Genomic DNA, 57,671 nt, shown 5'->3' on the forward strand with positions numbered 1-57,671 from the left:
CGAGACGTTCTGTGATTTATTCGGACATCAGACTGTCGGCTCGGTAACGATACAAATATACTGACAAACATATTCCAGGTTTGCGGGTGTCGACCCGCGGCGAGACGTTCTGTGATTTATTCGGACATCAGACTGTCGGCTCGGTAACGATACAATTACTGACAAATATATTCCAAGGTTTATTGAGCAGTTGCTGTACCTATCGGCGCGGAAACAAAGCAGCAGTTCCGTACAAATGCACAGCGCGACCTCGCCGCGGGGCGTCCCCCGCTGTTACCCGCCCGTTCCCCGCTGTTACCCGCAAATATTTATAAATATTTAATCACTTTTTGCTCAGGATATGGTAAAATAGAAATATAATTTTTATTATACGGAGCTGATTTTATGGATTTTGACAAGCTGCTCGGCAAAATTGATGATGCGGTGTGGGGCGTTCCTCTTATCGTCCTTATCCTTGCCGCAGGTCTCCTGCTCTCCATTAGAACAGGGTTTATCCAGGTCCGCCACCTGCCCAGAGCGCTCAGATATCTTTTTAAAGAGGAAGAGGGCGAGGCTCACGGCGAGGTATCGGGCTTTGCGTCTCTCTGCACAGCTCTTTCCGCCACCATCGGAACGGGAAATATCGTAGGCGTGGCAACGGCGGTAGGGATCCTTGCAGGCGGTCCGGGCGCCCTTTTCTGGATGTGGATAGCAGCATTTTTCGGAATGGCAACAAAATTTGCCGAGGGCTTTCTTGCTGTCAAATACCGTACCATCGATGAGGAAGGTCACGTTCTCGGAGGTCCCTTCTACTACATCGAAAACGGTATGGGCAAAAAATGGAAATGGCTCGCCAAGGTATTCGCATTTTTCGGTGCCTGCGTAGGTCTTATGGGAATAGGCACCTTCTCCCAGGTAAACGGAATTTCCTCGGCGGTAACGGGATTTTTTGACCCCAACTGTGAAAATACCGTAACTGTATTCGGAAATACATACTCTATTGTTACCGTTATCTCGGGCGTTATCATCGCACTGTGCGCAGGACTTGTCATCATCGGCGGAATAAAGCGCATAAGCAGCGTTTCACAGGTAATAGTTCCCTTTATGGCGATACTTTACATTCTGGCTGTCGTAACGCTCCTTATCTGCAATATCACAAAAATACCCGCAGCACTGGCAGAAATAATCCGGGGCGCTTTCGGAATAAAGCCCATTGCAGGAGGAATGCTGGCTTCAATGATGATATCTATGAGAAGCGGCGTTGCAAGAGGAATTTTCTCCAACGAGTCGGGTCTCGGCTCCGCTCCCATTGCGGCGGCTGCGGCAAAGACAAAGGAGCCTGTGAGACAGGGTCTTATCTCAATGACAGGCACATTTATCGACACCATCGTTATCTGCACAATGACAGGTCTTTCCATTGTAATGATGGGCTCCTGGGCGGACCCGAACCTCCAGGGCGTTCAGGTCACTACAGACGCATTCCGGAAGGGACTCAGCTTTCTCCCATCTCAGGCGGCTTCCTTTATCCTTATGATATGCCTTGTATTTTTCGCATTCACCACCATTCTCGGCTGGAATTACTACGGCGAGCGCTGCCTTGAGTATCTCAGCGGCAAAAGCAAGGCGGCGGTAATGATATACCGGATCCTTTACATTGCGGCAGTTTTCATCGGTCCTTATATGACTGTTTCCGCCGTATGGACTATTGCGGATATCTTCAACGGTCTTATGGCGTTCCCCAACATAATCGCTCTCTTTGCATTAAGCGGCGTTGTGGCAAAAGACACCAAGGATTACTTTGCAAGGCTCAAAAATGGCGAGATAAGCGATTAACATAAAACCTCATTTAATACTAATTCTCAATCAACCTATAGACAAATCCTCAGCTAGAATAAGCCCATTCGTTGTCAAGCTCCCTTTCAAGGCGGCAAGCCTTGCAAGGGAGCTTTCATAAACTGTGATCATTTCATCTGTCGGCTTTGTATACATAACGATTAAGCCTTATTGATTGTCTTTATGCATATCTCTGAAAGGCATAAAAAGCTTGAAAAAATGCGGGAATGATTTTTCCTTTTTTCATAACAAAGCCTCCGTTAAAATTATGATCTTGTGTCTATATTATATTGCCTTTTTGTTTTTAATTCAATGACTTAAACCACGTCTATCATTGCCTGTGTTGTTACGGGATTGCCCCAGGCGGTTTCTCCGCCCTCTGCGTCAAAGGTGTTGCCAAGATTCCAGCCTGCTCCCATTTCAGCGATAAGCTCTGTGGAGGATAAACCTCGCATTTCTCCCACCGGACGAATTTTTTCCTGCGTTTCTTCCACCGGACGAGTAGCTTCCTCAGCAGGCTCAGGTTTACTTGCACAGGCGGTCATTGAAATTGCCATAAAAGCTGCTGTAAAAAATGCAACTATCTTTTCCATATATATTTTCCTTTCAAAGAGACTGTATTATTCTGCTTATCTGCTGCGAATAGTGTTCGCCGCTTATGCCGAAGTCAATGCCTTTGTAAGTCCATGCGGCTCTTGCAATGTCATATTTTTCAAAAACGCTGTGAATATCCTCAAACCATATAGCAGTGTCGCTTATTTCGGCACGGTCGATAACACCGTATTCGCCGCAGTAAAGAGGAACATTCGCATTTGCCGCAGCTTCAACAGCTTCGGCAATGAGTTTTTCCATAAATCCTGCGCCCATTGTTTCGGTGTTATAAAGCCCCGAACCAAAGCAGCTTATTTCCTTTGAAACCTTGCGGTATTCCTCCATATTTCCCGGATATCTTATAGTTTTATCCACAAGCAGAGGCTGCCAGGGTGCAAGCTGATGAGTGAAAATAAACGGCTCATAGAAATGGAAATTATACACGATATTTTTATCCTCGGGGATATCAAGAAGTGCCAGCGTGTGAACGCTGTTCCACTGAATGCCGCCGATGATTATTTTTGTGTCGGGAGCAAAGGTCCGTATTTCGGAAATGGTTTTTGAAACAAGAGCGTTCCATCTGCTGCTGTCCTTTTCAACTATTTCATTCAGAAGCTCAAAAGCGATATTGCTTCTCTTTCCGTAGCGTGAGGCAATATTTATCCAGAGAGAAGTAAATCTTTCCTGCAGCTCGGGACTGTCAAACATAACATTGTCCTCGGGATTGTTGTTAAAGGAAAATCCCTTAGTTTTGTGCAGGTCGAGGATAAGGTTCAGCCCGTATTTTTCGCACCACTCCACACAGTCGTCTATGTGCTTATATCCATTACCCAGCGGCAGACCGTCCTCGTCCTCGATTACATTGTAGTCAATGGGCAGACGGACGTGGTCAAGCCCCCATTCGGATATTGTTTTTATATCGCTTTCGGTAATAAAGCTGCTGTAATGCTTTTCGGAATACTCTGCGCACTGTGAAAGCCAGCCGCCCAGATTTATTCCACGCATATATCCTTCAAATTTTTTCATCTGAATTCCTCCTTAAAAAGTTTTTTTCAGAATTATCATATTCCAGGAATGGGGCGCAAGAGTAATTTTTCCTCCGATATCCTTGACAACGGGAATTACATTTTCCGGCTCATCGGCAGTATTTATTGCTTTAAGGTCTCCGCCCTCAAGAGCAATGTGCTGATAAGGACGATAATGACTTTCACCCGGCATATTGATATTGAGTTCACATTCACTGTCAAGAGAACGGTTTACAACAAATAGGGCAAGCTCATTTTCGCCCTCCGATATAACGGCTGCGGAGTCGATATAGGGAATATTTTTCATATTTCCCGCATCATAGCTGCCGCACTCACAGAATGTCCTTACCGCCGTTCCTCTTCCGTGACGTGAGGTGTACATAAAGGGATAGTAAATAGTCTGCGCCCACGTTCTGCCGCCCGTTTCGGTCATAATGGGGGCAATGACATTTACAAGCTGCGCAAGGCAGGCAATTTTTACTCTGTCGCTGTTGTTGAGAAGGGTTATCATCAGGCTTCCGAGAACTACTGCGTCCTCAAGGTTATATACATCTTCAAGGAGAGGAGGAGCCACCTGCCACTTGGGTATCTCTTTATCCTGCTCATTGCTGTGGAACCAGATATTCCACTCGTCAAAGGAAAGGTTAACGGTTTTGTCCGACTTTTTCTCACGCTTGACCTCGTCGCATATCGCAGCCACCTGCTTGATGAATTTGTCCATTTCAATTGATGATGCAAGATAAGCGGCGGTATCATTGCTTGGGTTTCCGTAATAATTGTGCAGGGAGATATAGTCGATATGCTCGTAACATTCTCTGAGAACGGTTCTCTCCCATTCCATAAAGGTGGGCATATTTATATGTGCGCTTCCGCAGGCTACAAGTTCGATGGACGGGTCTGTCCATTTCATCAGCTTTGCAGTTTCACAGGCGATCCGTCCGTATTCATAGGGCGTTTTGCTGCATATCTGCCAGGGACCGTCCATTTCATTTCCGAGACACCACAGCTTTATTCCGAAGGGCTTTTCAAAGCCGTTTTTTCGGCGCATATCCGCATAATATGTATCCGTTTCGCTGTTGCAGTATTCAACAAGATTTCTCGCTTCATCTGGTCCTCTTGTTCCGAGATTTACAGCCATCATTATTTCGCTGCCCGCACGCTTTGCCCATTCCTGAAATTCGTCTATGCCCACCTCGTTCGTTTCAACAGACTGCCACGCAAGCTCCATTTTTTTAGGACGCTTTGACTTATCTCCCGTGCCGTCCTCCCAGTTGTAGCCCGATACGAAATTTCCGCCGGAATGTTCGACCCTATGGACGATTATCTTGATTTTAAGTCGGACGAGTGGTCAGAGGGTGCAAGTCAGATAAATGAAATGCACGCTGTAGGCGGAAAACACTACATTGCCTGCACCTCCACAAGCACAGGTATGGTCATGATCTACAACAAGCGTATTATCGATGAAAACGGTCTTGACGATCCTGCCGAGCTTGCTTACAACAATGAGTGGACATGGGATGCGTTCAAGGATATGTGTTTTGCTTTCTCCGATCCCGAAGAGAAAAAATATGCCGTAGGCGGCTGGTGGTATGAACCCGGCATGATACTTTCCACCGGCGTTCCCGTTATCGGAATGGAGGACGGAACGCTTGTAAATAACCTTATGAGCCCCGAGCTTGAGCGTGTTCAGAATCTGTTCCTTGAAATGAAAAATGCGGGTATAATGTATCCCTATGCGGAATATGACTGGACTGTCAAGCCTGAGTGGGTAGGCGAGGGCAAAACACTTTTCTATCCTATCGGAAGATGGGGACTTCTTGAGCCTGACCTTTCCGCATACGGCGAGTCGGACGAGATAATGTTCGTTCCCACTCCTCGTGATGAAAATGCAGATGCGTGGTATCTTACCGCTCACGGCGGCGTTGACGCATACGCACTCTGCAAGGGTTCAAAAAATCCCGAAGCTGTTGCAGCATACATCAAGTGCCTCCAGGTACAGGTAAATGATGAAAGCGTTCAGTCTATAAACGAGGAACAGCTCCGCAACGAGTATAAATGGAACGATGATATGATAGAAATGGACAGATATATCACCGAGCTTACAAATGCTCACCCCGTAGTTGACTTCTATGTCGCTGTAAATACCGATGTGACCGATATGCTTTTCAACAGCGTAAAGGATTCAAGCTATAACGGTACAGACTGGTATTCAACTCGTGAATCTCTTAATGATGCCGTGCAGACAAACATTGACGCTATGAATGAAACTCTCAAAACTTTGGGTTGATTTGTGAGGAAAAATATTATATAATAAATACATAGTATATCGGGAGGTGTGAAAATTGCATATCAATAATATCGGTTATAACCATTGCCATGACGCCGATTTTCAGATACAGCGACCCACAGGCTCGGGAGATTATCTTATGCTGCTTCTGAAAACCCCCGCAATTTTCACACTGAACGGTGAGGACATTGTAACTGAGCCAAATTCATTTATGCTCTATCGTGAAGGCACGCCTCAGTTTTACAGGGCTTACGGCGCACAGTTTTCAAACGACTGGTTCCATTTCGGCATAACGGGTGATGAAATGAGCTTTTTTGAGGCTCTGGATATTCCCTTCGACAAGGTCATGCAAATCGGAGACTTAAACGGATTGTCCCTTATCATCAAGAATATGTGCTATGAAAACTACTCGTCCAATCTGTATAAGACAGATTCGGTTGAGCTGTATATGAAGCTGTTTTTCATCAAGCTCAGCGAGAAGATACATTCTGTGGGCAATGAAAGTTCAAGCTCATATTATGATAAGATGTCCATACTTCGCTCACGAATTTACAATATGCCCTATCACGACTGGAACATTGAGGGGCTTGCCCATCAGCTTACAATGAGCAAATCCTATTTCCAGCATTTATACAAAGAAATTTTCGGCATCAGCGTTATGAACGATGTTATTCAAAGCCGCATTGAGCATTCAAAGTATCTGCTTTCCACAACGGATCTGCCTATCACTCAGATAGCCCAGATGTGCGGATACAAATGCGAGCTGCACTTTATGCGGCAGTTCAAAACGAGGATGAATATGACCCCGTCCGAATACCGTAAGCATATTGCGGACGAGAAAAAATAATTAAGTGGTTTTCTTAAATTTTTCATTTTTTTCCAATTTAAAGCCGTTCGGTGAATTTCACAGGGCGGCTTTAAAAATCTATTACAGAAAGGAATAATTTGATATGAGCTTCAGGAAAGACTTTGTGTGGGGAGCCGCAACTGCCGCCTATCAGATCGAAGGCGCATTTGACGAGGACGGCAAGGGCAGAAATATCTGGGACGAATTTACTCATACCGAGGGAAAAATCTCCGACAACAGCACGGGCGATATTGCCTGCGACCACTATCACCGCTACAAAGAAGATGTAAGACTTATGGCGGAGCTTGGAATAAAGGCATACCGCTTTTCGATCTCGTGGAGCAGAATACTTCCCGACGGTACGGGTGCGGTAAATAAGAAGGGCATCGACTTTTACAATGACCTTATAAACGAGCTTCTGAAATACGGAATAGAACCGTATGTTACGCTGTATCACTGGGATTTGCCCTATGCGCTTCATCTTAAAGGCGGCTGGCTGAACGATGATATTACCGATTATTTTGAGCAGTACACAACAATAGTTGCAGAAAACTTCGGAGACAGAGTAAAGAATTTCATCACTTTTAACGAGCCGCAGGTTTTCACAGGCTGCGGATATTTTGAAGGCTGTCACGCTCCGGGGTACAAGCTTGCGGACAAGGAGCTTCTGCGCATATGCCATAATATTTTAAAGGCTCACGGAAAAGCTGTTAGAGTGCTCAGAAGAATTGTTTCCGATGTAATGATCGGTTTTACCTCAGCCTCAAGCCCGCTTGTCCCTGTGTCGGATAATGATGTTGATGCTGCAAGAAACGCATTTTTCAGCAGCGGAAAGGGACATTTCATATTTTCCGAAGCCTTCTGGCATGACGCTGTAGTATTCGGAAAATATCCCGATGATGTGCTTAATGCTTATGGTGATGATTTCCCGAAAATAACAGAGAAAGATATGCAGCTCATTTCCGAACCCATTGATTTTATAGGACTGAATATCTACACAGGTTCTTATGTAAAAACCAATAAGGACGGCTTTGCGGAAAGGCTTCGCTGTAGCCCCGGTCACCCCCGTACCGCTATTGGCTGGGATATAATTCCCGAAACGCTTTATTGGGGAACGAAATTCTATTATGACAGATACAAACTGCCTATTTATATTACCGAGAACGGTATGTCCGCCCATGACCGTATCTCCCTTGACGGAAAGGTCCACGACCCCAACCGCATTGATTATCTTAACCGCTATCTCCTTGAGCTGAAAAAATCGGCGGAGGACGGTGCGGATATAGCGGGATATTTCCAGTGGTCGCTTATGGATAACTTTGAATGGGCAAAAGGTTACAGCGAGCGTTTCGGACTGATATATACAGATTATCCCACTCAGAAACGCATTGTAAAGGATTCGGGATACTGGTATAAAAATGTAATTGAAAATAACGGTGAAAATCTATAATCAAACAAACGGGAAGTGTATTTTTCTGCGCTTCCCGTTTTATAATTTTCTGCAAAATCTGAAAATAGTGCAAGAGTGTCTTAATAAGGATAAAGACAGCGGACATTTGGAGGTGATATAATATAGACAGTAAAAAAACAAACGCAAAGAGGTGTTGATATGAAGCATTATTTGGGAATAGACCTGGGCGGCACAAATATCGCCGCAGGAATTACCGATGAAACCGGCAGTATTACCGCAAAATATTCCGCAAAAACCAATGCGGCTCAGCCCTTTGAGGGACTTGTGAGGGACATTGCCGAAACAGCGAAAAAAGCGGTGGAGATCGCAGGCTTGGAGCTAAGTGACATAGCCGCTGTGGGACTTGGAACCCCCAGCTGTATCAATCCCCGTACAAATCTTCTTGTGAATGCAAACAACCTTAACTGGCAGAATGTTCCCCTTTATGACGAGCTGAAAAAGTATTTCGATATGCCCGTTTTTATTCAGAACGATGCCGCCTGTGCGGCGCTTGGGGAAGCGATATGCGGCGCTGCTGCCCGGTATGAAAACGCAGTAATGGTGACCCTCGGCACGGGAGTGGGCAGCGGAATTATTATGAACAAGCGGATATTTAACGGCTGCGACGATATGGGCGCAGAGATCGGTCATACAAAGCTGGTTTATGACGGACTTCCCTGCACCTGCGGACAGAAGGGCTGTTTTGAAGCATATGCTTCGGCTACTGCGCTGATAAATCAGGCGAGAAATGCAGCAAATCAAAATCCCGAAAGCGCAATGAACGAAATGTGCGGCGGCGATATGTCAAAAATGAATGCAAAAATACCCTTTGACGCAGCAAAGGCAGGCGATATAACAGCGGAAGCGGTTATAGAAAAATATATTGATTATCTTGCGGCAGGCTTGTCTTCGGCAATTGCGCTGTTTCGTCCCCAGGCAATAATAATCGGCGGCGGAGTAAGCGCAGAGGGTGATTATCTTATTAGCCCACTAAAGAAAAAGTTATTCGACTGCACATTTTCCGCAGAGCAGATAGACATTCCCGAAATTGTTACCGCAAGGCTCGGGAATGACGCAGGGATAATCGGCGCAGCAATGCTGTGCAGGGCATAATGAGGTATTAGAATATAAAAAAGCTTACATTTAAAATATTTTCGAAGTGATAATGAAAGTTTATGAAGAGGAGTAATGTACCATGAAAAAATTTGCAAAAAACGAAATACTCAATATGCTCAAAGGAGGACTTATCGTATCCTGTCAGGTGCAGCACGATGACCCCTGTTATTCGGAGGACTTTGTGCTTAAAATGGCGCAGTCCGCACAGTGGGCAGGAGCGGTCGGCATAAGAGCCAATTCTCCCGAGCAGATTAAGCTTATCAAAGAAAATGTTGATCTGCCTATGATAGGACTTTACAAGATATGGCACGATGATACCGACGTTTTCATTACACCAACCCTTGAAGCCGCAAAGCAGGTATGGGAAGCGGGAGCGGAAATAATCGCTCTTGACTGCACAGCACAGCTCACTCACGAGGGACGTCCCGCATATGAGCTTCTGCCCATTGTTAAAAAGGAGATACCCGATGCGCTTATCTTTGCCGATGTTTCAAATTATGAGGAAGCGGCAAGGGCTGTTGAAATGGGAGCAGATATTGTAGGTCCCACACTTTACGGCTATACCGAGGAAACAAAGCACATCACTTCCCCCGACCTGAGAGAATTTGCAAGAATGTGCCGTGATTTCGGAGATAAGGCGTTTATGATAATGGAGGGTCACATCTACACTCCCGAGGGCGCAGTGAAATGCCTTTATTTAGGCGCAGATGCGGTAGTTGTGGGAAGCGCCATAACACGTCCACATCTTATTGCAAAAAGATTTGTAGACCTTATTTCGGGCTTGCAGGACGATTGGAGAATCGCCGAAAAGGCTAAGCATTAACGGAGGTGCTTTTATGGTAAAATTCGATGTTGAGGGCGGTCAGAATGTTGAGGTAAGCAAGAAAATAAAGTGCGAAAAGCCTCTTGTCCGTCAGCTTGAAATTATGGAGGAGTACACCGAAACACACAAAAAATATGCGTCCGCTTCAAAGGAAAGGCGTGAGGTGGAGTGCCTTAAAGTGATATATCCCCAGATGTTCCGCTCCATCGAGGACAGCGACCTTATTGCAGGCAGACTGGATTTTCTCCCTATCGGCTTCGGAACGGTGACTTCCGTAGGCGGCGTGGGTCACTACTGTGTTTTTGCAAAGCTCAGAGCCTTTCAAAAGGAAATTGACGAGCTTGGAACTGAATATCACGAACGTGTTGAAGCACTGTACAAATACTGGCTTGACAACGACCTGAAAACGGAATACTGCCGCAGAACGCTTACCGAAACTACTGTGGGAAGATTTATCGACGTAAATTATCCCCTTATCGCAACGGCGAGATTGTCGGGAATGATGCTGGATTACCCCAAGCTGCTTGACAATGGTATTTCGGGACTGAAAAAAATAATCTCCGACAAAATGGCGTCAGACCCCGAAAACGAATTTTACATAACGAGCCTTGAATGTCTTGATATCTGTACAGCAAGCGCCGATTATCTTCGTGAGCAGGCTGAAAAGCAGCTTGCAGAGCTTCCCGATGGCAATGAAAAGCGCAGAAAAGAGCTTCGCCGTATGGCAGATGTTCTGGGAAAAATCCGCACCGCCAAGCCCGAAACCTTTCACGAAGCATTACAGCTTTTCTGGCTTTATGCGCTGCTTGCGGGCGTTATAAATTACGGCAGGCTTGACGATTTCCTCGGTCCATATCTTGCGGCAGACTTAGAAAGCGGCAGAATTACCGAGGAAGAAGCATACGACTATATCCGCTCGCTCTGGACAATGATAGAAAACCGCCGCACCACCGTAAACGGAAGAATTGTCGTGGGCGGCAAGGGCAGACAGCACCCCAAGGAAGCCGATATTTTCATGCGTATTGCGCTTAAAGTCTGCAAGGACTGTCGCTATGTTGAGCCGCAGTTCACCCTCCGCATTGATAAGGACACCACTGAGGAAACATGGCAGGCGGCGCTTGATGCAATCGGCGCAGGAGCCACATATCCCACACTTTACAATGACGAGGTAAATGTTCCTGCCGTTTCCTACGGCATGAGAGTCGATGAAGAGACTGCAAAAAGATATGTGCCCTTTGGCTGTACCGAATTTGTTCTGTGGGGTCAGAGTACGGGCACGCCGAATATCTGTATAAATCTTTTGAAGCTGCTGACTATCTATATGAATGACGGTATCGACCCCGTTGACGGACAGAATAAAACAGGGGATATCACACCTCGGAAAATGAGCGAAATAAAGACCTTTGAGGAATTTTACGAGGGTTACAAGGAACTGCTCGATTATTATATGGACCTGTCGGCGGACGCTCAGTACAGCTCATACGAAATAATGAACGAGCAGGTAAAATTCCTGTTTACAAGTATTCTCATGGACGACTGCATTGAGAGGGGAAAAGCTCTCCTTGATGGCGGTGTGAAATATCTCGGCGGCACCTGCGAGACTTACGGAAATATCAACAGCTCCGATTCCCTTTATGCCATAAAGAAGCTTGTTTTCGAGGATAAAAAGGTCACACTTACAGAGCTTTGTGCAGCTGTAAAGGCGAATTTTGAGGGATATGAGGATATCAGAAAAATGTGCCTTGACTGCGACAAATACGGCAACGATCTTGACACCGCTGACGGAATGGCGAATGACCTGTATGAGTTCGTTTCCAAGGGTATCAGAAACCAGGGAATAGAAAAGGGTATGCAGTATTTCCTTATCGTTATCAGCAACAATTCGCTGAATACCGAATGGGGAATAAAAACCGGCGCAAGCCCCGACGGAAGGCTTTCGGGAATGTATATGAATCCCGCAAACAATCCTCAGGGCGGCGCAGACAAAAACGGTCCCACCGCAATGCTCAATTCCCTTTGCAGATTTGATGCGAAATATCACGCAGGCTCGGTGCAGAATATAAAATTTTCCGCAGGAATGTTTAAGAAAAATCGCAGCATTATCGAAGCACTTTTCAAGACCTATTTCAAAAAGGGCGGCTGTCATCTGATGGTCACTGTGGTGGACAGCGGAGTTCTGGAGGATGCTGTTGTGAAACCTGAAAAATATCCCGATCTGATAGTTAGAGTAGCGGGATATTCGGCGGTGTTTGTAAATCTTGACCCCACAGTCCAGCGTGAAATTCTGAGCCGTACTTTGTATGACGAGAGGAACTCTTTAAAATGAGCGAGCTTGATATTTTTGAGATAGAACGCTTTGCAATACATGATGGTCCCGGGATACGCACAACGGTGTTTTTTCAGGGCTGTCCGCTGAGTTGCAGATGGTGTGCAAATCCCGAATCGCAAACTGTTGGAAAGCATATAATGTTTTTTTCAAAGAAATGTGTGGGCTGCGGAAAATGTACCGAGGTATGCGTAAAAAATGCCGCTTACATTGCAGACGGAAAATCTGTTATTGACAGAAGCAGATGCATTTCCTGCGGAAGCTGCGGGGAAAAATGTCCCTGCGGTGCGATAAAAATATCGGGGCAGAGGATATCAAATGATGAGCTTTTTGACATAGTTTTACGGGATAAGGATTATTACGAAACAAGCGGCGGAGGAGTTACGATCTCGGGCGGAGAGGCACTTTTGCAGATAGAAAAAATGCTGCCGTTTCTTCGTAAATGCAAAAGCGAGCATATAAGTATTGCTGTTGAGACCTGCGGATATCTGCCTGTTTCAAATGTGAAAATTGCCCTTGAATATGCGGATCTGTTCCTGTTTGATATAAAAACTCTTGACAGCAAAAAGTTCGGGGAATATACGGGCGGACTTATTGAAACGGTGCTTAGTGCCTTTGAATATCTCTGCAAAAACGCACCCGAAAAGGTCATTGTGAGAGTCCCCGTTATTCCCGAGTTTAACGATAATGAGGTGTCGGAAATTATGAAATATGCCGCAACGCATAGAGTTAAGGAGCTTCATCTGCTGCCTTATCACACTCTCGGGATATCAAAATACGAACAGCTTGGGCGGGAATATCCTTATCATATTCGTGAAAGTCTTGACCCCGACACTCTCACGCCGTATAATAAAAAGGGAGCAGAGCTGGGACTTACGGTAAAAATCGGAGGTTAAAATGATAAAAAACATTATTCTTGACATAGGCGATGTTCTGGCAAAATCAAATTATCACGAGTTTTTTCTTAACAAGGGATATGATGAAGAAACAGTACAGCGTCTTGAAAAAGCAACCTTTTTATAGTCCCGTATGGAAAGAGCTTGGCATACACGGAATTGTATTTCATAATAAAACACAGGCTGAAAATGAAATTGAAATGATACGGAGGTCGGAAAAATGAGTAATATCGGTCATTGGAGCAGTGATAAAACGGGCTTGCCCTGTTTTGAATACACGGGAACTATCCCTTACTCTGCAAAGCTTGAAAACGGCACAGACGTAAAGCTTCCCGAGGACCCGTGGTTCCTTCTGGGCAACTACCGCTTTACGCTGTTTACCCATATCAGCGGTGAATATGAGCTGATTAGCGGACAGCGTTCGTGGGCAAGAGTTAATCAGGGAAAAAAGCGCAACAGCGGTGTGAATTTATCGGAAATTACCGTTGACGGGGAAAAATATGCCCTTACTGGTATGGATTCTCTTGCGGCTGATACCGAAAAATGCAGGAGAATTTTCGGCTGCGGCTTTGCAAATTATTCCTATGAAATTGACGGAGTATCGGTGAACAGAAATCTCTCCGTAAAGCCCTCAACAGAAATTGATAACGGCGCTTCCGCATTTCTGCTTACTGTTACGGTAAAAAACAAAAGCGGCAAAAACGTGAACTGCACATACAGCGAGTATGTGGGTGCAAATTTTGAAGGGATACAGTTCCAGACTGCGCCAAAGGAATGGCTGCCTGTAAAATTTTCAAACGAGTATTCCGAGAATGCTTCGGATAACTCCGCAAGGGTCATTATTACAGCACACAGCGACGACCCGATGCTCGTTCCCGACAGAGAGTCAATGTCCAAGCACGACGCATTTCCGCCGATTTTATTTATGAAATCGCTGTCCGAAAATACGGTATTTTCGGGCGACATCAGCGGTATAAAGGCAGAAATATCCTATTCTCTTGCACCCGATGAAGAAAAGACTATTCGCATTATAATCGGTTATTCCTTTGAGTACGGCGCATCAATGCAGGATAATTTCTGCGCAGAGCTTTCCGCAGGAAAAATCGTGTCCGAGCCTGTCTGTGCATTTGCCGATGACTGGCTGAAAATTATTCCCGATTTTTCTGATGAAAAGGACGAGGCGCTCCGCAGAGAGCTTAGATGGCACGTTTATAACCTTGAATCAATGGCTACTTACAGCGAATATTACAACGAAACCAAGATACCCCAGGGCACTATTTACGATTATGACTGGGGCTGTCACGCAAGTGCCCGTGATAACTTCCAGCACGCACTTCCCCTTGTTTATTATAATCCCAAGCTTGCAAAAAGCGTTTTGAGATATATGCTCAAGCGCACCACGCCTTTCGGTGAGATACGTCTTATTGAATCGGGCAACGGTTATGCGGAAAATGAGCGTTATTTCACCAGCGATCAGCAGCTTTATTTCTTCCTGCTTTTGTCCGAGTATCTTCGGGTGACGAAAGACTATGCATTTATGAGCGAAAAGATTCAGCCCTATCCTGCGAAAAATCAGACGGAAATGACTGCCGCTGAGCTTACGGAAAAATGCTTCATTTTCCTTCGTGATACCATAGGCACGGGCGCACATGGACTTGTGAAGCTCCTCAATTCCGACTGGAACGACGCTGTTTACTATATCGAAAAGGTGCCGTACAATAACATCTTCCTGACAGGCGAATCCCATATGAATTCGGCAATGGCGATAAGCATTTTCCAGACCCTGATACCTGAGCTTAAAGAAGCCGCAAAATACTCGGGACAGCTTGACAGGCTTTGCGAGAGTATGACTTATTACCTGGATAATATTCTCCGGGCATATCTTGCTGATATGGGCGAGAGAAGCTTTCCGAGAAGGATGTATTTCAATAACAAGCCTTACGGCGATGACAATATGTTCCTTGAACCCCAGGGCTTTACATTGCAGATAAACGAGCTTTCCGAGGAGAGAAAGCGCCTGCTTTATGAGGAAATGAAAAAGCGTGTTTACAGTGGTGAAAAGCTCGGAGCAAGAGAGCAGGAAGCACCCGAATTTGAAGACGAGAACTTCGACAAGGGCTCCCGTGAAAACGGCGGATTCTGGTATGCGCTGAACGGTCCTGTTATAATCGGAGTATCGCAGTTTGACAAGGAAGAAGCGGACAGACTTCTTAAAAATATGACGCTGCAGCATTTATCGGAGGAGTTTCCGCAGTACTGGTCATCATATTGGTCTGCTGCGGATAATATCGAATCGTCCCTTATTCCCGAGGAGGGACTGCCTGATCAGTCGCTTACTTATGCAAATATTCCCGTCTACTGTGCGCATCCTCACGCATGGATACTTTACTGCTATTACAGAATAAACGAATAATACAAAAGCTGCCTGTTCATTGCGAGCAGGCAGCTTTTGTTATGTGTTGGCAGAATTTCTGTATTCGCCCGGAGTCATTCCAATATGCTTTTTAAATGTACGGTTAAAGTAAGGAACATTCTCAAATCCCGAAGCGGCGGCGATCTCTATGATACTGTCCTCCGTAGTTGCAAGCAGCAGGCAGGCGTGTTTGAGCCGCCTGCGTATGATATATTTTGACACCGAGCAGTTCATAACATTTTTGAAATAGGTGGAAAAATAATTCTGATTCATATGGACCATTTCCGCAAGTTCTTTAAGAGCAATGGTTTCCTTGAAATTTTTGTCAATGTAATTTATAGCGTCAATAATGCGGATATATTCATTCTGAAAACGCATTATCTTTTCGGAATATTTGCTTGTTTCCTCAAAGCGTCTGTACAGCAGGGCAAGCAGCTTTAAAAGCAGCGATTTAATTACAAGCTGATATCCTGTGGCTTTCTCGTTCCACTCACGCTCCATCTCAAAGATGATATCGGAAATATCCGATGAAACGGCATCTCCCGAAAGTCTGTGCTTGAAGCCGTCCTTCCACTCGTAAAACGCTTTGATATAGAGGTAGTCCATCTCCTCGTTCTGCCACACAAGCTCTGGGTCAAAAATGATGACCATAAGCTCCATATCGTCCGAAAAATTGGCGGCATAATGGTATTCATAATTGTTGATAACAAAAATATCGCTTTGATTTATAGGGTATGAGCTGTCTCCGATGTAATATGTTCCGCCCGATGAAAGAGCAAGATTTATTTCAAGGCAGTAGTGATTGTGCATATACACTTTTCCGCTTTTTACGGCTTCGGCAGAGAAGCCCTTGCCCTTAAAAACGGTAAATGGGAACTTTTTATCAAGCTTGAAAACTTCGGTTATGTATTCCATACCCTATGCCACCTCACAGACATTTCCTGAAAAACACAGTCAGCTTAGCATAATATTATCGTTTATAAAATTATATCATATCATATTTATTTTTGCAACCGAACAGATCGGTTTTAAAATCACATCAATATTTTTGTCCTCGCTAAAACTTCCTAAGTTGAAAATATTCACCGTGCGCCTGTTTTATTTTACATATTTATCTGCTTTTTATCAGTCTCTCGACCTCCGAAACAGCAGGCGGATATAGCTGCGACGGGTATCTTGAAACAGCAACGGCGGCACAGGCACTTGCAAATCTCACAAGTTCATTGTCATTCATTCCCATTGAAAGAGCGTAAGTACAGCCTGCCTTGAAGGTATCGCCTGCTCCGAGTGTGCTTTTCACATCGACCCTGAACGGTTGGAAGGTTTTAAGCTCGCCGCCCTTTCTGCCGTAAAGGAACTCTTTTCCGCCGTTTGTAATGATAGTAAGTCCATTTCCGTTTTCCTGAAATAATGGGAATATTTCTTCACGGGTCATATCAGGGTAGTCGTTATTAAGTCCTTCTCCCGATATTACCGATACAGCCGAATTTCTGTGCAGAAAGCTGTCGTATTTGCAGTCTATTGTAACATAAGGCTTGCCATGTCTTATGCAGTATTCTGCTGCAAGGTCGGAATCCTCACCGAAAAACGGATCTATTGCAGCACAATCACATTCACTGACAGCTTTTTCATCGGGCTTGTTCCAGCGCTTTATTCCGCCGCTGAATGCAGAAGAGAAGAAATGCCCGAAAGTACCCATAGGAGTGCGTGCATCGCCCGTAATAATAACATAGTCCTCGAGCCCTTCAAAGCTGTCGTCAAAGTGAAGCAGATCGCAATTGACCGATTTGTTTTTATAAAAATCCTTTATCAGCTGTGCGCTGTTCCTGCCGATATATGTGCCGTCAAGTATTACATTTGCTCCAAGCGATGAAAGCACCGTGGCACAGGTACCTGTTTCTCCGCCGGGGAAACGGCAGCTCTCCTCAATTTCCGAATACCTGTCAGGCTCCGGAAATTCCTTTAAGCGAAAGCTGTTTGAAGCAATTATCATTCCGTACAAATATATTTTTTTCATAGTTATAACGATCCTTTCGTGAGAATTCCGGTTTCCCGAAGCGCAGCTTGTATGTGATTTCGGCAATATTTTCTCAGCTCGCATTTCGGCTCTCGGTTTTTTCATCTTTCTGCACTCCCGTTTCCGAAATGCTGAAATGAATTAAACAAATAAATATAAGGATAACAATTGTCTGGAAGATGCCTAAAACAAGGTCCATCTCGCTTCCGACGGAATTTCCGATAAACGAGCAGAAATCGTGAAATGCGTGGATCATCATTCCGGGCAGTATGCTTTTTGTGAGTAAAAAGATCTGTGCAAATGCAATGCCATAGAAAAAAGCGAAGCATATCGCAAGTATGGTCCGGAGCAGGTCGGGATTTGCCATTGCCTGAAGTACATGACACGCCCCAAACAATGCGGCAGAAATTATAACAGCTTTTTTATAGCCTCCGTTTTTCCATATATTGCAGATGATCCCTCTGAAATATATTTCCTCCGATACCGCTATCGCCAGCACATAAAAAAGACAGGCAAATATATAACCAATTCCCTGTGACAGATCAATTCCGCCGATAAGTCCCGATGCTCCGATAACTGCCAAGGGTATCAGATAATACAGCTTTTTTAATGCGCCTTTTATCGGTGTTCTGAAACCCACCTCCGACAATGGCATTTTTATTATCTTAAAGAATACAAATGCAGCTGCCGCAAGCACCCATAGTACCAGTGCGGGGATCAGTCTTGCCGCCGCGCCCGTTAAGCGGAAAATAAATACAGCAGTCCCCTGAATTGAAAAGAAGATCAGCACTGTTATCATTGCCATGATGGTTATTGTTATTTTATTCCGAGTATTATCCATAGCTTTTTCTCCTATAATGCTTTGTATGTCCTATACAGGTCATTTATCACTTTCAGCTCTTTCAAACTTGACCGTGTGCTCTTTCATTGATATCTTCCCGACCTTATAGCCGTATTGGAGCAGCTCGCTTTTGAATTTAAGAAAAGAGTGGTCTATTGGCTGACCGATGATATCCTCGATCTCGGTAAAACCCAGCTTAAACTTATCTGTGCCGTTTTCTTTTATGTAGTTCCACAATGGGTCGTATTTGCTCATAATAAACACCTCCTCAGATATATGAAGCGGGTGAGCGAGCTGTGTGCTTCAAGCTCTGTTCCTTCTGAGATCATCCATGTTCTTTTTGCAGGGGCAAGCAGAATTATTTATTTTATAAATATGAACTCACCCTGTTTTCCGTTATTAAAGCGAATTTTTTGTGTACGCATAAAGTGCCATATCAAGCACTTTTCCGTTTTTGAAGGCGTTGTTTTTCAATATGCCCTCAAGCTGAAAGCCTGCTTTTTCAAGCACACGCCGTGACCCGACATTATAGTCGAAGGGCTCTGCAAAAATACGAATTATATCCGTTTCGGCAAACAGCTTTTCGCACAGCTGTCTGACCGCGATTGTCATAATGCCCCTGCCCCAGTATTCCTCGGCGAGATAATACCCGAGCTCGGCTGTACGGCAGTGTATGTTCCCTTGCCTGAATGCGCCGATACTTCCCACAGCCCTGCCGTCAACATCGATAGCAAAAGCAAAGGTATCATTCGGGTCGGAGGTCAGAATAAAGCTTATATATTCTTCTGCGTCCGCTTCTGTATAAGGATATGGCAATCCGTCCCGCAGGTTATTCAGAATGTTTTTGTTTGAAAGCGCTGCTGCCAGAGCTGCGGCGTCAGACTGCTGCCATTCTCGTATAGATACTTTCATACTTTGTCTGCCCTTTCTGTAAAACTACCAAAGCTAACGTTCGTTTTCTCCTATTTTATCATATTACTTTCACTTTGTCAAGAGGCTGTTGAAAATGAAAGACCATTCCTTGACAAATGCGGACGGGTCAAAAAAAAACAAAAGCTGCCGCGGTCAAGGAAAACGGGATGACCGCAGCAGCTTTTTGATGTCATGGACAGTCTGTCAGCCCTGTCCGTAATATGCATTTTTGCCGTGCTTTCTGAGATAATGCTTGTCAAGAAGCTCCTGCTGCATACGTCCTGCGGAAGGATTCATTGACATTGCATGGTAATTCATAAAGGCTACCTCTTCAAGCACAACGGAATTATGCACAGCCTCGTGGGGGTCCTTTCCCCAGGTAAAGGGACCGTGGCTCTTTACAAGCACTGCGGGTATGGACATAGGGTCAATTCCCTTGAAGGTCTCGATTATGACAGTGCCTGTTTCCTTTTCGTATTCGCCTGCGATCTCTTCGGGGGTCATCGCCCTTGTGCAGGGTATCTCGCCGTAGAAATAATCTCCCTGGGTCGTTCCCATGGGGATCATGCCCATGCCTGCCTGAGCAAATGAGGTCGCCCAGCGGCTGTGGGTGTGAACAACTCCGCCTATTTCGGGGAATGCGCGGTAAAGCTCAAGATGTGTGGGAGTGTCGCTGGAGGGCTTCCGGTTACCCTCTGCCACCTTGCCCGTGGCAAGCTCCACAACTACCATATCATCGGCAGTCATACCCTTGTAGGGTACCCCCGAGGGCTTGATGACCATCATGCCGCTTTCTCTGTCGATACCCGAAACATTTCCCCAGGTGAATGTGATAAGACCGTACTCGGGAAGAAGGAGATTTGCCTCCAGCACTTCCTGCTTTAATTTTTCAAGCATTTTATGCAGTTCCTTTCAGCTTATTTTGCAGCGGCATATTCTGCCGCAAGACCCTTCTTATAATTTTCGATGAATTTGGCAAAGCCTGCCGCACCCTTTTCATCGGGCTGAACAGTTACAGCTTCCATTGAGGAGAATACCTCAGTTTCAAGAAATTCGGGAAGGGGGCTGCCATTTCCCAGGGCAGAATATGCAGCAAGTATCGCCATGCCCCATGCGCCGCCTTCGCCTGCAGTTTTCATTACCGAAACGGCGCTGTCAAGACCGTCTGCAAGGAACTGCTGGGCAACGCCCTGCACCTTGAAAAGCCCGCCGTGTCCGGTAATTTTTTGTACGGATACCTTTTCGTTTTCAAAAAGGATATCCATTCCCAGCTTCAGTGAAGCCATTGAGGAATAAAGCTGTGCGCGGAAGAAATTCGCAAGGCTGAATTTTCCGTCGGGAGTCCTGAAATACATAGGTCTGCCGTTTTCGGCGCCTGCAACGGGCTCTCCCGAAAGGAAGTTGTATGCAACAGTGCCGCCGCAGTCGGGGTCGCCGCTCAGCGCATTCTTATAAAGGGTCTCGTAAAGCTTTGACTTATCTATAGGACTTCCGCTCAGTGCCGCAAATTCGCCGAAAACATTTACCCATGCGTCCAGCTCGGAGCAGCAGTTGTTGCAGTGCACCATTGCAACGGGGGAACCGTCGGGAGTTGTGACCACATCTATCTCGGGATAATAGCCGAAAAGGGGCTTGGAGAGAACGAGCATTGCAAAGATAGATGTACCTGCGGAAACATTTCCTGTTTTCGGAAGAACGCTGTTTGTGGCGACCATTCCCGTTCCCGCGTCGCCCTCGGGAGGACAGAGCCTTACGCCTGCCTTGAGAGTACCTGTGGGGTCAAGGAGCTTTGCGCCGCTTTCGGTAAGTGAGGCATTTCCCTCGCCTGCGCTCAGGACTTTCGGAAGTATCTCTCTGATATTGCCCTTGAAATTCTTTTCTTTAAGAAGTGCGTCAAGCTTATCCAGATACTTTGCGTTGTATGTACCGTATTCAATGGGGAATATGCCCGAAGCCTCGCCCACTCCCACGCTGCGGTCTCCCGTAAGGAGATAGTGGATATATCCCGCAAGGGTATTGATATGGGCTATTTTTGAGATATGCTCCTCGTTATTGAGGATAGCCTGATAAAGATGAGCAATGCTCCATCTCTGTGGGATATTGAATTTGAAAAGGTCGGAAAGCTCGGCTGCTGCCTGCTCGGTAATGGTGTTTCTCCACGTTCTGAAGGGCACAAGAAGCTCATCGTTTTTGTCAAAAGCCATATATCCGTGCATCATGCCCGAAATGCCCATAGCGCCGTAGGATTCGGGAACTATCCCGTACTGCTCCTTCACATTTTCGACAAGCCTTGCATAGCAGTCCTGCAGCCCCCCGATCATATCCTCATGGGAATATGTCCAGACGCCGTTCTCATAGCGGTTCTCCCAGTCGTGGCTGCCCGAAGCGATGGGGGCAAAGGTGTCGTCAATAAGAACAGCCTTTATCCTTGTAGAGCCAAATTCGATGCCGAGATAGGTCTTGCTGCTTTGTATTTTTTCCTGTACAGTCATCGTGCTCACCTCCTGAGCTTTGCCATCATGTCGAGCATGGCAAGCTGCTGTTCAAAGGCGTTGATTTCAGTCTTATCGTCAATGATAACAAGCTCTGTATCTGTCATCTTTGCAAAAAGGCGTATGTCGTCCTTGGTAAGTGCGGTGGATACTACTGCATGATGTGCGCCGCCTGCATATATCCAGGCTGCCGCGCCTGTTTTAAAGTCGGGCTTCAGCTTCCACATAAGTCTTGCAACGGGGAGCTTGGGCATAGGCGCGGGCTGCTTTACAAGAGTGATATCCGCGCATACGAGACGGAAGCGGTCGCCCATATCTATCATAGAAACGGCAATGCCCTCGCCGTCGATACCGTCAAATACGAGCCTTGCGGGGTCCTCCTTGCCGCCTATGCCCAGAGGGTGTACCTGTATCTCGGGCTTGCCTGCGGCGAATACGGGAGATACCTCAAGCATATGAGCTGCAAGCTCAAGCTCCTCGCCGCCTGTAAGGTCATAGGTGTAGTCCTCCATAAATCCCGTGGCGCCGCCTCTTCCCTCTGCCATTTTAAAGAGGACTGCGCCCAGGGCTGCGGTCTTGTAATCGCCCTCGGGTCCAAAGCCTATTCCCTTTGCCATAAGGTTCTGAGCGGCAATTCCGGGGAGCTGACGGAGCCCGTGAAGGTCCTGGAAGGTATCGGTGAATGCGCCGATATTCTCCTTCTCGATAAACTTCTCAAGAGCGACCTCATATTTAGCCTGCTCTCTGACGGCAGCTGTATTGTCGGTCGCCATTGTATATTTTTCGTTATATTCGGAAAGCTTTGCGTCTATCTCGGCGTCGGTTACCTTTTCTGCAATATCGACAACATCGCCGATACCGTAGTAATTAACGTTCCAGCCGTAGCATATCTCGCTCTCCACTCTGTCGCCGTCGGTAACTGCAACATCGCGCATATTGTTTCCGAGCATTGCTACCTTCATAGTCCTGCCGAAATTAACGGCAGCGGCAGCGTGCGCAAAGCTGCGTATCTTTCCGATAACATCATCATGCTTATAATAGCCCGCAGCTACCTCCCGCTTTATGCCCAGCCTTGTGCAGATGAAGCCGAACTCTCTGTCGCCGTGAGCGGACTGATTAAGGTTCATAAAATCCATATCAATGCTGTCGTAGGGCAGCTTTTCATTGTACTGGGTGTGAAGGTGGAGCATAGGCTTTCTCAGTGCCTTGAGCGCTCTTATCCACATCTTGGCGGGGGAGAAGGTGTGCATCCACATGATAACGCCGATGCAGTCCTTGTCGGCAGATGCCTTTACGCATACATTTTCAGCCTCAGCCGCTGTTGTTACAACGGGCTCGAAGCAGACCTCCGCAATATCGCCCAGCTTTTCGCTTAAAAAGTCTGCCATCTCTCTGCTGTCGCTTGCCGCCTGTCTGAGAGTTTCCTCGCCGTAAAGATCCTGGCTGCCTGTAATAAAGTACAGCTTGTTCATTGTATGACCATTCCTTTCTTAGTTGAAATACAGAATTTAAATACAAATTTTAGATTTAAATACAAATTTCTATATTTGTATTTCCGATATTTACTGATACTATTTTATCACAAAGACAACCGGAATTTCAATATACAAAATAAACATTTAATTCCGTACCTGTCTGTTTATAGTGTACATATTCCCGCTGATTTGTATTTATTTCAAATAATGAGCTTGACAAATTGCTTTTAAAGTTGTATTATATTTATCAGAGAATTTGTATTGTTTTGAGGTGGCTCCAATTGAAAAAATATGAATATGTGGCAAATTCCCTTTCCGAAGAGATAAAATCGGGCTGTTACCCGAACGGAGCGTTTCTGCCCACGGAGGAAAAGCTTACGGAAATGTACAATGTAAGCAGGCAGACCGTAAGAAAAGCCCTGTCCATACTTGAAGAAAAGGACATTATTGAAAAAAAGCAGGGCAGCGGTTCTGTGGTGAAAACAAGAAATCCCGCTGCGGGCAGCGGTAAGGTGGCTGTTATCGCAACATATATTGACGACTATATCTTCCCGGGACAGCTCAGAGGCGTGGAGGAAGTGCTGTCAAGGAATAAATATTCGGCTATCCTTTCCGCCACAGGGAACAGGATATGCAGCGAGCGGCGGATACTTGAGGGTATCCTTGAGGACCCCGTTGCGGGCATACTTGTGGAGGGTACAAAAACCGCTTTTCCCAATCCCAATATCGACCTTTACGAAAAGCTTGCCGAGCGCGGCATACCGATAGTATTCTTCAACAGCTGCTATCCGGGGCTGAAGGGACCTTTGTCCGTATGCGCGGACAACCGCAGGGGAGGATATGAGCTTGTTACCTATCTTCTGAACAAAGGTCACCAAAGCATAGCGGCTATCTTCAAAGCCGACGATATTCAGGGCCATGAACGATATTCGGGCTACATTTCGGCAATGTTCGACAACAAGCTTATCGTCTCCGACAGCAAGACTGTATGGTACACAACGGAAACAAAGGACAGGATATTCGATGAGACGGGGGATATACTTTCGTCCATAGGCGACGCCACCGCAGTTGTCTGCTATAATGATGAGATAGCGTTTATGCTTATAAAATACCTTACCGCCTGCGGAAAGAGAGTGCCCGAGGATATTGCGGTGGTAAGCTTTGATAACAGCAGTCTCAGCGAAATGTCGCCTGTGAAGATAACCTCTCTTTCATATGATGGCATGAACATCGGCACCATCGCCGCCCGCAAGCTTGTGGACATTCTGAGCGGCAGAAAGGCAAGCTCCGAATTGATACCCTGGAAGCTTGCCGAAAAAGAAAGCTCATGAACCTTTTGTATCGTGCCTGTGGGGAAAAATTTTCCAAATTTGGCATTTTTGATAAAAATTTACTTGAATTTAAAAAAATAATAGTGTATAATATTATTGTAAATTGCAGCGGCAGTATAATACGGACTTGTACTGCCGCCTGTGAAACCAAGTTATGCTATATTTTGAAGGAGGACTAAAAAATGGACAGATTAAAAGGTAAGGTCGCTATCGTTACAGGCTCTACCAGCGGAATAGGCGTTGGAATAGCAAAGCTTTTTGCGGCAGAGGGCGCAAAGGTAGTTATCTGCGGTCGCCGTGAGGCAAAGGGACAGGCTGTAGTGGACAGCATTACCGCAGAGGGCGGAGAAGCCTTCTACCATTTTATGGATATCACCGTTACCGAGAGCATTGAGGCTCTGTTTGCAGATACCGTTGAGAAATACGGCAAGATCGACATTCTGGTAAATAACGCCGCTAATGTGGGACTCAAGGACGGCCGTGTGGACGAGCTTACTCTCGAAATGTGGGATAACATTTTCCAGAGCGATATCCGCGGTACCTTCTACGCAATCAAGTGCGTTCTTCCCTATATGAAGGAAAACAAGGGCGGTTCTATCATAAATATCGGCTCTATGGCTTCCTGCGGCGGCGACCTCGGCTCCACCGCATATGCCTGCGCAAAGGCAGGAGTGGATATGCTTACAAAGTCCACCGCACTCCAGTACGGCAAGGAAAATATCCGCTGCAACTGCGTCCGCCCCGGTCTTATCGTCACACCCGAGAACGAGGCTTATGTACCTCAGGCGCTTAAAGATGTATTCCTGAATAACATTATGGTGAACCGTTACGGCGCACCCGCAGATATTGCAAATATGTGCGTTTATCTTGCCTCTGACGAGAGCGAATACTTCACAGGTCAGGTAGTTACTGTTGACGGCGGTCTTAACGCTCACGTTTCTACTGTCGGCGAGTTTAAAACACTCAACTCCCGCACCTGGTAATACATAATAAATATCAAAAAAGCTCCGTCTGCCATCGTTTTTGGCAGACGGAGCTTTTTCATCGCAGTATATCCGCAAGAGTGTTCATCAGTTCCTTTATGTTGATAGGCTTTGCCACAAAGCCGTTCATTCCCGATTCAAAGGCGCTCTTTTTATCCTCGTCAAAGGCATTGGCGGTCATTGCTATTATGGGAATGTTCGCCTTTCTGTTATCGCTTAAAGTGCGTATCTCTCTTGTTGCTATAAAGCCGTTCATCTTGGGCATCTGGATATCCATAAGTATCAGGTCATATCGGTCGGAAGCGGCGCATGCCATCTTTTCCACCGCAACGATACCGTCCTCTGCCACATCAACGATAAATCCCGCTTCTTTAAGTATCTCCGAGGCGATCTCCTGGTTCAGCTCGTTATCCTCCACCAGAAGTATCTTCTTTCCTGTGAAATCCACGTCTCTTTCCTCTTTTTCGATCTTTGTGCGGACGGGCGTTGTGAGCACTTCGCGCAGCTCGGACATGAACAGGGGCTTTGATACAAAGGCAGTTACGCCTGCCTCTCTTGCTTCTGTCTCGATATCCGACCAGTCATAAGCCGTAAGGATAATGATAGGCGTGCTGTCACCTATGACCTTGCGGATACGGCGGACCGTTTCGATACCGTTCATATCGGGCATGAGCCAGTCGATGATGAATGCCTTGAACTCATCGCCCTCGTCATATGCCTCCTTTGCTCTGACAACAGCCTCCTTGCCGGAAACAGTCCAGTCGGCGCGCAGACCTATCTGTCTGAGCATTTTGCTTACGCTCATGCAGGTATCGGTGTCATCGTCGGCAACAAGCGCACGGGCACCCTGCAGCTCGGGGATAGGCTCGTACTTCACGATATTGTCGGACAGCTTGCAGTCGATCGTCACAACAAATTCCGAGCCCTTTCCTTCCTCGCTCTTCACGCTGATGGACCCGCCCATCATATCCACGATATTCTTGGTTATAGCCATACCGAGGCCGGTGCCCTGGATACCGCTTACTGTGGCGGTCTGCTCTCTTGAGAAGGATTCGAAAATATGCTCCCGGAAGTCATCGGACATACCTATGCCGTTATCCTTAATGCGGAACTCGTAGGTAGTATATCCGCTGAGAGCGCAGGGCTTTTCGGATATCCTGATGCTTATCGTGCCGCCGACGGGGGTGAATTTTATGGAGTTGCTGACGATATTCAGAAGCACCTGATTAAGGCGCAGCTTGTCGGTAATGATATCCTCGTGAATGATATCCTGCGTATCGATAAACAGGTCCTGCTGCTTGGCGGTGATGTTTGACTGAATGATGGTCCTGAGGTCGTGGAGCACATCGGGCAGATGCACCTCCTTGTCCTCGATCTTGACTCGTCCGCTCTCAATGCGGCTCATATCCAGAACATCGTTTATAAGACTTAGCAGATGACTGCTGGAGATGGATATCTTTTTCAGGTAATCCCTTATCACGTCCGTGTTGTCGAGATGAGCTGCCGCAAGGGCGGTGTAGCCGATGATGGCGTTCATAGGAGTGCGGATATCGTGGGACATATTGTTCAGAAAAGCAGTCTTTGCCCTGTTGGCGTGCTCGGCAGCTGCGAGAGCGTCCATAAGAGCCTTTCTCTGCTCCTCTTTTTCATTTTCCTCATCATCAACGTTCAGAAACGCAAAGGCTATCTGTGAGGCTTCCTCCTCTGCCCCGGCAAACTTGATGAGCACAAGCTCTATCCATTGATATTCCCCGTCAGGTCCCGTATGCATAAATCGGTAGGAATGTCTTTTTCTGCTGCGGAGCATCTCCTTGATGTGCTCCTTGTCCGCAAATTTAAGCAGCTCCTCGCGGAAATCGGGGTGGGAATATGCGGCAACGGCGTTTCTGAAGGTGCTGAAAAAGCCGCCCGAATTGCGGGCGATATTATCTATCCTTTCTTTGGATATAGCGTCGCTGAGGCTGTACTGAGCATACTGCTCGCTGTCGAGATCGATGAAATACAGGGTAGAATACTGGCTGGCAAGTCCCTCTATCTTTCTGATATCCTCTTCAAGGAGCTTTCTCTGCTCGGCGTCTCTGGCATGAAGCTCTTCTATTTTCGTATGGTCGAGAACATATGTGATCGCAAGAAGGTCATTGTTTACAAGGTCGCGGTACATCACGATATGCTGCTCGGCGAGCATGGGATTGCCCAGAGCGTCCTTTGTGCGGTAGCGGTGGAAAATGTGGTCCTCTCCCTTTTCGAAGCATTCCGTCAGATGAGCGGTGTCAAAAAAAGCAAAATAAGCCTGCTGCTGCTCTTCGGTGAGCTGCTTTCCCCAGTATTCGATAACGTCATCATACCTGCAGTCATCGGGAAAACCAATAGCTTCGTTGATGCTGTATTCCACATCGTCAATGACCTGATACATGGTCCCCGGCACAGTGTTTTCGGTGATGTTGATATTGTAGTAAGCGCCTGCGCTTGCCGAAAGCGCGTGTTCCATTATTCTGATTTTTCTTCTGCAGGTCTCAAGCTGTTTTTCCAGAACTGTTTTTTCCACTGTATCAACCTCATGCTTTCTTTTTTTATAATACCGCATATTTCTGCAATTTTAATTATAACAAAAGCCTGTGCATATGTCAAGGCAGATGGAGCATTTTGCAAAACAGCTGTGTTAATAAATAATTTACTTCCGAAATCCTATAAGATCACAGTGAATTTGTAGACATTATTACAAAAATATGTTATAATAAAAGGCAAATAATGTAAATGACAAAGCTGTGTAAAGGTAAGACAGCGCAAAAATACGCTTATTCATAACATCGGCAGAATATTTGCTGCCTGAAAGGATAGATCAATGAGAATGGAAAAAACAGTCAGCCTGATTTTCGCCGCTGCGGCGGGAGCGGCAATTATGAGCGGATGCGGACAAGCTGCTGCTCTGCCCCAAGGAGCCGCCGAGAACGAGATACTTACCCTCGACCCTGTGGACGGGAGCAAGGAAATGGTCACTATTCACTTTGAATACGGACTGGATATCGCTCATGAGATCGAAAGCGGCATTGAAGAACAATTTCCCGATGTGGACGTGGTAATGATACATGACGGCGCCAGCGACTCCTTGTCCCTTCTGGAGGGAAATCTTAAAAGCGGCACCGAGTGTGACATTATTCTGAGCAGAGGAATATATACAAAGGGCGACCTGGCAAGGGAATATATGCTTGATCTGTCGGGAGAGGAGTTTGTAAACAACTTCTATCTCACCTCTCTGGACGCCTGCGTTCAGTCGGACGGCGGTCTTTACTATCTGCCCGGACCTGCCAATATGTACGGCATCATCTATGACAAGACGGTGATGGAGGAGAACGGCTGGAAGGTGCCTTCAAACTATTCGGAGTTTGTCTCACTGTTACATACCATCGACAATTCGGGTCTTACTGTTACAGAGGAGCTGGACGGGGAGAAAAAGGAAGTGCCTGTGCGTGCTTTCCGTCCGTCGCTTAAATTTACGGACTCTTTCCGCAGCCTTTTCTATCCCTTCGCATATGAGGCGGTATTTGCAGGAAAAGAAAATCTGGAATGGCTCACCGCCTATCAGCAGGGCGAGGGCAGTATGACAGGTCATATGGAGCCTTTTGCCGACACTTTGAAGAAGCTTCTTGATGACGGCGTTATCCGCCTTGACGACTGGGATTATATGCCCCGTTACCGCCTGCCTATGCTCTGCAGCTCTCATTCCGCGGTCATGATATGCGGACCGCTCAATACCTTTGCAAATGAATCGGTGATAAACAGCGACCACGAATATGCTATCCTGCCTTTCTTTACGGGGGATAACGAAGGAAGCGACTATCTCTATGCGCTCCCTGCATACTTTATGGGAATAAACAAGTCCTCTGCCGAGGAAAGCGATGAGCGCAGGCAGCTCCTGCTGGATATTATGGAGTTTATCTGCAGCCCCGAGGCGCAGACAAAGCTGTACGGCGAGGCAAATGTGCTGGTATCCAACATCAAGGGCGTTGCTCCCGGAGAGAACAGCTTTAATGAGGGTATACAGAAAACTATCAGTGAGGGACGTATCATAACCGATTTCTACATTTATGCCGAGGCTCAGCTGAACGATACGGCACGGGATATGCTCACAGGCAGCATTACTGTGGACAAATGGCTGAAGGACGGCGACGCTGCCCGTGACAAATGGCTTGACGGCACGCTCTTTACTCCTCCCGCAGTGCTGGGCAGCTGCGAGGAGGACCTTACAAGGCTGGAGACAGCTCTGCTTACGGGTCAGATCTACCGTGATATGACGGGGGCTGATATTGCTCTGGTGTATGTGAACAAGGGAGATCAGGGCGTTAACTGCCGTATGTTTGCGGGCGATGTGACTGCCACGACGGCTAATAACATCGACCCGTGCCGCACAAGTGCCGAGGGCGAGGGGCTTGCATCGGGCACGCTGACGGGTCAGCAGATAATCGACTGCCTGAACGGTATGAGCACCCGACTTGGACATTCCGACAGATGGTATTTCGTTGCCTCGGGACTGAATGTGGAATTTGCGCCATGGATGCCCGCAGGAGAGCGGCTGGTAAGCTGCAGGCTCCCCGACGGCACCGAGCTTGACCCCGACGGCACCTACCATACAGCATTTATAAGCGACAAGCTGTTTCGTATCTCCGAGGACGGGATATCGGCATTTTGCCCCGAAGATATGCAGATAATGGAAGGAAAATGGATAGACATCTTCTCTCAGTGGCTGAACGAGCACGGCGGAGTGGTGACGCGGCCCGAGCAGACTACTGTGCTCAACTGGAAAACTAATACTTAACATTGACCTTTGATTAGGGAGAGATCGAATGGAAAAACAAATCCGCCATAATCGGACGATAATGATAATACTGCTGCTCATATCTCTTTTGTCCTCCTGGTTCCTGGTGAACTATCTGGTAGTCAGAGTGAGCCGTACAGCGGACGAGGAGGCGCTTTCGCACATCAAGGAAAATACCGAGCAGCTCCATTACAGCTTCCATAATCGTACCGAGGACACCTGGACTATTATGGAGATAGAAAATCAGGCTCTCTCCGGGCTTGGGACAGCTTCCGAAAGCGAGGCTGTGAGGGCGCTTTCTCTGTTTCTGGAAAAGTCGTCGGGCAGCCATGTATATCTTATCGCGGAGGACGGCAGCTATATTGACGATCTGGGCAATAAAGGCAGATGGCAGCTTGATGAGGAAATGCTTCCTCTGCTTCAGAACGGCGAATATCTCTGCCGCCTGCGTCAGGTGGAAACGGGAGGAGACCTGCTGGATTTTGCCATTTTGCTGTCAGGCTCTGTGACGGAGAATGGCTACCGTATCCTGCTGATGGAATATGAGCTGGATACATATCTTGAAGTGCTTGAGCTGCAGACCTATGGCGGCAAGGGCGTTGCCTACATTGTGGACAGCGAGGGCATGACCCTGTTCAAAACAGAGGGTGAGCTGCCTGCAAGCCATTCTCAGAATTACTTTTTCTATCAGTTCTTAAAGGATATGAGATTTGACGGGGACCCCGATATAAATGACGCCGCTTCACTGCGCGAGGCGATAAACAGCGGAAAGACGGGAGCAGTCTACGCTTCGGAGGACGGCTATTCCTATGCGGTAAGCTTCAGACCTCTTCACATTATGGACTGGCACCTGGTACTGATGGTGGAACGTTCCGCCATATCAGAGGTCAGAATGGAATATATGCAGCAGGTGCAGTGGATAGCCATAGGCGCAAACCTGCTCATTATGATAGTCTGCATGATATTTTACATGGTGAACTCTTTGTGGATAAGCAGGCGCTCAGAGGTAAGGCTCACAAGCCGTGAGCGTATCATCAACGTTCTGTCCACAAACAGTCAGGGCGTGTATATCCTTGCAGATGATGCCACAGGAAAATGCACCTTTATCAGCAAGAGCATCAAGGATATGCTGGGTGTCCCTCCCGCCGATTTTCTGGGACGGCCTATGAAAGCGCTGCTTGATATGTTCCGCAGGCAGGAGCTGGAGCAGGCGCTGAGAGAATGGGATAACAGGACTGTTCTGGAATCGGGCAGGTTCCTTTTCTGCAATGAAAAGAGCAATACGGTAAAATATCTCAGGATACGTGTTTTCCCGTCCCAGAACGGCGAGACGGTCATGGCTGTGCTTGATGAAACTGCGGACGCAAAGCGCGAGCAGGTGCTGGAGGATGCCGTAAATATGGCAAGAAGCGCCAATCAGGCAAAAAGCTCCTTCCTCTCCAATATGTCCCACGATATCCGTACTCCCATGAACGCCATAATCGGATATACCACCCTTGCCATTGCAAATTCGGAGGACACCGAAAAGGTCAGGGATTATATGGAAAAAATACTTTCCTCGGGCAATCATCTTCTCTCCCTCATCAACGACATTCTGGATATGAGCCGTATCGAAAGCGGAAAGATACAGCTTGATGAAACGGAAGCCAATCTTTCGGATATGCTCCACGACATAAAGACCATTATCAGCGGTCAGGTCAACGCTAAGCAGCTGGAGCTGTATATGGACGTTATAGACGTTACCGATGAGGACGTATTCTGCGACAAGACCCGAATAAATCAGGTGCTTCTCAATCTCATCTCGAACGCTGTAAAATTCACTCCCCCGGGAGGAGCGGTGTCTGTGCGGATAACGCAGATACATAACGCTCCCGAGGGCATGGGACTGTACGAGATACGTGTCAAGGACACGGGTATCGGTATGAGCGCCGAATTTGCCGAGCATATATTTGAACCCTTCGAACGTGAGCGCACATCAACGGTGAGCAGGATACAGGGTACGGGGCTGGGAATGGCAATATCCAAAAATATCATCGATATGATGGGCGGCAGCATCGAGGTGTACACCGAGCAGGGCAAGGGTACGGAATTTGTCATCAGGCTCACACTGCGGCTGCAGTCCGAAACCGCAGCAGCGGAGAATATCACGGAGCTGGAGGGTCTGAAGGCTCTGGTGGTGGACGATGATTTCAATACCTGCGACAGCGTTACAAAAATGCTTATGCAGGTGGGAATGCGCTCGGAGTGGACCATATTCGGCAAGGAGGCAGTGCTTCGTGCAAAGCAGTCCATCGAGATAAACGATGCATTTAACGCATATATCATCGACTGGCGTCTCCCCGATATGAACGGTATCGAGGTGGTAAGGCAGATACGCAGTCTCGGTGACGATACGCCCATAATTATCCTCACCGCATACGACCGGGCGGAGATCGAAGCGGAGGCAACAGCCGCAGGCGCAACTGCCTTCTGCTCCAAGCCCATGTTTATGTCCGACCTGCGCAAGGCGCTGATGAACGCTCTGGGAGGGCAGAAGAAAAGGGAGGAAAATATACTGCCTTCCTTCGATAATACCGATGATTTCAAGGACAAGCGGCTGCTGCTGGTGGAGGATAATGAGCTTAACCGCGAGATAGCATATGAGATACTTAAAGAATACGGATTTAGTATCGACACCGCCGAAAACGGACAGGAAGCTCTTGACAAGGTGTCCGCTTCCAAGGCGGGAGATTATGACCTGGTGCTCATGGACATTCAGATGCCCATTCTGGACGGCTATGAAGCCACACGGCGCATAAGGGCGCTGGAAAATAAGGAGCTTGCGTCCATACCCATTATTGCCATGACTGCAAACGCCTTTGACGAGGACCGAAAAGCTGCCGCAGAGTGCGGAATGAACGGCTTTATTTCAAAGCCTGTCAATATGCAGGAGGTCATCGGGGCTTTGCGGAATGTATTCAGATAAGCAAGGAGAAAAGCTATGAAAAAAACATCACCTGTGCCCCTGCTGCTGGCGGCACTGTCAATGACCGCCTGCGCAGACAGCACTGAAGAACAGGTCTATACCGAGACCGCTGCACAGACCTCTTCCGAAAATATCACCGGGACCGCCGCTGAAACATCCGGCGGCGCGCAGAGCGCAGAAGATATGGTCTCAGCCCTTACCCTTGAGCAGAAAGCGGCGCAGATGGTACAGCCTGCGGTTTACAGCGTTACCGAAGAGGATATGAAGAAATACTGCTACGGAAGTATCCTTTCAAAATACCGTTCCGTATCATATAAGGAATGGCAGGACATCGTTGACGGCTTTCAGGAGAGCGCCCTTTCATCGGAAGCGGGTATTCCGTATCTCTACGGACAGGACGATGTTCACGGTGTGAATTACTGCGCCGACGCGGTATATTTCCCCCATAACATCGGCATAGGCGCGGCAAACGACCCCGAGCTTACATATCAGATGGGGCTTGCAACTGCAGATGAGGCAAAGCTCTGCCATATGCTGTGGAATTTTGCGCCCTGCGTGGCACAGTCGGCAGACCCCCGCTGGGGACGCACCTATGAAAGCTACGGCTCGGATATTGATATGATAAAATCCCTGGGCGCTTCATACACAAAGGGGCTTGTGGACGGGGGCGTTATTGCCTGTGCAAAGCATTTCTTCGGGGACGGGAACGTGCTTTACGGAACGGGCGAAAATTCAGATGTACAAAGGCTTATGGACAGGGGAGACGCTGTTTTGTCGGAGAACGAGATATCTGCCCTCCTGTCGGTCTACGAAGCGCAGATAGAGGCAGGCGTTCAGACCATAATGATAAGCCACTCCTCCGTAAACGGCGTTAAAATGCACGAGAACGGGGAATATATCTGGCGGCTCAAGAACGAGATGGGCTTTGAGGGCTTTATTGTCAGCGACTGGAACTCGGTGCAGAACACATCGCCCGCCACCTATGAGCAGCAGGTCATCACCGCTGTAAATTCGGGGATAGATATGCTCATGGAGGTGGACAGGTTTGAAGAAGCACGTCAGATCATCATAAAGGCTGTTGAAAACGGCGATATTTCCGAGGAGCGCGTAAATGACGCGGTCACAAGGATAATACGCGTAAAGCAGGGAGCGGGGATATTTGAGGACCCGATGTGCGAAAGCATTGAGGTAAAGCAGTCCGAAACAGGCTCGAAGGAATACAGACAGCTTGCCGAAAGGCTTGTGGAGAAAAGTCTTGTGCTGCTGAAAAACGAGGGAGATGTGCTGCCCCTGCCCGAGGGAGCTTCCGTGTACATCACAGGGCCTGCCGCAGACAATGCCTCAGCCCAGTGCGGCGGCTGGACCATAGACTGGAACTCGAGCCCTACAAAAAATATAAGCGGCGTGACCACCATACTCGAAGGCTTTAAGGAAAAAGCCGATGAATACGGCATTACGGTCATCACCGACAAGGACAAAGCGTCAGAGGCTGATGTGGTGCTGCTGGTGACGGGCGAACAGGCATATGCTGAATGGAACGGCGATACTTCCGACCTTATGCTCTGCGGACAGCTGGGGCTTAGCGGCAACGAGGCGGCGATAAAAGAGGCAGAAGAGCTTAACAAGCCCACAGTTGCCTGTATCGTTGCAGGACGTCAGGTGCTGATAGATGAGTATTATGACAAGTGGGACAGCGTGGTAATGTGCTATCTTCCCGGTTCTGAGGGACAGGGCGTTGCGGACGTGCTGTGCGGAGGGACGGATTTCAGCGGCAGGCTCCCCAGCCCCTGGTACAGCTCCGTTGAGCAGATAGGAACAGATGAGTGTATGTTTGAAAAGGGCTACGGACTCAGCTATAATTGATACTAATAACCAAATACCCGTCAAGCCGGCTTGACGGGTATTTCTGTTGATAGCGATCCACAAAAATATCCTGCCAAGTTCGGCGGTTCAAAGCTTGAATAGTGTCGTCACTCACCCTTGACAGGCGGCAAGCCTGCCTGCGGGTTCCTTCCTAACTCTTCAAGCTTTGCACTCGCCTCCTTTTGTCAGTCTATTTCTGTGTCTTGCTATAGGTTAAAGCAGCCATTTTTTAAGAGTTTTTGACAGCGCCTTCAGGTCGAGGGGCTTTGCGATGTGCTCGTTCATTCCAACGGTTTTAGCCGCCTGAACGTCCTCCGCAAAAGCATTTGCCGTCATAGCCACAATGGGTATCTGCTTGCAGTAATTGCGGTTCATGGCACGTATAGCTCTTGTGGCGTCATAGCCGTTCATACGGGGCATCTGGATATCCATAAAAATAATATCGTAATATCCGTCCCCGCACATAGCCATCATATCCACCGCTTCGGTGCCGTCGGCTGCACGTTCAACGGCAAGACCTGTTGTTTCAAGTATTTCCGTGGCTATCTCGGCGTTCAGGTCGTTGTCCTCCGCAAGAAGTATCCTGCGGCCCGAGAGGTCCATATTCGACAGGGATACAAGCGGTGTTTCCTGCCCGCTCTGCTCCTCTTCACCCACAAGGGCATTAAAGGTCTTGGCAAGCCTTGAACGGAACAGGGGCTTGCTTATGAATGCGTTTGCGCCCGCTGCCCTTGCTTCCTGCTCGATGTCCGACCAGTCATAGGCGGAAATGATGATGATAGGCACATCTTTTCCGGCTGCCTTCCGAATAGCCTTTGTAGTTGCGATGCCGTCCATATCGGGCATTTTCCAGTCCAGTATGCAGGCAAAATAATCCTGTTTGGCGGTGACATATTCCACCGCCTCCGCACCTGTGGCAACTCCGTCGGGCTTCATACCGAAATCCTCCAGGATAGCGCAGCAGGACTCAAGGCTAAGGGCATCGTCATCTACAACAAGCACATTAAGGTCAATAAACCTGTCGAGCCTTATCTCGGCGGTGTCCTGAAGCTTGAGGTAAATGGTGACCGTAAAGCGCGAGCCCACGTTAAGCCTGCTTTCGACCTTTATGTCGCCGCCCATCATGCGGACGATGTTTCGGCTGATAGGCATACCGAGACCTGTTCCCTGTATCTTGTTTACTCTTCCGTCAACGGCTCTGGAGAACGGCTCGAATATTTTCTCCATAAATTCCTCGCTCATACCGATGCCGTTGTCCTCGAAAATAAATTCGTAGCAGCCCACCTTTGCCTGACCCGAGGGCTTTTCGGTGATGGAAAAGCGTATCTTTCCGCCGTCGGGGGTATATTTGACAGCGTTGCTCATAAGGTTTGTAAATACCTTCTGTATGCGCAGGCTGTCGCCTATGACCTCCTCGTGTATCACGTCGGAGATGTTTACGGAAAGCTCATGGCGGTGCTTGTTTATCTGAGCGCTTGTCATTGACAGCAGGTTGTCCACCAGATTTGAGAGGTTAAATTCCTCCTCGTTGAGGTCTACCTTGCCCGACTCTATCTTGCTCATATCCAGGACCTCGTTTATCAGGCTGAGCATATGCTTGCTTGCCTGAGATATCTTCTGCAGGCAGTCCTGGACCCGCTCCTTATCGTCAATGTGGGTGGCGGCTATGGCGGTCATTCCGATAATGCCGTTCATAGGCGTTCTGATATCGTGGGACATATTGGAAAGAAATTCCGTTTTTGCCTTGTTGGCAGCCTCCGCAGAGTCACAGGCAGCCTGGAGTGCAAGCTCCTGCTGACGCTCCTTTTTGATAAGATCGTCAACGTTTCTTGTACCGATGACCACAACAAAGCCCCCGTCCTTTTCGCGTACAAATGAGACTCTTGCCTGCAGATAGATGATACCGTCGGCTTTAAGCTTCTCATATGTGAGGGAAAAGTCCTCTTTGCATAGCCTTATATTGTCAAGAGACAGCTTTTCGATAAATTCCCTGCGGTCCTTCTCCGAAATGTGTTCCTCGGCATAGCTGCACAGACCCTTTGACCAGCAGTGGTCATTCTTGCTGAAATGTCCCGCGATAGCCTTTCCGTCCTCGCTTTCCGCGCGGTAGACCGTTACCTTGTCCCTTTCGGGGTCTACCAGCAGAACGGAGTAGTATACCGAGCCGAGGCCTTCGATTATCTCGCTCTGGGTCTCGATCTCCCGTATCTGTCTGAGCTGGCGCTGCATTTCATCGTCCACATCGCGCAGTCCTATAATGAATGTGACCATACCGTTATTGTCCGAAGTCTTTACCACATTCATCTCAAAATATGCCACAGTGCCGTTCATATTTCTTCTGTAGCCAAGCTTATAAAGACCTACCTGCGGCACCCGCTCGAGAAGGACGCCGAGCGCAGCCGACTGCCTTATGCGTTCGCGGTCTTCGGGAACGATATAGCCGTCGATGTACTTTGAAAGCACTTCCTCATAGCTGCCGTGCTCCATAAGCTTATCAAGCAGGTCTCTCTCCATGCCGATACCGTCGGTGCGGTAGAGAGACAGCTTTCCCGTAGCTGCGTCCACCTTGAAAAGGCTGTGGTATTCGCGGCTGAGGGCGCCGATTATGCGAAGCTGCTCCTCGCGGATAGTCATATTTTTCCGCTCTTCTTCAACGATGGCGTCAATGTTCCTGAAGCCCAGGATTATCTGGCTTTTTCCGTCCCTTTGAGAATAAAGGCGGATAAATGAAGCCTGATAATGGTGCAGTCCCGTATCGTCATAGCATACACGGTAGCTGAAGCTGTATTCGTCCTTTGCTTCAAGAGCGCGGAGAACGGTTTCGGAGGATACTGCTGCTGTAAGTGCAGCCTTGTCCTCATCAGGGACGTATTTGAGTATGAAGCTTTCCCACAGGCTGTTATATGACCGCTTGATAACACGTTCGTCCTCTTTGATTATCTTTCCGTTCTGCTTGATGGTGACGGCGGTCTCGTTTACAAGGTCAAGCAGCACAACGCTCGGGTAATCCTTGCTGAGAGCTCCTGCGATATCCATCTCGTCACGGAGAGTGGCGTTGAGCTTCTCCACAGCCGCCAGAGCGCTTTCTATCTTTTTCTGCTGAGCAAGCTCCTGCTTTTTCTCGCTGTCGATATTTTTAAATCCCACAGCAAATTCATTCCTGCTGCTGCTCGGCTTTACAAGCTGGCACTCGAAATACTGAATGGTATCGTTTCGTGATACCCTGTAGCTGAAGGAATAGGTCTGCCTGTCCCCGAGAAGCTGCTGTATATCTTTTATCAGGAGTATCCTGTCAAACAGCTGCCTGTCATCCTCAAGCACATCGTTTTCCACATACAGCCTTATGCTTTTCTCATAATCCCCTATGGCGAATTTCTGACCGTACCGCGATGTTATAGTCTTGTCCATACGGTAGCAGACAGCCTCGGAGGTATCCATATTCACTGCGTAAACATTCTCGTATGACAGGGAAAGCGCCTGTATCAGATTATCCTGTGACTCCTGCTTCTCCTTCTCGGCGGTTATCCATCTCAGACCGCATATTATCCCCGTGTTTTTTCCGATATCGTTCTTTTCGGCAGGGAATAAACAGCATCTGACCCAGTCTCCGCCGATATCCACATATTCCTGAGTGATTATCCGGTTGTTTCCCAGCCGCTCGTCGATCGTATCGATGTCGGTAAAGAGACGCATAATTGATCTGTATTCGTCCTTTACCCACGTATCGACCAGAGAGCTTAGCCGCGTTTTTGCATCGTCCTTTTCGCCCCGGGTATGATTTATGCCGTCGGGCGAAAAGATATCGCGGAAGGACCCTTCCTCAAGGTCGATGTAATACAGCGCAAAGAAAACATTGCTCATCGAACCGATAATGGCTGTGTGCTGCTTTTCGGACTCGAGAAGTTCGGTAAGCTCTGCGTTTGCCTCCTGCAGGTCCTTCTGTGTTTCCAGCTCCTTTATCTTTGAATCGTGTATTGTCTGAGTTACAAATATAACATGGGAAAGCCTGCCGTCTGCGCCCCGTCCGCCGTCAATAAAGGAACACTGTGCCCAGTAGGGTATGCTTATGCTGCTGTCGGGGAGGGGGACGGTGCTCAGAAACTGCTTTGAAATTATCCTCTCCTGCTTCATGCGTTCATCGAGGGTGGATATATCCACAAACCTGAGCAGCTCCTCCGTATATTCGGGGGTCATCATATTGCGGCAGAAAAATTCAAGGCTTTCCCGGGCATTTCCCGATGAACCTATATGCTCATGAACAATGTCCATAGAGGCAAGCTCGGTATAACGGTCGTTTGCAATATCCACATAATATACCGACGTGTATATCTCGCTCATGGACTGGATTATCTTCATTCGCTCTGTAAGCGCTTTGTTCGAATACTCAAGGTGCTTATTGATGATCTCACTGCAGCAGGCTGACGCAATAACAGACAGCAGGAGCAGATGGCTGTCATTTCTGCGGGGATTATCTATTCCCAAAAGACCCACTGCAGAGCCGTTTACAATAAGCGGAGCCACAGCAAGACAGCTGACTCCCTGCTGCTCAAGCGTACGGTAAGTATTGGAATCGGAGGGAATGTCGGATAAGGAGGAAATATAGAATTCTCCTTTTTCTTCAAGCGCTTCAAACCAGCTTTCCAGACCTTCAACAGGGATATTCTGAAGATCTTCCATTCCGGAGGATACCCCTTCACGGCACCATTCATATGTATTGTTGACCTCGGTGTGTGCCGTATTAAGCTCAAAAATATATGCACGGTCGGCGTCATAATATCTGCAGGTGCCGGCAAGTATAGTGTGTAAAGTCTGTTCGTTTTTCGGCTTGTTCAGATAGTCACGCAAAAATCGTTTTATCGCCTGCTCCTGATCAGATGTATTTTGCGCAAAGCTGTTCATTGTAAACCTCCGGAAAGTATATAAAAAAGCTATGTGGATTTCGTGCCGTTTTTTTGTAAAATTGGTATAAATATACATTTTAAGTATAACATAAAAAAGCCGTTCTGTCAAGCATCAGCGGTGTGCGTAGGGGGAAAAAGGGACATTGACAGAATAACTGCCCTGCCTGTCGGAAAATGGCGTAAATGCTTGACTTTTGGCATTTTTTGTGATATAATTTACATATTATATCAACAGTTTGCCGATGTTAAGAATATGTTCAGGATAAAATGACGGGCAGGGCGCTGTGACAAAAGGCTTTTCAGTCTGCTCAGAAAGGAATGGTCATAAATATGAAAAAAAGACCTATTGCCGCAGGAATGTGCGCTCTGCTTATGCTCGCAGGCTGCGGAGAAGCTCTGCCCGACAGTACCGGGCACCCCTCGGAGGAGGCTGAGGAGATATCCGCCGTTCTGAAAACGGACCGTGAGCTTAAAGCGGCTGCAGACTCATTGGCACCCAGCAGCATACTGAATTTCGGGGACGGACTTGAGATAACAGGACTTGGGGTCACATTTGACGGACGGCCCACAAGCTTTGACGGCTGCTATTATTTCCCCGCCATAGAAAAAATGACGGGGGTACGGGTCAGCATTGACTGGCAGACCGCCGAGGATTACAGTACAACGGTGGCGGCGACCCTTCTGTCGGGCAGGAGCGAGCTGCCCGATATCCTTAATCCCATGGATTTCGGCGTAATGGAGCTTGCGGGGGACGAGCTTATCCTGCCTCTGGACGATTATCTGGAGCTGATGCCCGATATCGCCGAGGCAGTGGGGGAGGAGCATATGGACGCGTGGCGTTCCGCTGACGGACATATATACACTATCCCCTCGGTATCCACCATAAGAGGCTCTTTTTCGGTGATGATAAGACAGGACTGGCTCAATGAGCTGGGAATGGACGTTCCCGATACATGGGAGGACTGGCTTGCCTACTGGAGAGGCGTGAGGGACAATGACCTTAACGGAAACGGAGACCCCTCCGATGAGATACCCGTGGCATTTGCAGGCGGAATGGGCGGGGAGCGGAGCCTTACACAGCTGATGAACGCCTTCGGGATAGCCGCTTCAAATGATTCGCAGTTCTGCGTCCTTGAGGACGGCACCTGCACAATGGTGTATGAACACCCGCGATATCCCGAATTTCTCAGCGCAATGGCAGGGCTTTATGCCGAGGGTATCCTGCGGGACGGCTACGGAGACTATACCTACTCGTCCATTGAGGAAATGATGGGCAATAACACTCTGGGAAGCACAATGACCTTTGCGGCTTCGGGAGCGCAGACGGCGGCTCTGAGGGAGTCGGGGGACGAGGACGCTCTCTGGATAAGCACAGCGCCTGTTATCGGTCCCTACGGAGACCGTATGATACCCGAGCGCGAGCTTATTACTCCCATGTGGTGCATAACTGCGGGGGCAGAGGAACGAGGCAGGGTGGAGGACATAGTCCGCTTCTTCAACTGGTGCTTTACCGAGGAGGGCGCATATCTTTACAATTACGGCATAGAGGGCGTAAGCTATACCGTTGAAAACGGCGTTCCCGTGCTTGACAAGGAGCTTGTGGCAAACGGCTTTGATGATTACAGAGCCGTTGGAATGAACTTTGAGCCCTTCGGAGGCCTCTGGCTCCGGGACGCTTATATGCAGTGCCTCTTTGCGGGAAAGGACGAAAGCGATCTGACCGATATCCGTAAGGAGACCTATAAGGGGCTTTTTGATATAAACAATGAATACTTCTATGTCCAGCCCGTTACCATTGAAACGCCCGCATATGTCAAATACCGTACAACGCTTATAACTGACGGCGTATGCAAATACAGGGATATGGCTGTCAGAGGGGAGATATCGGCGGAAGAGTTCCGCGCCGCCTATGAGTCGCTCAAGGAGGAGGGACTTTCCGAGGTGGCAGAGGAATGCAGCGCCTATTACAGAAGCTTGAGCTCGGGGGGCGGAAAAGAGTGAGCCGTGGAAGTGCTGAACAGAATAAAAAGAGAATAATTCCCGGGCTGACCTTCTACATTGCGGCGCTGGTCTTTTCGGCGCTGCTGATAGCGTGTACGGTGATCTGGGTGCACGATTCCTCCGAAGCGTCGGAGCAGATGATAAACCTGCTGGGCGAATTTTATCTTCAGGAGATAACCGAAAGAAATGCGGGGACCATCAACTCAAAGATAGAGGAAAAAACGGCTCAGATAAGCCGGGCGGTCGCCGAGCTTGATGATGGATATCTGAAGGACGAGGAGACTGTACGGGACTATATTTCGCTGGTGCAGGATCTTAACGGGCTGGATATTTTTGCCCTGGCAGATGAAAACGGAATGGTATATACAGCCGACAGCACCTTTTCGGGTATATCGAGATTTGGCTTTCTTTCCGAAGAGATAACGGATACGGCGGTATATTCCATAAAGAGCTACGGAACAAAGACCATGGTAGCCATAGCGATACCCGCCGGACACAGGGAGACCGACGGCATTCACATAGTCTCCTGCTTTACCGCAGTAAACGTGGAAAGCATCATATCGGCGGAACAGCTGCAGAATAAAGAAAACCGCATATACTGCAGAATGTTTGACAAGGACGGCAATAATCTGCTGAGCATAAATGGCGAATATCCCAACGGACAGAACCTTTTCGACATATACGAAAACAAAGCGGATTTTGCCCCCGGCTTCAGCCTTCAGCAAATGAAGGAGGACTGGAAGAACGGACGGGAGGGCTACTGCGTATATGACATGGCGGATACGGGCAATACATATGTGTATTACAAAGCCATTCCCGGCACTGACTGGATCATCACTTCCCTGATGAGAGAGAGCAACATCAATCAGGTGGTGGAGGCAGGCTCCCGCAAAATGGTGAGTTCAAGCGTGCTGATGCTGGCAGTGGTATCGGTCTCCCTGGCAGTTTTTCTGGTGTATATCATGATAGCGGCGCAGAAGGTCCGCAGGAGCCGCAGCGACAGCGAGCAGCTGAAGATCGTCGGCGCTCTCAGCAACGATTATTCGGATATCTTTCTGACCGACCCTCTCCGCGATAAGGTATCGACCATTAAAGAGCACGGCCGTATGCGCACGGCATGGAACAGCGTTTTCAGGTCATACAGCGAAGCATGGAGGAAATATGCTGATGATTACGTGCTGCCCGAGGACGCAGAGAGGGTGCTTGACGCGGTAAGCGTCGAAAATATCTGCGCAAAAATGAAGGATACGGAAGAATTTTCCATTGATTTCAGAGTAAATTACGAGGATAGGCTCCACTATATGCAGGCGAAGTTTGTAAAGCTTTTCGGTGAAACGGACAGGCTCATTGTGGGCATAAGGAACATCGACGAGCAGATGCAGGCAGAGGAGGAAAGGCGCAAGACTCTTCAGGACGCCCTTGATGCCGCTCAGCACGCAAACCGTGCAAAAACTGTATTTCTGAATAATATGAGCCACGATATCCGCACGCCTATGAACGCCATTCTGGGCTATACTTCCCTTGCGGCGGCTCACGCCGACAACAAAGAGCAGGTCTGCGATTATCTGAAAAAGATACAGATATCGGGCAGCCATCTTCTCAGCCTTATCAACGATGTCCTGGATATGAGCCGCATTGAATCGGGCAAGTTCAATATTGAGGAAAAGGAAGTCCATCTTCCCGATGTTATCCACGACCTGAGGAGCATCGTCCAGGCTGATATCAATTCAAAGCAGCTGGAATTTTATATCGATACCCTGGACGTGGTGAATGAAGACATTATATGCGATAAGCTCCGCCTTAACCAGATACTTCTGAACATTCTCAGCAATGCGGTCAAATTCACAAAGCCCGGGGGAATGGTGAGCCTGCGCATTATCCAGACATCGGACGCACCAAACGGATATGCGGCATACGAATTTCGCGTCAGGGACAACGGCATCGGTATGAGCGAGGAGTTCAGAGCGCATATTTTTGAAGCCTTCACCCGTGAGCGGACTTCCACCGTCAGCGGTATCCAGGGCACAGGTCTGGGTATGTCCATCACCAAAAACATTGTGGATATGATGGGCGGCACGATACGGGTAGAAAGCGAAGTGGGCAAGGGTACCGAGTTTGTGGTTGATCTCAGGTTCAGGATAAGCAAAGAGGCAAAGAAATACGAGCCTGTCCCCGAGATAAAGGGGCTTAGGGCTCTTGTGGCGGACGATGACGCAGATACCTGTATGAGCATTTCAAGTATGCTGCACAGGATAGGTATGCGTTCGGAATGGACGACCTCGGGCAAGGAGGCTGTTCTCCGCACACAGTTTGCAGTAAGCGAAAACGATGAATTTTACGCCTATATCATAGACTGGCTCATGCCCGATATGAACGGTATCGAAACTGTGCGGCGGATAAGGCGCATAATCGGAGACGGCAGCCCTATCATTATCCTTACCGCATATGACTGGTCGGACATTGAGAAGGAGGCAAGGGAGGCAGGCGTAACAAAATTTTGCTCCAAGCCCGTGTTTATGTCCGAGCTTCGCGATATCCTCACGGAGCCGTACAGGGCAGACGGCAAGAAAACGGACGAGCCCGCCCCGAAGACCGATTTTTCGGGCAGGAAAATACTTCTTGTGGAGGACAATGCGCTTAATCAGGAGATAGCTGCGGAAATACTCCGTGAAGCGGGCTTTGTCATTGACACTGCCGATGACGGAGAAAATGCTGTGGAGAAGGTGAAGGCGGCTGAGACGGGCGAGTATGACCTTATCCTTATGGATATTCAGATGCCCCATATGGACGGCTATGAGGCGACAAGACGGATACATGCGCTGGAAGACCCCGAAAAGGCAAATATCCCCATTATTGCAATGACCGCAAATGCCTTTGAGGAGGACAGGCAGGCTGCCTTTGACGCGGGAATGTGCGGACATATCGCAAAGCCTATCAATTTCCCGCTGCTGCTGGAAATTATCGGAAAAACACTGTCATAATATAAACAATGTATTTCGTAAAAATTCGGGAAATGTAAATTTTATCCCGCTAACAAGCTAAAATTTGACATTTTCCGACAATACTGATATAATAATATTATGGAATTGCCGACCCGGGTCAAAATTTATCTGATATTTTGGAAAAAGTGTTTGCAGACCTTTGCGGACGGCGATCCGATAAGAGTGCAACGCCGGTTGCTGAAACAACTCAGGAGGCTGCTATGGAGGATTTATTCGGAAGAAAATACAAGGTGCTTATTGTTGACGATTCGGATACAAACAGAGCTATTCTCGCAGAGATACTCAGGGAGGAATACGACATCATCGAGGCGGACAGCGGAGAGGGTGCGTTTAAGGTCCTGCAGCAGGAACAGGGCGAGATATCTCTGGTGCTGCTTGATGTCATGATGCCGGGAATGGACGGCTTTGAAGTCCTTGAGCGCATGAACAGACTGGGCATTATGGAAGATGTGCCCGTGATAATGATCTCGGCGGAAAGCTCTCCGGGATTTATTACAAAAGCCTATGATTTCGGTGCCGCCGATTATGTCAGCCGTCCCTTTGAGTCCACAGTAGTTCAGAGACGTGTGAAGAATACCATCACTCTGTACGCAAAGCAGCGCAGACTGGTGGATATCGTTGCAAACCAGATATATGAAAAAGAGAAAAACAGCAACCTGATGATATCCATACTGAGCCATATCGTTGAATTCAGAAACGGTGAAAGCGGCTCTCACGTTATACATATAAACATCATAACCGAGCTTCTGCTGAAGCAGCTTATGAGAAAGACCAAAAAATACGATCTGTCCCAGACCGATATACGCCTGATAAGCACAGCGTCCTCCCTTCACGATATCGGAAAGATAGCAATACCCGATGAGATACTCAACAAGCCCGGAAGATTTACTCCCAAGGAATACGAGATCATGAAGACCCACTCGGAGATAGGCGCTTCAATGCTGAAAAATCTTACCGACTATCAGGACGAGCCGCTGATGAAAGCGTCCTATGAGATATGCCGCTGGCACCATGAGCGCTATGACGGCAAGGGCTATCCCGACGGTCTCAAGGGCGACGAAATACCTATCTCGGCTCAGATAGTTTCCATCGCAGACGTATATGACGCCCTTACCAGCGAGCGCTGCTATAAGAAGGCATATTCCCACGAAAAGGCGATAGAGATGATATGCGGCGGCGAGTGCGGCGCGTTTAATCCTCTGATACTCGAATGTCTCCTGGATATAAGCGGCGACCTGCAGAAGGAGCTTCAGTCAAACACTTCGGGTATCAAGAACAAGCTTGAGATACGGGAGGTCACGGACGAGATACTCAACAACAACGACCTGTCCGCATCGGGACAGATGCTCCAGCAGCTTGAGCTTGAGCGCGCAAAAGCAGACTTTTTCGAAAGTGAGCTTTCGGGAATTACCTTTACCTTCCAGAGCTCACCCCCTGTTCTTACTCTGTCTGAAAGCGGCGCAGAGCGTCTGGGAGTAAGCAGGGTCATATCCGACCCTCTTGAAAGCCCCGAGATAAAAAAGCTCTCCGACGAGACCCTGAACAGGCTTCTTGAGGCGGTATCTCACGCAGCTTCTTCGGATCCCGCCGTCAATATGAGCGGCAGCATTCTTGCCGACGGCAGAATGACAGACTGCGATATCCGCTGCAAGACCCTTTGGATGTCCTCCGAACAGCCTAATTTTATCGGAGTATCGGGTGTTATCTTTTTGAAGGATACCCCTGCGGAGGAGACGCATAATAAGAATAATAAGGAGGATATTTCCGCTAAGGAAATAAATGGTATGGATTTTACTTTATTAAATCAGGTAGGCATAAATTCTGACAGCGCAGTTGAGAGATTTATGGGGAATGCAAATCTGTATGCAAAAATGCTGAGGAAATTCCTCGATGACAGTACATTCGCAAAGCTCACCGCAGCAGTTGCGGAGGGCAGCGGACAGGAGGCTCTTGAAGCGTCCCATACTCTCAAGGGAGTATGCGGCAATCTGTCCATAGAAAGCCTGTTTACTCTCTTCTCAGACCAGGTGGCAATTATGAGAGAGGGCAGATGGGACGACGCATATGCTATGATGACTGAAATAACCGAAAAATACAACAAAGTTACCGAGGCTCTCAGGACCTGGCTCGATATGCAGTAAAACGCTCCGACCCATCTTGGGCAAGGTTTTTCAAACAGGGTTTTGTTTATACGGCTTATCCGTTCGGAACACAAAGCCCTCAGGAAAGGAATGGTCATTATGGCAAATGCAAAAAGACTGCTTATCGTGGACGATTCTGAAATTGACAGAAACATCCTGCGAAATATTCTGAGCAAATGCTTTGAAATATCCGAAGCTGAAAACGGTTATGCCGCACTTGAGATAATAACCAAAAAGAAAACAAGGATAGACGGCGTTCTTCTCGATATATCCATGCCTGTTCTCGACGGCTTCAACGTGCTGGATATACTCAGCGAAAATCATATCGATATCCCCATAGTTCTCGTTACCGCCGAGGCTACCGCAGCCAATGTTTACCGAGCTGCCAAATACTCCATCGCAGGCTTCATAAGCAAGCCCTTTGAGGCTCAGATGATACTTGAAAAGCTTGCAAATCTTTTCGGGATAGAAAATATCCCTGCCGCCGCAGAGACCCATGAGGAAAACTTCGGCAAGACAGAGACCTATGAGACAGATACATACATCTCAAAGCTCACCGCCATTTTCAAGGCATATCTCAGGAATATCGATATGGACGATATGCATTGTCAGCGCGTTTCAAAGCTTATGGAAATACTGCTTGTGGAATACGGTCTCTCCGGCAAGACCGAGCTTGACACCCTTGATATAAAAATCATCAGCAAGGCGGCATATTTTCACGATATCGGACTGATGGGCATTCCCACAGAGCTTATCTTCAAAAAGGAGCATATGACAGGCGCCGAACGTGAGATATACGAAAGCCATACTGTCATGGGCGCAAACCTCATATGGCTCAACGGCTCCGAAAACTGCAAATTTTTCATTAAGGTATGCTCGGATATGTGTATGCATCACCACGAAAGATATGACGGTCTGGGCTATCCTCACGGACTGAGGGGAAGCGATAATTCGGTATACAGCCAGCTTTGCGGACTGTCCATACGCTTTGACAGCCTTTTTATAAAGCGCAGGGAGATAACCGACACCCAGTTTGATTTTGTGATAAACGAGCTTAAAATTGACAGAGGTGCATTCTCGCCCGAATTTACCGAGCTGCTTTCAAAGTGCAGGGGTGAGATACTCAGTTATTACAAAATGCTGGAATCAAGCAATATAGCAGCAGACTGACAATGCTTCGGGAGCGGACAGATCTCCTTTCCGAAAATTTTGTCGGGACATTTCTCCTCATAGATGGGTTCTATGGGGAGATTTTTATAATACTAATAACCAATTAACCTATGGACAAAATACGGCGGCTATAATACCGCCAACTCTGCGTCAAACTCCCTTGCCGGGCGACAGCCCGCCTGCGGTCGTTTTCCTTGATTTGTCGTATTCTATCCACCGTCTTTATCCATAGAACAATTGGTTATTAGTATAAAAAGAAAGTGAGTGACTTGAAAATGCCTGAGAATACATATAAACAGGATAACGCTTTTTCACAGAAAAAAGATCCGGAAGAACTGCTGCGCAGCCTTATCGGCGGAGATACCGCTGTATCATCATATCTGAAGCTGTCTGAGCAGAACAGGCTTGACGCAGTTTCGGTGCTTGACGGCGTTGCTCCTATCGGAATGATAGGCGGATACTGCGAGGAAGGCTTTCCGCTTTTTTACGCAAGCAGTTCTCTGTATTCAATGATGGGTTACGAGACCTTTGACGAGTTTTCCGCGGCTATTCAGGGAAAGGTGGCAAATACCATTTATTACCAGGACTATGACCGCGTTCTTGAGGAGCTTGCCGATGTTAAAAATACGGGGGACGAATACAGCGTTACCTATCGTATGCCCCGCAAGGACGGCAGCCTTTTCTGGGTCATAGACAAGGGCAGGATAGTTGAGACCGATGACGGCCGAAAGGCTATCGTCAGCTTCTGTATGGACATTTCCGAAATAATGGAGCGCCAGACAAGTATGCAGAAGAATTTTGCGGAGCTCAAGCACCGCAGCGATGAACTGCAGTACCTTAACAATAATATTCCCGTGGGATATCACCGCTGCGCCGACACCCCCGATTACGACTTTCTCTATGTCAGCAACAGATTTCTCCATATGCTGGGTTACACCCGTCAGGAAATAAAGGAGCTTTTTGACGATAAATTCAGCAATATGATACACCCCGAGGACAGGAAAAGGCTGTTCGACGGCGAGGAAAATCATCAGGAAAACAGAGACCCCGATAAAAAATACGAGTATCGTATCAGATCAAAAAGCGGGTATATCTGGGTAATTGACCAGACCTCCTATATGGCGGATATGAACCCACCCTGCTTTCAGGGCGTTATTATGGACGTTACCGACCGCCATATGCTGCGTGAACAGCTCAAAGCAAGCAATAAGGCTTTCCAGATAGCGGCACAGGAAGCGGGCAATCTTGTTTTTACATATAACCGCAGGGAGCAGACGATCTACTGCGACAGCCTTACAGCCGAGATATTCGGCGTAAGCGAGGTACAGGAAGGTGTACCCTACGGCATAATAAAGCGGGGCGGCATCGTATCCCGTGGGACTGAGGCTGAGTATCTGCGTATCCACGAAGAGATACTCGGAGGCGCAAAGGAGTCGGGAGGAATTGTGGGGCTTATCAGCGCGGACGGCGAGGAAAGGGTATACGAGCTGAAATTCCAGACCATTCTCGACGAAGCCGATGAACCTACAGAGCTTGCTGTGGGAGTTTACAAGGACATAACCAAGCCATACCTTGAAGCAAAGGCGCAGGAGGAAAGTCTCAGAAGCCTTATGGAGGAGTATACCACCGTCAAGGAACAGATGAAAAACGAGAGCAGGGAAAGAATGGCAATAATCTATGCTCTCAGTATGGAGTATTATTCCCTCTGGCTTATTGACCTTAAAAACGATACCCTTGTTGTGCGGCGAAATGACAATAAATTTATGGACAGGGTGGATTCAAAGCCCCATTGCTTTTCCGACTCCATAAAGCTCTATTCCGAGAAATGGGTACACCCCGCAGACAAGGAAAGGTTCCTTGAGGAAATGTCGGTCGCGAATATAAGCAGGCGGCTGAGATCGGAAAGGTCATTTTACGTCAGGATAAGACGGCGCTCGGAGGACGGGGATTACAAGTTTATCGAATCGCGCATCGTCCTTCTGAATGATACGGATAATGCGGATATGGCTATCATAGCCGTAAAGGATATAGACGGAGAGGTGCTTACCGAGGAGAAGAGAAAGACCCTTCTTAAAGAGGCTCTTGCCCAGGCGGAGCACGCAAGCCGTGCAAAGACCACCTTCCTCTCCAATATGTCCCACGACATAAGAACGCCTATGAATGCCATAATCGGCTTTGCGGGAATTGCCGCAAGCCATATCGACAACAAGGAAAGAGTGCAGGACTGTCTGGAAAAGATACTGTCCTCCAGCAATCATCTCCTGTCCCTTATAAACGATATCCTGGATATGAGCCGTATCGAAAGCGGAAAGATATCATTGCAGGAAAAGGAATGTAATCTTTCCGAGCGTATCCATAACCTTGTTCATATGATACGTCCGCAGATGAGGGCGAAGCAGCTGGAATTTTTCGTGGATACCATAGACGTGCAGGACGAGGACCTGATATTCGACCCCTTGAAGCTGGACCAGGTGCTTATAAACATTCTGGGCAACGCGGTAAAATTCACTCCTCCGGGCGGCATAGTATCCTTTACCATTCGTCAGAGCAAATCGGGAGATCCCGGCTCCTGCCATTATGATTTTATAATAAAGGATACGGGAATAGGTATGTCCGCGGATTTCTTAAAGCATATTTACGAGCCCTTCGAGCGTGAAAAGACCACTACAGTCAGCGGCACCGCAGGCAGCGGTCTGGGTATGGCGATAACCAAGAACACCGTTGATTTTATGGGCGGGACCATTGATATCGAAAGCGTTCCCGGCAAGGGAAGCTGCTTTACTGTGGGCTTTGATTTCAGGCGGCAGGATATTTCCGCCCGTGAGGAGCAGCTCAGCGAGCTTGAAGGTCTGCGTGCGCTTGTTGTGGACGATGACTTCAACATCTGCGACAGCGTTACAAAAATGCTTGCTCAGATAGGAATGAGGTCCGACTGGACCACATCGGGAAGAGAGGCTGTTTTCCGCGCCCGTAAGGCTCACGATGACGGAGACCCGTTCCACTGCTATATCATAGACTGGCTTATGCCGCAGATGGACGGTATAGAGACGGTGCGCCGCATACGCCTTGTTATCGGGAATGAAACTCCCATAATCGTTCTTACGGCATATGACTGGACGGATATCGAAGAGGAAGCGCGTGCGGCGGGAGTTACCGCCTTCTGCAGCAAGCCCATGTTTATGTCGGACCTGCGCAATGTGCTTTTTGAGACCAAGCTTTCCTGCAGGAAAAATGTCAGCGCCGAAGAACCCAAGAGATATGATTTCAGCGGCAGAAGAGTTCTTGTGGTGGAGGACAACGAGCTTAACCGCGAGATAGCCACTGAGCTTCTGAAGGGCGTCGGCTTTACTGCCGAGACCGCCTCGGACGGCTCTATCGCTGTGGAAATGGTGCGAAATTCCGCCGAAGGATATTATGACATTATCATAATGGATATCCAGATGCCTGTGATGGACGGCTACGAGGCTACACAGATAATACGCAGCCTGCCCCGTCACGATGTTATCCGTATGCCCATACTGGCAATGACTGCAAACGCCTTTGAGGAGGATAAGCAGGCAGCTCTCAGCGCAGGAATGAACGGGCATATCGCCAAGCCTATAGATGTTTCACGGCTCAGGCAGATGCTGGCTGATATACTGAAATGAGCCTTCAATAACGATGAAAAAGCCCATAGACGCCATGTCTGTGGGCTCTTTCAATAATACGCCTTCCCCTCGAAATGCTCCATTCAGTCAACTGTTCGTATCATATCAACAAGTGATTTTTTCTGCATATTTGCCAATGGTATAATAGAGGAGCAGAGGGCGGCAATAAACGAAACGGCTGCAGCAAGCCATATCTTAGGCATAGGCGCTATATAATCAAGCCTGATATCCACCAGATCGGTCACTCCCATTGCGGTCATAAACTGTTCTGTTCCGTATATCAGCAGACTGCATATAACTGTTGCCAGTAACCCTGCCGACAATGAATACTGGAGACATTCCATAACCGTCATACCGTAAAGCTGACCGTCTGTCATACCTATACACTGCATAGAAGCAAGCTCGCTTCTTCGGTTGAGAACGCCCGTTGAGAGTATGTTCACCATATTCACAACAGCAATAAGCGTCACCAAACCTGTGAGAAAAGCGACTGCTATGCGCTCTGTTGCAATGACAGTCCGTATCTGTCTGCGAACAGAAAAAGCGTCAGTCAAAAGCTCCAGTTCGGGAGCGTCATTTATTAAATTCAGGGCAGCATTGTAATCATCGCTGTTTTCAATTTCGCAGCCGTAAAGCGTAAAAGACCCTGCGCTTCCGTAATACTCATTTTCCACATTGTCGTAAGTTTCAAGAGTTCCCGCCAGAATGACATATTTTCCGCTTTCGGTATAGGAATAAATATCGTCCCTGTCAAGCTCGGCATATGTCTTTTCGGATGTACCCACCGTCTTTATATAAAAATCATTGTTTTGGTTTTCGTACCTGATGTAATACAGCGGCTCATTATTTTCGTTCATATGATCCCGTACAGCACGTATCCCGTTTCGTTCATTTTCGGACAGGCGTTCATATTCATCGGCAGAAACATATATATTTTTTATCATATTAAGTGTGACAGTATCACCTTCCGAGAGCTTTTGAGCCTCATCGGCAAATGCGTATTCATTTTCGGGAACAAGTAAAGCATAACCGCCGCTTTCCGTAAGCTCATCATATGCTGCGGGCGGCTTTCCGTCAAAAAGCTTTTCGTATGAAATACGGTCATAATATACCACATCTGCCATATATTTTTCTTTATCATTTTCAGTTCTTGCCGAACCGCTCCTTGAAATGTTCGTGGAAACATTACTGAAATAACCGCAGCTTTCCAGCTTTTCCATACCGCTTCTGTAGGTCGTGTTCGTATCGGTATTATTTACATAGTGTACCTGAAGATCTTCCTCGCCAAATCCCTCCGTCATTATTTCACCGAAGGATTTTTCAAATATATCAGTTACAGTGCTTATGCCCGCAAAAAGTACGATAGAAAACGTCAGTGACAGCACGGTTATGATAAATCTTTTTGGCTGACGGAGATTGTTTCGGGAAGCCATTTTTCCCTTCCAGCCGAAAACCGTACCGAAAAGCGAGAACCTCTTCACCTTTTTTACCGTATTGCTCCTGTTGCTGATAGCCCGGATAGGAGACATCCTGATCACTCTCATACCCGTTCCGTAAGCGGATAAAAGGACCCATAAAAGACCTGTCACTGCTGCTATGACCATATACAGCGGCTCAATGTGGAAATGCACCAGCTGTGCAGCCTTTTCGGAGGTGAGATACAGATCGGCTATTCCCGCAGACAATACCGCACGATAAGCAGCATAGCCCAGTCCTGTGCCGATGATCATTCCCGCAGGCACTCCCACTGCCGAAAGCATAAGCCCCTCCAGAGTAATGATCTTTACTATCTGTCCCGGTGCCGCACCTATTGATTGGAGCACGCCGAACTGACGCTCACGTTCCTTTGAGCTGATCTCAAATGCAGTATCAATGACCATTCTCAGCATTATGATGAAAAAAAGCACAACGATGTAAAACATAGAAAACAGCACTGCCATATTCGCTCTTGAATTAAGATCCACCATATCGAACATTACAAGCACCGAATTGACATTCAGTTCAAAGTCCCCCTCAAGCCGTTCAGCCAGCTTGTAGGAATAGCTTGGGTCGCCCTCCATGACCTCTCCGATGTACTCTGTGAACATAATACGCACTGTTTTTGTGCCGTTCTCCTCAATAATTTCAAGCTTGCCCATATCACCCACATAGTCCGAAACGATCCGTACCTGTTCATCATCAAGCTTTCTGAGTTCCATATGATAAGGCTTGTCATCATAGCAGGCGTCGCGTATAATATTCATAAAGGTTGAAAAACAGGTGAAAAGCATAGTCATAAGAGCCAGCGCCGCAGCGATGCTGCATACAGTAAGCACCGAATGACGCTTCTGAGTCGTTATGTACCGCTTAGCCATCATTCTTTCAAACATCAGATGACACCCCCATACCTGTCAGCTTGTCATCTGTTATCTTTCCGTCTGAAATGGTGATTATCCTGTCGCATTTCAGAGCGATATTCTCATCGTGTGTTATTATCAGCATAGTCTGATTCATTTCCCTGTTCGATCTGCGGAGGAGGTCAATTATCTCTGCGCTGCTGCGGCTGTCAAGATTTCCCGTAGGTTCGTCCGCAAGTATTACACCGGGAGATGTGAACAGAGCACGTCCGATAGATACCCTCTGCTGCTGACCGCCCGAAAGCTGTGAGGGAAGATGATACCGCCGTTCCCTGAGCCCTAACATATCAAGCAGCTTTTCAAGCTGAGCCTTATCAGGCTTTCGTCCGTCCATTATCAAGGGAAGAGTAATGTTTTCTTCGGCATTAAGAACAGGGATAAGGTTGTAAAACTGATATATCAGTCCCACCTGACGGCGGCGGAACACAGCAAGGTTTTTCGCATTCTGAGCGAAAACATCCTGACCGTCCAGCAGGACCTTTCCGCTTGTGGGACGGTCAACACCGCCTATAATATGCAGCAGCGTAGATTTTCCCGAGCCTGACGGACCCACCACGGCTGTCATCTGACCCTTTGGAACGGTAAATGACACATTATCCAGCGCCCTTACTTCATTCTCGCCCTTTCCGTAGGTCTTGCAGAGATTTTCTATTCTTAATAGTTCCATATTTTCTATCATACCTTTCGGAGCATTTTTGTTTATCAATATTATATCATACTTTAATAACAATTTCATTTCTCTTATCTTACAATATAGTAATAAACGAAAATTTTATTGAAAAAATGTTCCCTGTATGTTATAATTATGCTGGTATAAATAAGGAGAGCGATAACAATGAACTCAATTTTAATTATAGAAGATGACGACTCACTTGCCCGCAGCCTGATACAGTTTCTGACCGCCGAAGGCTTTAATGTTAAACACAGCTCAGGTCAGAAAGCAGGTATGCAGATCTTTCTTTCCGAAAATATTGACTGCGTGCTGCTGGACGTTTCATTGGAGGACGGAAACGGCTTTTCAGTCTGTAAGGCGATAAGAGAAATTTCACAGGTCCCGGTGATATTTCTCACAGCCTCAGCAGACGAAGGCTGTACAGTGGCAGGCTTTGAGGTAGGGTGTGATGATTATATCAGCAAGCCCTTCCGCCCCCGTGAGCTTGTGGCAAGGATACAGAATGTTATACGGCGGCATAGTTCCGAAACTCCGCCGCTCCTGAAATGCCGCAATATAACAGCCGATCCTGCAAGAGGACTTGTTACAAAAAACGGAAACGAAATATTCCTGTCAGCCCTTGAATACCGCCTGCTGCTGCTGTTTTTGTCAAACAAGGGTAAGCTTCTGACACGAGATCAGCTTGCAGATGAACTGTGGACCGTATCGGGAGAATTTATAGGGGACAATACTCTGAACGTGTATATCAAGCGTCTGCGGGACAAGATAGAAGATGACCCGCAGCACCCGGAGATACTTAAAACTGTTCGTGGGCTGGGCTACAAGGCGGTGGATATATGACGCCGGAAAAACGCTCCCTGATATTTCAGCTTATAATAATCGCAGTCGGAACTGCTGTCTGCTGTATGATAGATCTGCGGGCAGCCATAGTTATGCTTACTTCAGCACTGCTTATGCTGCTTGTGCAGCATTACACCGAGAAAAAAAGAAATAAAAGGATACTTGAGCTCTGTGATGAAATAGATAAAATTCTCCACGGAGCCGAGACGGTAAATTTTGATGATTTCCGTGAAGATGAACTGAGCATACTGTCAGCAGAGATACATAAAATGACTATCCGTCTCCGAGAACAGAACTCTGCATTAAAAAATGAAAAGGTCACAATGAAAGTGGCGCTGGAGGATATGTCTCACCAGCTTCGCACTCCGCTCACTTCTATGATGCTTATCCTTGAAATGCTCCGTGATCCCGAGCTGTCCCGAATTGAGCGTATGCGCCATATCCGTGAGATGACTTCTCTGCTCTCGCAGATGCAGTGGATACTTGAAACGCTTCTGAATATTTCACGTATGGAGGCAGGCGCAGTTACTTTCCGTAAACAGGATATAAATGCTGCTGAGCTTATACGAAATGCAGCGGATTCCATAGCAATTTCCCTTGAACTTAAAGGCGTTGCTCTTATAACAGATCCGGAAAACGATATTCATTTTACCGCCGACAATGAGTACTGTACCGAGGCGCTTATCAACATACTGAAAAATTGTATGGAGCATACCCCCGAGGGCGGAACAATAACTGTACGGGCATATTCAAACCCGCTTTATAAGTGCATAACCGTTTCCGACACAGGCAGCGGCTTCACACCGGAAGCATTGCCGCACATTTTTGAACGCTTCTATCACGATAACCGAAAAAGCGGTTTCGGAATAGGACTTGCCTTTGCACGTTCTGTAATTACATCTCAGAACGGAAGCTTGCAGGCAAGAAATTCTCCGCAGGGCGGAGCTGAGTTTGAATGGCGGATCTTTTCAGACGCGAAATAAAAGCAAGTTCGAGTATCATTTTCAAAGAAAAAAACACTTGATACTGTTAACGTGATAATATATTGGAGCAGCCGGATCAATACTATTGTTATTGGAAGAGAAGCGTTCTTTTCCAAAGTTATTTTCCTCCTTTTTTTGAAATTTTTTATCATCAGCATCACTTTACCTATACGCATTATCAACGCCACAGTTAACATAACTAAAGCTGCCGTACAAGCAATGGAACATATTTTAATGCAGCTTCAAAAAAGAATGCTATCCACCGTCTATATCCATAGAACAATTGGTTACCGGTAGAAAAATGCATTTTGATCTAAACATGATCAGCGGGCAGGAATAGTCTGTCCGCTTTTTGTTTTTTTCAGCAATTTGGCACAGAATTCCCAATTATGAACAAAATGCAAGTTTATAATTTGCAAAATGCATATTTTACAGAATTTCCCTGATATTTACCGTAATATATCTGATTTTTGCGGTAGCAAACGGTGGATTTTTATGGTATATTTTATTTGCAAAAGAAAAATCCGTATAAAGGATATGCAAAAAGTTCTGCGAAAGGGGAAGCCCTATGGATAATTACGTTATAACCATTGCCCGAGGCTTCGGCAGCGGAGGAAAGCATATCGGAATGGCGCTTTC

General features: G+C 47.5%; 38 protein-coding genes (1 of these 38 only partly in view). 23 read left to right on the forward strand and 15 right to left on the reverse strand.

The genetic code is table 11. The annotated features are described in order from the left end of the window. Positions 1 to 384: 384 nt before the first annotated feature. The gene (locus tag ACI4J0_RS12585; RefSeq protein WP_439766164.1) at positions 385 to 1,812 is read left to right on the forward strand and encodes an alanine/glycine:cation symporter family protein; all 1,428 of its coding nucleotides are present in this window, start codon (positions 385 to 387) and stop codon (positions 1,810 to 1,812) included. Positions 1,813 to 2,129: 317 nt separating this feature from the next. Here the strand turns inward: ACI4J0_RS12585 and ACI4J0_RS12590 are convergent, their stop codons facing one another. Genes ACI4J0_RS12590 through ACI4J0_RS12600 form a run of 3 tightly spaced genes read right to left on the reverse strand, consistent with a single transcriptional unit; the run spans position 2,130 to position 4,656 of the window. After that, positions 2,130 to 2,405 carry a hypothetical protein gene (locus ACI4J0_RS12590; RefSeq protein WP_439766165.1) on the reverse strand — a complete coding sequence of 92 codons (276 nt, stop codon included), beginning with the start codon at positions 2,403 to 2,405 and terminating at the stop codon, positions 2,130 to 2,132. Positions 2,406 to 2,418: 13 nt separating this feature from the next. Then, entirely contained in the window at positions 2,419 to 3,429 is a 1,011-nt protein-coding gene (locus tag ACI4J0_RS12595; protein ID WP_439766166.1) for a glycoside hydrolase family 5 protein, read from the reverse strand. A gap of 12 nt (positions 3,430 to 3,441) precedes the next feature. Beyond that, positions 3,442 to 4,656: an alpha-N-arabinofuranosidase gene (locus ACI4J0_RS12600; protein ID WP_439766167.1), complete on the reverse strand. Its 1,215-nt coding sequence runs from the start codon at positions 4,654 to 4,656 to the stop codon at positions 3,442 to 3,444. 72 nt (positions 4,657 to 4,728) lie between these two features. Between ACI4J0_RS12600 and ACI4J0_RS12605 the strand changes: the two genes are divergently transcribed. From ACI4J0_RS12605 to ACI4J0_RS12645, 9 genes are all read left to right on the forward strand, one after another. Further along, complete coding sequence (locus ACI4J0_RS12605; protein ID WP_439766168.1) at positions 4,729 to 5,715, forward strand: extracellular solute-binding protein; 987 nt, start codon at positions 4,729 to 4,731, stop codon at positions 5,713 to 5,715. Positions 5,716 to 5,770: 55 nt separating this feature from the next. After that, on the forward strand, positions 5,771 to 6,562 hold the full coding sequence (locus ACI4J0_RS12610) for a helix-turn-helix transcriptional regulator (RefSeq protein ID WP_439766169.1): 792 nt from the start codon (positions 5,771 to 5,773) through the stop codon (positions 6,560 to 6,562). Between the two features lie 103 nt (positions 6,563 to 6,665). Next, the gene (locus tag ACI4J0_RS12615; RefSeq protein ID WP_439766170.1) at positions 6,666 to 8,012 is read left to right on the forward strand and encodes a GH1 family beta-glucosidase; all 1,347 of its coding nucleotides are present in this window, start codon (positions 6,666 to 6,668) and stop codon (positions 8,010 to 8,012) included. Between the two features lie 159 nt (positions 8,013 to 8,171). Next, complete coding sequence (locus ACI4J0_RS12620) at positions 8,172 to 9,125, forward strand: ROK family protein (RefSeq protein WP_439766171.1); 954 nt, start codon at positions 8,172 to 8,174, stop codon at positions 9,123 to 9,125. Positions 9,126 to 9,207: 82 nt separating this feature from the next. After that, positions 9,208 to 9,951, forward strand: a complete 744-nt coding sequence (locus tag ACI4J0_RS12625) for an N-acetylmannosamine-6-phosphate 2-epimerase (RefSeq protein WP_439766172.1) — start codon at positions 9,208 to 9,210, stop codon at positions 9,949 to 9,951. A 13-nt stretch (positions 9,952 to 9,964) separates the two neighbouring features. Then, entirely contained in the window at positions 9,965 to 12,277 is a 2,313-nt protein-coding gene (locus ACI4J0_RS12630) for a pyruvate formate lyase family protein (RefSeq protein WP_439766173.1), read from the forward strand. After that, positions 12,274 to 13,173: a glycyl-radical enzyme activating protein gene (locus tag ACI4J0_RS12635; RefSeq protein WP_439766174.1), complete on the forward strand. Its 900-nt coding sequence runs from the start codon at positions 12,274 to 12,276 to the stop codon at positions 13,171 to 13,173. The genes ACI4J0_RS12630 and ACI4J0_RS12635 overlap by 4 nt, the downstream gene beginning before the upstream one ends. Before the next feature lies 1 nt (position 13,174). Further along, positions 13,175 to 13,300 carry a hypothetical protein gene (locus ACI4J0_RS12640; RefSeq protein ID WP_439766175.1) on the forward strand — a complete coding sequence of 42 codons (126 nt, stop codon included), beginning with the start codon at positions 13,175 to 13,177 and terminating at the stop codon, positions 13,298 to 13,300. Between the two features lie 93 nt (positions 13,301 to 13,393). After that, positions 13,394 to 15,586, forward strand: coding sequence for a GH36-type glycosyl hydrolase domain-containing protein (locus ACI4J0_RS12645; RefSeq protein ID WP_439766176.1), 2,193 nt, complete (start codon positions 13,394 to 13,396; stop codon positions 15,584 to 15,586). A 39-nt stretch (positions 15,587 to 15,625) separates the two neighbouring features. Here ACI4J0_RS12645 and ACI4J0_RS12650 read toward each other — a convergent pair whose 3' ends face one another. From ACI4J0_RS12650 to araA, 8 genes are all read right to left on the reverse strand, one after another. Beyond that, complete coding sequence (locus tag ACI4J0_RS12650) at positions 15,626 to 16,501, reverse strand: AraC family transcriptional regulator (RefSeq protein ID WP_439766177.1); 876 nt, start codon at positions 16,499 to 16,501, stop codon at positions 15,626 to 15,628. A 196-nt stretch (positions 16,502 to 16,697) separates the two neighbouring features. Then, a complete protein-coding gene (locus tag ACI4J0_RS12655) occupies positions 16,698 to 17,603 on the reverse strand; it encodes a PfkB family carbohydrate kinase (RefSeq protein WP_439766178.1) in 906 nt (301 codons plus the stop codon). Between the two features lie 73 nt (positions 17,604 to 17,676). After that, positions 17,677 to 18,444, reverse strand: coding sequence for a CPBP family intramembrane glutamic endopeptidase (locus ACI4J0_RS12660; RefSeq protein ID WP_439766179.1), 768 nt, complete (start codon positions 18,442 to 18,444; stop codon positions 17,677 to 17,679). A 39-nt stretch (positions 18,445 to 18,483) separates the two neighbouring features. Next, positions 18,484 to 18,699, reverse strand: a complete 216-nt coding sequence (locus ACI4J0_RS12665) for a hypothetical protein (protein ID WP_439766180.1) — start codon at positions 18,697 to 18,699, stop codon at positions 18,484 to 18,486. A 144-nt stretch (positions 18,700 to 18,843) separates the two neighbouring features. Continuing rightward, a complete protein-coding gene (locus ACI4J0_RS12670; protein WP_439766181.1) occupies positions 18,844 to 19,356 on the reverse strand; it encodes a GNAT family N-acetyltransferase in 513 nt (170 codons plus the stop codon). A 204-nt stretch (positions 19,357 to 19,560) separates the two neighbouring features. After that, complete coding sequence (gene araD / locus ACI4J0_RS12675; RefSeq protein WP_439766182.1) at positions 19,561 to 20,253, reverse strand: L-ribulose-5-phosphate 4-epimerase; 693 nt, start codon at positions 20,251 to 20,253, stop codon at positions 19,561 to 19,563. A 20-nt stretch (positions 20,254 to 20,273) separates the two neighbouring features. After that, positions 20,274 to 21,848 carry a xylulokinase gene (locus ACI4J0_RS12680; protein ID WP_439766183.1) on the reverse strand — a complete coding sequence of 525 codons (1,575 nt, stop codon included), beginning with the start codon at positions 21,846 to 21,848 and terminating at the stop codon, positions 20,274 to 20,276. Between the two features lie 5 nt (positions 21,849 to 21,853). Further along, the gene (araA, locus tag ACI4J0_RS12685; protein ID WP_439766184.1) at positions 21,854 to 23,320 is read right to left on the reverse strand and encodes an L-arabinose isomerase; all 1,467 of its coding nucleotides are present in this window, start codon (positions 23,318 to 23,320) and stop codon (positions 21,854 to 21,856) included. A 284-nt stretch (positions 23,321 to 23,604) separates the two neighbouring features. On the opposite strand from araA, the gene ACI4J0_RS12690 reads away from it, so the two are divergent. Further along, positions 23,605 to 24,654 carry a GntR family transcriptional regulator gene (locus tag ACI4J0_RS12690; protein WP_439766185.1) on the forward strand — a complete coding sequence of 350 codons (1,050 nt, stop codon included), beginning with the start codon at positions 23,605 to 23,607 and terminating at the stop codon, positions 24,652 to 24,654. A gap of 182 nt (positions 24,655 to 24,836) precedes the next feature. Next, the gene (locus ACI4J0_RS12695) at positions 24,837 to 25,637 is read left to right on the forward strand and encodes an SDR family NAD(P)-dependent oxidoreductase (RefSeq protein WP_439766186.1); all 801 of its coding nucleotides are present in this window, start codon (positions 24,837 to 24,839) and stop codon (positions 25,635 to 25,637) included. 58 nt (positions 25,638 to 25,695) lie between these two features. Here ACI4J0_RS12695 and ACI4J0_RS12700 read toward each other — a convergent pair whose 3' ends face one another. Beyond that, the gene (locus ACI4J0_RS12700) at positions 25,696 to 28,182 is read right to left on the reverse strand and encodes a response regulator (RefSeq protein WP_439766187.1); all 2,487 of its coding nucleotides are present in this window, start codon (positions 28,180 to 28,182) and stop codon (positions 25,696 to 25,698) included. Between the two features lie 297 nt (positions 28,183 to 28,479). Between ACI4J0_RS12700 and ACI4J0_RS12705 the strand changes: the two genes are divergently transcribed. The 3 genes from ACI4J0_RS12705 to ACI4J0_RS12715 are packed head-to-tail and all read left to right on the forward strand — an operon-like array spanning position 28,480 to position 35,278. Further along, positions 28,480 to 30,450: a 5'-nucleotidase C-terminal domain-containing protein gene (locus ACI4J0_RS12705; protein WP_439766188.1), complete on the forward strand. Its 1,971-nt coding sequence runs from the start codon at positions 28,480 to 28,482 to the stop codon at positions 30,448 to 30,450. Positions 30,451 to 30,478: 28 nt separating this feature from the next. Next, positions 30,479 to 33,415, forward strand: coding sequence for a response regulator (locus tag ACI4J0_RS12710; protein WP_439766189.1), 2,937 nt, complete (start codon positions 30,479 to 30,481; stop codon positions 33,413 to 33,415). A gap of 15 nt (positions 33,416 to 33,430) precedes the next feature. Then, positions 33,431 to 35,278 (forward strand): glycoside hydrolase family 3 protein, encoded by a 1,848-nt coding sequence (locus tag ACI4J0_RS12715; RefSeq protein ID WP_439766190.1) that lies wholly within the window; start codon positions 33,431 to 33,433, stop codon positions 35,276 to 35,278. Between the two features lie 213 nt (positions 35,279 to 35,491). On the opposite strand, the gene ACI4J0_RS12720 is transcribed toward ACI4J0_RS12715, so the two are convergent. Beyond that, on the reverse strand, positions 35,492 to 40,177 hold the full coding sequence (locus ACI4J0_RS12720) for a response regulator (protein WP_439766191.1): 4,686 nt from the start codon (positions 40,175 to 40,177) through the stop codon (positions 35,492 to 35,494). 332 nt (positions 40,178 to 40,509) lie between these two features. On the opposite strand from ACI4J0_RS12720, the gene ACI4J0_RS12725 reads away from it, so the two are divergent. From ACI4J0_RS12725 to ACI4J0_RS12745, 5 genes are all read left to right on the forward strand, one after another. Then, on the forward strand, positions 40,510 to 42,180 hold the full coding sequence (locus ACI4J0_RS12725; protein ID WP_439766192.1) for a hypothetical protein: 1,671 nt from the start codon (positions 40,510 to 40,512) through the stop codon (positions 42,178 to 42,180). Beyond that, the gene (locus ACI4J0_RS12730; protein ID WP_439766193.1) at positions 42,177 to 45,161 is read left to right on the forward strand and encodes a response regulator; all 2,985 of its coding nucleotides are present in this window, start codon (positions 42,177 to 42,179) and stop codon (positions 45,159 to 45,161) included. Before ACI4J0_RS12725 ends, ACI4J0_RS12730 begins: the two co-directional genes overlap by 4 nt. 221 nt (positions 45,162 to 45,382) lie before the next feature. Then, positions 45,383 to 47,323: an HD domain-containing phosphohydrolase gene (locus tag ACI4J0_RS12735; protein ID WP_439766194.1), complete on the forward strand. Its 1,941-nt coding sequence runs from the start codon at positions 45,383 to 45,385 to the stop codon at positions 47,321 to 47,323. Between the two features lie 99 nt (positions 47,324 to 47,422). Then, entirely contained in the window at positions 47,423 to 48,493 is a 1,071-nt protein-coding gene (locus tag ACI4J0_RS12740; RefSeq protein WP_439766195.1) for a response regulator, read from the forward strand. Between the two features lie 275 nt (positions 48,494 to 48,768). Further along, positions 48,769 to 52,140 carry a response regulator gene (locus ACI4J0_RS12745; RefSeq protein WP_439766196.1) on the forward strand — a complete coding sequence of 1,124 codons (3,372 nt, stop codon included), beginning with the start codon at positions 48,769 to 48,771 and terminating at the stop codon, positions 52,138 to 52,140. A gap of 83 nt (positions 52,141 to 52,223) precedes the next feature. Here the strand turns inward: ACI4J0_RS12745 and ACI4J0_RS12750 are convergent, their stop codons facing one another. Together ACI4J0_RS12750 and ACI4J0_RS12755 are read right to left on the reverse strand one after the other, a co-directional pair. Then, positions 52,224 to 54,509, reverse strand: a complete 2,286-nt coding sequence (locus ACI4J0_RS12750; RefSeq protein WP_439766197.1) for an ABC transporter permease — start codon at positions 54,507 to 54,509, stop codon at positions 52,224 to 52,226. Beyond that, a complete protein-coding gene (locus tag ACI4J0_RS12755; protein WP_439766198.1) occupies positions 54,502 to 55,203 on the reverse strand; it encodes an ABC transporter ATP-binding protein in 702 nt (233 codons plus the stop codon). Before ACI4J0_RS12755 ends, ACI4J0_RS12750 begins: the two co-directional genes overlap by 8 nt. 168 nt (positions 55,204 to 55,371) lie before the next feature. Here ACI4J0_RS12755 and ACI4J0_RS12760 point away from each other — a divergent pair, with 168 nt between their 5' ends. The 3 genes from ACI4J0_RS12760 to ACI4J0_RS12770 form a co-directional block, all read left to right on the forward strand. Next, positions 55,372 to 56,049 carry a response regulator transcription factor gene (locus tag ACI4J0_RS12760; RefSeq protein ID WP_439766199.1) on the forward strand — a complete coding sequence of 226 codons (678 nt, stop codon included), beginning with the start codon at positions 55,372 to 55,374 and terminating at the stop codon, positions 56,047 to 56,049. Next, the gene (locus ACI4J0_RS12765) at positions 56,046 to 57,032 is read left to right on the forward strand and encodes a sensor histidine kinase (RefSeq protein ID WP_439766200.1); all 987 of its coding nucleotides are present in this window, start codon (positions 56,046 to 56,048) and stop codon (positions 57,030 to 57,032) included. Before ACI4J0_RS12760 ends, ACI4J0_RS12765 begins: the two co-directional genes overlap by 4 nt. 568 nt (positions 57,033 to 57,600) lie before the next feature. Further along, positions 57,601 to 57,671: the start of an AAA family ATPase gene (locus ACI4J0_RS12770; RefSeq protein ID WP_439766201.1), read on the forward strand. It continues 622 nt past the right edge of the window; the window shows 71 of its 693 coding nt (coding positions 1-71); the start codon lies at positions 57,601 to 57,603; its stop codon lies beyond the right edge, outside the window.

Origin of the sequence: Huintestinicola sp. (assembly GCF_051882455.1) — a bacterium.
GTDB lineage: Bacteria > Bacillota > Clostridia > Oscillospirales > Ruminococcaceae > Huintestinicola.

Excerpts from the sequence above, each read along its gene's own strand:
- ACI4J0_RS12585 (WP_439766164.1), top strand. The coding sequence starts at position 385 with ATGGATTTTGACAAGCTGCTCGGCAAAATTGATGATGCGGTGTGGGGC.
- ACI4J0_RS12590 (WP_439766165.1), bottom strand. The coding sequence starts at position 2,405 with ATGGAAAAGATAGTTGCATTTTTTACAGCAGCTTTTATGGCAATTTCA.
- ACI4J0_RS12595 (WP_439766166.1), bottom strand. The coding sequence starts at position 3,429 with ATGAAAAAATTTGAAGGATATATGCGTGGAATAAATCTGGGCGGCTGG.
- ACI4J0_RS12600 (WP_439766167.1), bottom strand. The coding sequence starts at position 4,656 with ATGGAGCTTGCGTGGCAGTCTGTTGAAACGAACGAGGTGGGCATAGAC.
- ACI4J0_RS12605 (WP_439766168.1), top strand. The coding sequence starts at position 4,729 with ATGTTCGACCCTATGGACGATTATCTTGATTTTAAGTCGGACGAGTGG.
- ACI4J0_RS12615 (WP_439766170.1), top strand. The coding sequence starts at position 6,666 with ATGAGCTTCAGGAAAGACTTTGTGTGGGGAGCCGCAACTGCCGCCTAT.
- ACI4J0_RS12620 (WP_439766171.1), top strand. The coding sequence starts at position 8,172 with ATGAAGCATTATTTGGGAATAGACCTGGGCGGCACAAATATCGCCGCA.
- ACI4J0_RS12625 (WP_439766172.1), top strand. The coding sequence starts at position 9,208 with ATGAAAAAATTTGCAAAAAACGAAATACTCAATATGCTCAAAGGAGGA.
- ACI4J0_RS12630 (WP_439766173.1), top strand. The coding sequence starts at position 9,965 with ATGGTAAAATTCGATGTTGAGGGCGGTCAGAATGTTGAGGTAAGCAAG.
- ACI4J0_RS12635 (WP_439766174.1), top strand. The coding sequence starts at position 12,274 with ATGAGCGAGCTTGATATTTTTGAGATAGAACGCTTTGCAATACATGAT.
- ACI4J0_RS12640 (WP_439766175.1), top strand. The coding sequence starts at position 13,175 with ATGATAAAAAACATTATTCTTGACATAGGCGATGTTCTGGCAAAATCA.
- ACI4J0_RS12645 (WP_439766176.1), top strand. The coding sequence starts at position 13,394 with ATGAGTAATATCGGTCATTGGAGCAGTGATAAAACGGGCTTGCCCTGT.
- ACI4J0_RS12650 (WP_439766177.1), bottom strand. The coding sequence starts at position 16,501 with ATGGAATACATAACCGAAGTTTTCAAGCTTGATAAAAAGTTCCCATTT.
- ACI4J0_RS12655 (WP_439766178.1), bottom strand. The coding sequence starts at position 17,603 with ATGAAAAAAATATATTTGTACGGAATGATAATTGCTTCAAACAGCTTT.
- ACI4J0_RS12660 (WP_439766179.1), bottom strand. The coding sequence starts at position 18,444 with ATGGATAATACTCGGAATAAAATAACAATAACCATCATGGCAATGATA.
- ACI4J0_RS12665 (WP_439766180.1), bottom strand. The coding sequence starts at position 18,699 with ATGAGCAAATACGACCCATTGTGGAACTACATAAAAGAAAACGGCACA.
- ACI4J0_RS12670 (WP_439766181.1), bottom strand. The coding sequence starts at position 19,356 with ATGAAAGTATCTATACGAGAATGGCAGCAGTCTGACGCCGCAGCTCTG.
- araD (WP_439766182.1), bottom strand. The coding sequence starts at position 20,253 with ATGCTTGAAAAATTAAAGCAGGAAGTGCTGGAGGCAAATCTCCTTCTT.
- ACI4J0_RS12680 (WP_439766183.1), bottom strand. The coding sequence starts at position 21,848 with ATGACTGTACAGGAAAAAATACAAAGCAGCAAGACCTATCTCGGCATC.
- araA (WP_439766184.1), bottom strand. The coding sequence starts at position 23,320 with ATGAACAAGCTGTACTTTATTACAGGCAGCCAGGATCTTTACGGCGAG.
- ACI4J0_RS12695 (WP_439766186.1), top strand. The coding sequence starts at position 24,837 with ATGGACAGATTAAAAGGTAAGGTCGCTATCGTTACAGGCTCTACCAGC.
- ACI4J0_RS12705 (WP_439766188.1), top strand. The coding sequence starts at position 28,480 with ATGAGAATGGAAAAAACAGTCAGCCTGATTTTCGCCGCTGCGGCGGGA.
- ACI4J0_RS12710 (WP_439766189.1), top strand. The coding sequence starts at position 30,479 with ATGGAAAAACAAATCCGCCATAATCGGACGATAATGATAATACTGCTG.
- ACI4J0_RS12715 (WP_439766190.1), top strand. The coding sequence starts at position 33,431 with ATGAAAAAAACATCACCTGTGCCCCTGCTGCTGGCGGCACTGTCAATG.
- ACI4J0_RS12720 (WP_439766191.1), bottom strand. The coding sequence starts at position 40,177 with ATGAACAGCTTTGCGCAAAATACATCTGATCAGGAGCAGGCGATAAAA.
- ACI4J0_RS12725 (WP_439766192.1), top strand. The coding sequence starts at position 40,510 with ATGAAAAAAAGACCTATTGCCGCAGGAATGTGCGCTCTGCTTATGCTC.
- ACI4J0_RS12735 (WP_439766194.1), top strand. The coding sequence starts at position 45,383 with ATGGAGGATTTATTCGGAAGAAAATACAAGGTGCTTATTGTTGACGAT.
- ACI4J0_RS12740 (WP_439766195.1), top strand. The coding sequence starts at position 47,423 with ATGGCAAATGCAAAAAGACTGCTTATCGTGGACGATTCTGAAATTGAC.
- ACI4J0_RS12745 (WP_439766196.1), top strand. The coding sequence starts at position 48,769 with ATGCCTGAGAATACATATAAACAGGATAACGCTTTTTCACAGAAAAAA.
- ACI4J0_RS12750 (WP_439766197.1), bottom strand. The coding sequence starts at position 54,509 with ATGTTTGAAAGAATGATGGCTAAGCGGTACATAACGACTCAGAAGCGT.
- ACI4J0_RS12755 (WP_439766198.1), bottom strand. The coding sequence starts at position 55,203 with ATGGAACTATTAAGAATAGAAAATCTCTGCAAGACCTACGGAAAGGGC.
- ACI4J0_RS12760 (WP_439766199.1), top strand. The coding sequence starts at position 55,372 with ATGAACTCAATTTTAATTATAGAAGATGACGACTCACTTGCCCGCAGC.
- ACI4J0_RS12765 (WP_439766200.1), top strand. The coding sequence starts at position 56,046 with ATGACGCCGGAAAAACGCTCCCTGATATTTCAGCTTATAATAATCGCA.